Here is a 55,816-nt window from a genome sequence, read left to right as displayed (position 1 = left end):
CGGACGAGGCGCGGCCGAAAACTTGGTCCACAACGTCCGATGTGGGTGCTGACCAGCGCTCTTAGTGTTCGTCGCATGCTCGACATAACCCACCTGACGGTGCGCTTCGGCGGGATCACCGCCCTGCAGGATGTGGGGTTCACGGTCGCCGCGGGCGAGATGGTCGGTCTGATCGGGCCCAACGGCGCGGGCAAGACCACCCTGTTCAACTGCCTCACCCGGCGCAACCGGCCCACCTCCGGCACCTTGCGCTACCTCGACACCGACCTGACCACGGTGCGTCCCGATGCGCTGGCCGGCCTCGGTATCGCCCGCACCTTCCAGAACCTCGGCCTGTTCACCCGGATGTCGGTGCGCGACAACGTGCTCGTCGGCACCCATCACCGCACGCGCGGCGGCTTCGTCTCGGCGGGGCTGCGGATGCCCTGGGTCGGCCGGGAGGAGCGGCGATTGCGCGCCGAGGCCGACGAACTGCTCGAGCGGCTCGACCTCACCACCGTCGCCGACCACCCCGCCGCCGGGCTGCCGTTCGGCACGCTCAAACGGATCGAGTTGGCGCGCGCCCTGGCGGTGCGGCCCCGGTTGCTGCTGCTCGACGAGCCGGTGAACGGCCTGAGCCACGGCGAGGTCGACGAGTTCGCCGAGCGTCTTCGTGCCCTGCAGACCGAACTCGACCTCACCGTTGTCGTCGTCGAACACCACATGGGGTTCGTGATGAACACCTGTGACCGGGTGGTCTGCCTCGAGTTCGGGCAGGTGATCGCCGAGGGCGAACCCGAAGCGGTACAGAGCGATCCGGCCGTCGTCCGCGCCTACCTGGGGGCCGCCTCGTGAGCGAATTCCTGACCGTCACCGACCTGTACGCGGGGTACGGCGCGGCGAAAGTGCTGCACGGTGTGAGCTTTTCGGTCGCCGAGGGCGAAGTGTGCGCCATCCTCGGCCCCAACGGCGCGGGCAAGACCACCCTGTTGCGCGCGCTGTGCGGCATGGTGAAAGTGCGTGGCGCCCTGCGCTTGAACGGTGACGAGGTGGCCGGGCGGGCACCCGAGGCGATGGCCCGGCTCGGAGTCGCCCACGTGCCCGAGGGCCGCGGCACCTTCGCCCCGCTCACGGTGGAGGAGAACCTGCGCCTGGGCGCCTACTCCCGCCGCGACCGCGCGGGCGTCGAGTCCGATCTGCGCCGCGTCTACGACTACTTCCCGATCCTGCGCGACAAGCAGCGCGACCCGGCGGGCGGGCTGTCCGGCGGTCAGCAGCAGATGCTCGCCATCGGCCGGGCCCTGATGCTGCGCCCACGGCTGCTGCTGCTGGACGAACCCTCGCTCGGGCTTTCCCCGCTGGTTACCCAGGAGCTGTTCGGGATCGTGCACACCATCAACGCAGAGGAACGCACCACCGTGATAGTCGTCGAACAGAACGCCCACCTCGCGCTGGGCGTCGCCCATCAGGCGCATGTGCTCGAGACGGGCCGCATCGTCCTGTCCGGCAGCGCCGCCGAGATCAAAGCAGACGAGCAGGTCGTCCGCTCCTACCTCGGATACCGGGTGCGGCCGTGACCGAATTCGTGCAGCAACTCGTCGAGGGGCTCTCGGCGGGCGCGATCTACGCGGGGCTGGCGCTGGCCCTGGTCCTGATCTACCGGTTCACCGGGGTGGCCAACTTCGCCCAGGGCGAGCTGGCCATGTTCTCGGCCTTCCTGGCCTGGCAGCTGAGTCAGGTGATGCCGTTCTGGGCGGCACTCGTGCTCACGCTGGTGATCTCCTTCCTCGCGGGCATGGTGATCGAGCGGGTGGTGATCCGGCCGGTCGAAGGCAAACCGGAGATCACCCTGGTGATCGTCACGGTCGGTTTGTTCTTCACGGTGCACGCGGCAGCGGGCTGGATCTGGTCCTACCAGGTGAAGTCCTTCCCGAACCCCTTCCCGGACGGCGCGTTGCGCGTCGCCGATGTCAGTGTGGGGTACGGCAGTCTCGGCATCTTCGCCGTCGTCGGACTGGTGATGACGCTGCTGTATCTGCTGTTCCGCTACACCGCGATCGGGTTGGCGATGCGGGCGGTGGCGTGTAATCCGCAGTCCGCCAGGCTCGTCGGCATCCGGGTCGGCACCGTGCTCTCGCTGGGGTGGGGACTCGCGGCGCTGGTCGGGTCGGTGTCGGGGGTGCTGTCGGCGCCGCTGCTGTTCCTCGATCCCAACATGATGAGCGGCGTCCTGATCTACGCCTTCGCGGCGGCCACCCTCGGCGGATTCGACTCCCCCGGCGGCGCGGTGGCGGGCGGCCTGATCGTCGGCGTCGCCGAAACCCTCACCGGCGCCTACGTCGACGCGATCGGCACCGAACTCAAGATCGGTGTGCCGCTGGTGATCATCCTGGGCGTGCTGTTGCTTCGCCCCCAAGGTCTGTTCGGACACGCGGCGGTGGAACGGGTATGAGTGACGTGAAAATCTCGGCAGCGAATCCTGTAGTACCCCAGGCGGAACCGGCACGTCCGGGAATCCGCGTCCCCCGGCTTCCGCTGGTCGGCACGGTCGCGATACTCCTGCTCGCGTGTGCCGCGCCGTTCCAGCTGGTGCCCTTCCACACCTTCCAGCTGGCGATGGCCATGATCTACGCGGTCACCCTGCTCGGGCTGAACCTGCTCGTCGGCCACACCGGCCAGATCTCGCTCGGTCACGGCGCGTTCTTCGCGATCGGCGCCTACACGGCCGCGATCGCGATGCACCAGTGGGACACACCGTATTCGGCGACGATCCCGCTGGCGGCGGTGATCACCTTCGTGCTCGGGTTCGCGCTCGGCATCCCGGCGTTGCGCCTGCGCGGGCTGTATCTCGCACTGGTCACCCTGTCGATCGCGATCTTCCTGGTCCCGTTGCTGAAACGGTTCGACGGACTCACCGGTGGCTCGATGGGGCTCGGCGTCGACAAACCGGTGCCGCCTGCCTGGACCGGGCTCGCCGAGGATCAGTGGCTGTACTTCCTCGCGCTTGCCGTCACCGTGCTGAGCTTCGTGCTGGTCGCCGGGATGCTGCGTTCCAAAGTCGGTCGCGCCCTGCACGCGGTGCGCGACAACGAGACCGCCGCCGAGGTGCTCGGGGTGAACCTGGCGCACTACAAGACCCTGGCCTTCGCCTGGAGCGCGCTGCTGGCAGGCGTCGCGGGCTGCGTCTACACCTGGGTGATCGCCTTCGTCTCCCCCGACTCGTTCGCGCTCACCCTGTCGATCACCCTGCTGGCCGGGCTCGTCGTCGGCGGACTCGGCACCACCTGGGGGCCGGTGCTCGGCGGGCTGTTCGTGATGTTCGTGCCGAGCCTGGCGCAAGACGTCAACCAGGCCGCACCCGGCGTCATCTTCGGACTGCTGATCATCGCGGTCATGTACCTCGCACCCCAGGGACTGGCCGGTCTGGCCACCCGATGGGCGCACTGGCTCGGACAACGCGTCCGGAAAGGGAGAACTCATGCGCACTAGGACAATCCAGTGTCTCGGGGTGGCCGCCGCACTGGTCGCCACGCTCACCGCGTGCGGTGGTCGCAACGCCGACACCGGGACCGTCGGCGAAGGCGATTGCCGAGGTCAGCAGACCACCGGCATCACCGACAGCACCATCAAGCTCGGCGGCGTGTACCCGCTGTCGGGTCCGGCCTCGGCCTACGGCGAGGTACCCAAGGGCATCAAGGCCTACTTCGACTACGTCAACGCCGAGAAGGGCGGCATCGGCGGACGCCAGGTGGAATACCTCGTCCGCGACGACGGCTATCAGCCGCCCAAGACCGTCGAGGAGACCCGCCGACTGGTCGAACAGGACCAGGTGTTCGCGGTCTTCCAGACCCTCGGCACCGCCACCTCCTCGGCGGTGAGCGACTACCTCGGCCAGCGCAAGGTGCCGCAGGTGTTCGTCGCCACGGGCGCCACGAAGTTCGGGTCCGAGGACAACCCGTGGACCATCGGCTGGCAACCCAGCTACCGCACCGAGGGCCTGGCCTACGCCGAGTACGTGAAGAAACAACGCCCCACCGCGACCGTCGCGGTGCTGTACCAGAACGACGACTTCGGCAAGGACCTGCTCGCCGCGTTCCGTGAAGGCGCCGAGGGCAGCGGGGTGAAGGTGGTCGCCGAGCAAAGCTTCGAGGTCACCGACCCCACCGTCGACGCGCAGGTGCGCAACCTGGCCAACTCCAAAGCCGATGTGATGCTGAACTTCTCGACGCCGAAGTTCGCTTCCCAGGCCCTGGCCGCCGACGTGCGCAACACCGACTGGAACCCCCTGCACGTGCTCACCCAGGTCTCCAACACCATGGCGACCCTGCGCCCGGTCGGCCTGCCGAATATCCAGGGCACGGTGAGCGCGGCGTTCCTCAAGGACCCCGCCGATCCGCGCTGGGCCACCGACCCCGGTATGCGGACGTTCAAGACCGAACTCACCCAGTACGCGCCCGGCGCCGACACCGAGAACCAGCACGCCATGGCCGGCTGGGCGATGGCGCAGAGCTTCCACAAGACCCTCGAAGCGGCGAAGTGCCCGACCAGGGAGGGCCTGCGCGATGCGATGCGCTCGCTCGACAACGTCTCCGCCGACCTGATGTTGCCCGGGATCAGCATGAAAACCGGTGCGGGCGACGGCTTCCCGCTCGAGGCGGTCGGCATCCAGACCTTCGCCGGCGAGCACTGGTCGCTGACCGAGGGCCTGATCGATACCTCCGGCAAGTAGTCCCGTGCCGCGAGGCACAAGTTCACCCCACGATCGATGAGGATCACCATGAAGATGTCAACCACGCTCGCCACGGCCGCCATGACGGCGCTTGCCCTGTGCGTCGGCAGCGCGAACGCCCACGCCGAGCCGGCCCAGACCGAGGTCCACTACGAGATCAGCAGGCAGGGCGACGCGGCCGTGCTGTCGACCAACGACGGCAAGCTGCAGGTCGTCGACGGTCAGCTCGTGCTCACCACCGAGGCCGACGTGCCCGTCGCGGCGCTGCCGCTGTCGTACCGGATGGACGACAAGGTCTTCCCGATCGCGGCGACGATCGACGGTGACCGCGCCACCCTCACACCATCACGTGACGGCGGCACACCGGCCGAGGCGGCCACGAATGTCATCAGCCAGGATGCCGCGGTGCAACAGATCGCCGAATCCTTCACCCCCCGTGACCAATCCGCGCTCGGGGTGCTCGCCCAGCGGCTCACCATCGGCAGCGCGGTGGCCGCCATCATCGGCGCCGTGGTCGGCGGCGGGGTGGGCTGCCTGGTCGGCGGTGCGGCCGGTGCCACGATCGCCAGCCCCGTGATCGTGCTGCTCGTGCCGTGGGTGGGCGCCACCGTGGCGGGATGTGTGCTCGGCGCGGCCACGCTCGGCGCGGTGGGCGGGATGGTCGGGCTGGTCACCGTCGGTGGTCCGCTGGCCTTGTTCGCCGCCTACCAGTACTTCTCCACCATCCTCGCGCCGTGCCCGGCCGAGCTGGGCGCCTACTGCAAGGACCCCGCGGTACCCGCGCCCGCGAAGTAGATCTCGTCCGCTGCCGGGCCGCGAACACGGGGTGTTCGCGGCCCGGCCCGTGCGCACAGGCGCGCCGACAACAGGGGAATCGCTGATGCGCAGAACAGCTTTCGACGCCGAACTCGTCACCTTCCGGGCCACGATCCGGGCCTTCATCGAAGCCGAGGTCGTGCCGAGCTTCGGCCGCTGGTACCAGGACGGTCTCGTACCGCGCGAATTCTATTACCGGCTCGGGGATCTGGGGGTCTTCGGTCTCGAGGTGCCGGTGGAGTTCGGTGGTGCCGGACGTGACTCGCTGGCCTATCGTGGCGTGCTCGCCGAGGAGATCGCCAGGGCCGCTGTCTCCTTCGGTGGGGCAGGCGCGCATCTGGGCCGCTGCCTGCCGTTGATCACCGCGCTGGCCACCCCCGCGCAGCAGGCCAGGTGGTTGCCGGGGATCGTCACCGGCGACACGATGTTCACCCTCGCGGTGGCCGAGCCGGGCACGGGCACCGAACCGGAGGGTATGCGCACCACGGCACCACTGACCGCCGACGGCAGCTATGTGCTGAACGGTTCGAAGACCTATGTCATCGGTGGGGTGCACGCCGATCGGGTCATCGTGTGCGCCCGTACCGCACCGCCGCGGCCCGACGATCCGTCCTACGGTCTTTCGCTGCTCGTGGTCGACACGAGCGCGGCCGGTTTCCTGGTGGGCAGGCGCCTCGACACGTTGGGCCGCAAGGTCGGTGGCACCGCCGAACTCACCTTCACCGATGTGCGCGTCCCTGCCACCGACCTGCTCGGCGACCCACACCGAGCCGCCGCGCACCTGGTCGCCCAGCTACCGCAGCAGCGACTGAATATCGCGCTCGGCGCGTACGCCCGGGCCAAGGCGGCCATCCGCTTCGCCCGCGACCACACCCGCGACCGGCTCCCGGTCGCCCGCCCCGTCGCCGCCGTCCAGCACGGCAAGTTCGAACTGGCGGGCTGCCGGGCCGAGGTCGATGCGATCGAGGCCGTGATCGATCGCGCGCTCGCCGCCCACGACAGCGGCGCACTCGACCCGGCCCACGCCGCCTCCGCCGAACTCTTCGCCACCGAGACCGCGACCCGGGTCATCGACCGCTGCCTCCAACTACACGGCGGCGCGGGCTATCTCACCGACTCACCCATCGCCCGCCTCTACGCCGACCACCGCGTGGACCGCCTCCAAGGCGGCGACACCTCCGATACCCTGCGCACCGTCATCGCTACCGACATGGGTCTGTAGCACCGACGACCGACGGACCACAACGGGCCGTTTCGGACGCCTGAGATCAGCGGACGGTGATGCCGTCGGCGCGCATCGCGTCCTTGACCTGGGCGATGGTCAGATCACCGAAGTGGAAGACGCTGGCGGCGAGCACCGCGTCGGCGCCCGCGTGGACGGCGGGCGGGAAGTGGTCGACCGCGCCCGCACCGCCACTGGCGATGACGGGCACGTGCACGGCGGCGCGGACCGCGGCGATCATCGGCAGGTCGAAGCCGGCCTTGGTGCCGTCGGCGTCCATGGAGTTGAGCAGGATCTCGCCGACACCGAGTTCGGCGCCGCGGACGGCCCATTCGACGGCGTCGATACCGGTACCGCGCTTGCCGCCGTGGGTGGTGACCTCCCAGCCGGACGGGGTGTCGGGCTGACCGTCGGGCACGGTGCGGGCGTCGACCGAGAGCACGATGCACTGCGAACCGAAGCGCTGCGACATCTCCGAGAGCACTTCGGGACGGGCGATGGCGGCGGTGTTCACCGACACCTTGTCGGCCCCGGCGCGCAGCAGGCGGTCCACGTCCTCGACCGTGCGCACCCCGCCACCTACGGTGAGCGGGATGAAGATCTGTTCGGCGGTGCGGGTCACCACGTCGAGCATGGTCGCCCGGTCGCCGGTGGAGGCGGTGACGTCGAGGAAGGTGAGTTCGTCGGCGCCCTGGGCGTCGTAAGTGGCGGCCAGTTCCACCGGATCACCCGCGTCGCGCAGGTTCTGGAAGTTCACGCCCTTGACCACCCGGCCCGCGTCCACATCGAGACAGGGGATCACGCGGACGGCCAGCGTGCTCTGCTGTGTGCTGGTACCCATCGTGTTCAACCTCGTTCTTCGTCGCTGACCGCGCAGATCATGTCAAGGAGTTCTTCGTGCACACCGGGTGCGGCGGCGAGCACCGAGCCGGAGGTGATGGTCCACGGCTCGCCCGCCAGGTCGGTGACCACCCCGCCCGCGGCCCGCACCAGCGCGACCCCGGCGGCGTTGTCCCACGGATGGTGACCGAACACCACCGCGCCGCCGAGCACACCGGAGGCGGTGAAGGCCAGATCGATGCCAGTGGCGCCGTGCATGCGGACCCGGGAGGACAACCGGCTCAGCGCACCGAGCAGGTCGAACCGGAACTGGCCGGGGATGCGGCCTGCCGAATCCAGGTTGAACGCGCCGAAACCGATCATGGCCTCGCCGAGTTTGCCGGGCGCCAGCGGCGGCAACGCCACCCCGTCGAGATACACCGGACCGCCGCTGACGGCGGCGTACCGGCGGCCCAACCCGGGCAACCAGGTCGCCCCGATCACCGGTTCGCCCTCGTGCACCAGGGCGAGCAGGATGCCCGACATCGGATGTCCCACCGAGTAATTGAAGGTGCCGTCGATCGGATCGAGTACCCAGGCCGTGCCCGACGTCAGCTCCGGCCCGCCGAATTCCTCACCGTGCACCGCGATTCCGGTGCGCTGACGCAACTCGGCGGAAATGGTGCGTTCCAGTTCGAGGTCGAGTTCGGTGGCGAAGTCGTTGCGGCCCTTGGCGACCGCGCTCGGCGCGCCGACACCCTCGAGATAGCGCGGCACCACCCCGTCCAGCACCTGGGTGGCGACGGCCAGCAGGTCGGTCAGTTCGGCGGTGCTCGGCGCGGTGGTCATGGCGAGGTCAGCGCACCGCGGCCAGGGCTTCGGGCAACGTGAACCGGCCCGCGTACAACGCCTTGCCGATGATGGCGCCTTCGACACCCTCGTCGGTGAGGCCGGCGATGGCGACGAGATCATCGAGCACCGAGATGCCGCCGGAGGCCACCACGGGCGCCTCGGCGGCGTTGGCCACCTGGCTGAGGAGTTCGAGGTTGGGGCCGGTGAGCGTGCCGTCCTTGGAGACGTCGGTGACCACATAGCGTGCGCACCCGTCGCGTTCGAGGCGCTCGAGGACCTCCCAGAGGTCGCCGCCGTCGGTCACCCAGCCGCGGCCGCGCAGCCGCCATTCCCCGTCGATCTGCTTGACGTCGAGCCCGACCGCGATCCGGTCGCCGTACTCACCGAGGACGCGGGCACACCACTGCGGGTTCTCGATCGCCGCGGTGCCGATGTTCACGCGCGCGCAGCCGGTGGCCAGGGCGGCCTTCAGCGAGTCGTCGTCGCGGATACCGCCGGAGAGCTCGACCTTCACGTCGAGTTCGCCGATCACCTGGGCGATCAGTTCACGGTTGCTGCCCTTGCCGAAGGCCGCGTCGAGGTCGACCAGGTGCACCCATTCGGCACCGGCCTCCTGCCACGCGAGGGCGGCGTCGCGGGGCGACCCGTATCCGGTTTCGCTACCGGCCTCCCCCTGTACGAGGCGCACGGCCTCCCCATTGGCGACATCGACCGCGGGCAACAGCACAAGACTCACGCCGATCAGACTAGTAGGTCTTGCTCCGTGGGCCCGCAACGGTCCTGGCCGGTGCGCTCCGCGTCACTCCACCGGCTCCGGCCGTATGCCGAATCGCACACCCATCGATGTGTGCCACAAATTTGCCCGATTCCCGAAGTTCGTCAGCCGGCTATGCGCCAAGCCTTATGTGATCGATCGAACAGACCCGGTTGACCTGCGGAAACATTCCGTTTACCAAGTATTAATAGTGATAATCGCCACGTGGAATCAATTAGCAATTCGTTTCCCGCATCGATTAACTTTCCGTTTTGTCGGCAGGAACACCAACCCCTACCGAGTTCATCGCCGCACCGCCCCTTTGCGTTACCAGCCTGTGATTGCAGGCACCGAAAGGAAATCTCATGACTCGCAAGACCCTCGCTGTTGCCGGTGCCCTCGCCATCGCCGTGCTCGGTCCCGCCGCCGCCGCCAACGCCTTCACCGGCTCGGCCGCCGCCGCCACCGGCTCGGCTGCCCTCGGTGCCACCGGCTCGGCCGCCCTCGGCGCGACCGGTTCCGCTGGTGCGGGCGCCGCGGGTGCCGGTGCCGCCGGTACCGGTTCCGCCGCCGCCCTGCCCGCCCTGGCCACCGGTTCGGCCGGTCTCGGTGCCGCGGGCACCGGCTCGGCGGGCCTCGGTGCCGCCGGTACCGGTTCGGCCGCCGCGCTCGCGGGCCTCGAGGTGCTCGAGACCGGCAGCTCGGCATTCGACAGCCTCACCAGTGGTGGCGCCAACATCGTCGACATTCTGCTCGGCGCGCGCGAACTCAACACCCCCGCCGAGTAATTCGGCGTAGCCGGACTTGCCGACCACTCCCCTCAGGTCGGTGCCGAATGCGGTGACGTGCCAGGTGCACGTCACCGCATTCTTTTGTCTCCGAATACATTTCCGACATAAACAATTGCCGCCATGGTTGCGGCATGGTTACCGATTCTGTTGTCGGCGCCCGGCCGGCAGCAGATCAGCACCGGGCACTGCCCGATTCGGCGTTGTCGCCCAGCGCCTCCGCGTGTCGAGCGGCCGCTGACGAGGCGGTCGGAGCCTCACACCGGCGAATACCAGGCAAAATACTCACCGGTCGGTAAAGAACCTTTACCGATGAGAGGTGATGGATGAACTGGCAAGAGATCGAAACGTTCCTCGCGGTGGCCGAGGAACTGCACTTCGGGCGAGCGGCGGATCGGTTGCTGCTCTCACGGGCCCGGGTGAGTCAGTTGATCCGGACACTCGAGGCCCGCGTCGGCGCACCTCTGCTGACACGGACGAGCCGTCGGGTTTCCCTGACCCCCTTGGGCATTCAGCTCCGCGACGACCTGCTCCCGCACCATTGCGGCGTACTGGACGCGGTAGCGGAGGTGACCGAAACCGCGCGCGGCATCGACGGCGTGCTGCGGGTCGGTTTCTCCAGCCCACTGGCGGGCAAGCTGCTGATCGGGGCGGGCGATGCCCTGCGCGCACGCCACCCCGGCTGCACTCTCGACATCCGCGAGGTGCAGCTCTCCGATCGCTACAGCGCGTTGCGCTCCGGCGAGCTGGATCTGCAGCTCATCGAGTTCCCCGCCACCGAACCCGACCTGGTGTGCGGTCCGGTGCTGCTGCGCGATGCCCGGGTATTGGCGGTGTCCACCCGCAATCCGCTCTCGCGGCGACGCTCTGTCACCGTCGAGGATCTGACCGGACAGACCGTGCTGTTCATCGGCGGAGTGCCGGGCTACTTCCTCGATCACGTGGTTCCGCCGGTGACCCCCGCCGGGTCGCCGATCCGCCGTTCGACGACGACTCGGTATTGGCAGGAGTTGCTGGCCCACGTCGCCGCGGATATCGGTGTCACCGTGACGGCCGCCCAGGGCATCGAGTACTACCCGCGCCCCGACCTGGTCTACGTGCCGTTCGAGGAGCAGGCGCCGATCGAATACGGTCTGCAGTGGCGTGCGTCGGGACTGTCGGCGCGTGCGGCGGCCTTCGTGCGCACCGCCGTGAAGTGCGCCGGGAGCACACGATGAACTGGCAGGAGCAGGAAACCTTCCTGGTGCTGGCCGAGGAACTGCACTTCGGGCGGGCGGCACAGCGGCTCACGGTATCGCGGGCCCGGGTGAGTCAGATGATCCACACCGTGGAACGGCGAATCGGCGCACCACTGTTCGAGCGGACGAGTCGGCGGGTGACGTTGACCCCCTTGGGAACCCAGCTGCGCGACGCCCTCGCGCCGCATCACCACGGCATTCTGGCCGCGCTGGCCCGAGCGGCCGACAGCGCGGGTGCCACAGAGGTGTTGCGGGTCGGCTTCACGCACCCACTGGGTAGCGAGATGCTGATGTCGGCCGCCACGGCGTTCCGCGCCGAGCGGCCCGCGTGCACGGTGGAGCTGCGTGAGGTCCAGCTGTCGGACCGGTTCGGTCAGCTGCGGCGCCGCGAACTCGACCTGGTCTTTCTCGAGTACCCCGCCGTCGAGCCGGATCTGGTGAGCGGCCCGGTCCTGTCGCGTGACGCGAAGGTCCTCGTCGTCCCGACCTCCCACCCCCTGGCCACCCGCACCTCGGTCTCCGTGGCGGACCTGGCCGACGAAACCCTGCTCACCGCACGGGGATTGGCTGGCTACTTCCTCGATCACCACCTCCCCACCCACACCCCCTCGGGCCGACCGATCCATCGCTCGATGACCATGCCGTACTGGCAGGAAGTCATGGTCCAGGTGGCAGCGGGCAACGGCATAGCCCTCGCCGCCGCCCAAGCCGGCCACTTCTACCCCCGCCCCAGCCTGGTCTACCTCCCCTTCGACGACCTCCCACCCATCGAATACGGCCTGGTCTGGCGCGCCTCCGGTTTGTCGCCGACCGGCACCGCCTTCGCCCGCACGATCACCGAGCTCGCGCGCTCGGCGAAGGCGGATTCCGTTGACCGAGAAGCGATTACACAGCCAGAACCGCGGCCCGGATAGAGTTCACACGACGAGCGAAACCGCGCCGTCACGATGCGGCTGGAGGACAACGACTGGGGCCGCGGGCCGGTGAACGAGATGAAGGCGCCGCTGGGCAGCCGGCCCGCCGGTGGCCTCGCCCGTTTGTGTCGAGAGCGGTGGTCGGGGGACCATCAGGAGACCATGGGCAAGCAGAATCGTCGACGTCGCACCGGACGCAAAGCCGTACCCGTGGCGGCGCTCGACGACTTGTCCGGGGATCCGGACGGCATTGCCGAGCAGATCATTGCTGCGGCAGTGCGGGGCGCGGGCGAATTCGTCGGGCCGGTGACTGTTACCGACGAGCTCGCCGCAGGGGTCGAAATGGCAGGTCGGCGGCTCATCACCCACGCCGGTGAGCTCGGCTGGCTGCCCGCGGACATCAATCAGGCCGCGCGCCGACGCCTCGACGAGTTCGCGGTGGGGTATCTGCTGGATCTGATGGCGGCCCATCATCCCGACGCGCGGTGGGACGCAGAGCTCGACGAGCTCGATGTCTCCGTCTGGTGGACGACTCCCCACCTGCGGGCATGGGCCGACCGTGCCTTGCTCACCGGCGGCGAGGCGCTGACAACGGCGATCGAAGCGCTCGCGCTGTTGCCGCGACTGCCGAAGCTCGAATCGTCCGGGCCGGTCCGGCCTCGGCACGGTGTGGACGAGAAAGTGCTCGGCCGGGTGCGTGGTCTGCTCGCCAAGGCCGAATCCACCTCGTTCCCCGACGAGGCCGAGACGCTGTCGGCCAAGGCGCAGGAGCTGATGACCAAGTACGCCATCGATCACCTGCTGCTCGAGCCGTCGAGCGATCTCCCCGCCACCCGCCGCATCTGGCTCGACACCCCCTACACCGATGCCAAAGCCCTGCTCATCGACCGGGTGGCGCACGCCAATCGCTGCCGCGCCATTTTCGCCGCCGAATGGGGTTTCGTCACCGTGGTCGGCGACGACACCGACCTCGACCTCGTCGAGCTCCTGTCCACCTCCCTGCTGGTCCAGGCCACCCGCACGATGATCGACACCGCCGACACCGGCGAATCCCGTTCCCGCCACTACCGCAAAGCCTTTCTCACCGCCTACGCCACCCGCATCGGCGAGCGCCTCACCGAGGCCACCGACACCACGATCGCCCACGCTCCGAACCACCTCCTCCCCGTCCTCGCGGCCCGGCAAGACCAGATCGACAAGGCCTTCGACACCTACTTCCCCACCGCCCGCGCGAAAGGCATCACCATCCGCAGCGCCGAAGGCTGGGCCGCAGGCACCGAAGCCGCCACCGAAGCCCGCGTCGACCCCTCCTGATCCGACAGGTAGCCGGTCGGTAAGGGTTTCGAGTTCATCTGTGCGGCGTGCCCGTCGACCCGCCCACTGGGCGGCCGCCCATGCCGCCCTCGATGACCCCATGACGGGCGGGGCAGGCCGGATTCGCTTCGCCTTCACCGGCACGACCGTGCGCGGGGACCCGGTTGGGCAGAGCTCTGCTGCGACTGATCGACGGCGCTCACGTCACCACCCACCTACGCTGGTGAGATGCGCCCGATCGTGTCCGAAGCGGAACTGGGTGGGGGCTGGGAGGTCGCGGCTCCCGCTGCCAACCCGGTTCCGGGCGCGGTGATGGGCGGTTTCCTGGAGCGCGTGGGGGCAGGCGCGCCGATGCGGGTGTGCGCGCGGCCCGAGGTGACCGTCGTGATCCAGTTCGGCGATGCTCCGCTGCGGGTCACAGCCGGCGGTGAACAGCGCCGGCTCGGCGGTGTGGTCGCCGGACTGGCGCCGATGCCCCAGCAGGTGACGGCCGACCGCATCGAATGCCTGGAGATACGCCTGTCGCCCCTGTCCACGCGCACGCTGCTGGGCGTCGCTCCCTCCGAATTGCGCGGCGAGATGGTCGATCTAGACGCGGTGTGGGGACGCGCGGCAACCCTGCTGCGCGAGCAACTGTCCGAAACATCTACCTGGGCAGCGCGATTCACCGTCCTGACGACATTCCTCGCCCACCGCGAACCAGTCGGCGCCGCCGACCCCGAGGTAGCGGCATGCTGGGACCGTATCGTCGCCACCGGTGGCCGGGTACGGGTACAGGAGCTGGCCGAGTGGACCGGGTGGAGCCGGCAACGACTGTGGTCCCGATTCACCGCACAAGTAGGTGTCGCCCCCAAGCAGGCCGCGAAGATAGTGCGATTCCGGCGCGCACTGGATCGCCTCGCCGCCGGGCAGCCCGTGGCAGACGTAGCCGCGATCTGTGGCTACGCCGATCAGCCCCACCTCCATCGCGAGATCGTCGCTCTCGCCGGCACCACGCCGCGCACTCTCACCCACTGATCGACCGCGCACACACCGCCACCCGGCGTCGTCTCCCACGACATCCCCGGGTCCGCCACCCCATCGCACACACCAGCGCGCCAACGCATCGACGCACCCCGCCCCCAGAGCGGACATTCGTTCAAGACCTACCCGGGGGCACCGCGCGACAGTTGACCCATGACGCTCCCTCTCGACATTCGGATTCGCGCGATCGAACAGCGGGTTGCCGGCGCACACGGTCCGACCATGACCGAGCACCCACCCGACACCCACCCGATCCCCTGACGATCACCGACCGAATCCGTCCCAGAAGGGCCGAACCATGCGCAAACACGACCCCATCACCACCGCGAAAACCCTCGCCCAGTTCGACTTCCGCGAACTGGCCCCGTTCAACACCGGAGCGTTCTGCATGTATCACGGCGCCGAACTCCCCGGCTCCGACTGGGAACTGCACCCCGACACCGACGAATTCCTGATGGTCCTGCACGGCAGCGTCACCGTGGAGATTCTCACCGACGACAGCAGTCACCGAAACCGGCTCACCGCAGGACAATTCGTCGTCGTGCCGAAGGGCCACTGGCATCGCCACCTCGACATCGACAATGTCGTGGAGCTGTTCTACACCCCGGGCGAGACGATCGAATCCACCGCCGACGACCCCAGGCTCGGCTGACCTACAGCGACCCGATCCAGTTGCGCAGCAACTGAGCACCCGCGTCGCCGGACTTCTCCGGGTGGAACTGGGTGGCCGCGAGCGGGCCGTTCTCGACGGCGGCGAGGAACGGCACACCGTGCTCGGCCCAGGTGAGTTTGGGTGGCGGAATGTGGTCGGCCTCGGGCAGTTCCCACTGCTGGGCCGCGTAGGAGTGGACGAAGTAGAAGCGGGTGTCGGCGTCCATGCCGGCGAACAGGGTGCTGTCGGCGGGTGCTTTCACCGTGTTCCAGCCCATGTGCGGGAGGACGGGGGCCTCGAGCCCCGCGACCGTGCCCGGCCATTCACCACAGCCCTCGGTCTCCACGCCGAACTCGACACCTCGGTCGAACATGATCTGCATGCCGACGCAGATACCGAGCACCGGGCGTCCACCGGCCAGCCGCTGCCCGATGATGCGCTCACCGCGCACCGCGCGCAGCCCGGCCATGCACGCCGCGAACGCGCCGACACCGGGGACGACGAGCCCGTCGGCCGCCAACGCGGCGGTCGGGTCGGCGGTGACCTCCACCTGGGCACCGGCTCGCACCAGGGCGCGTTCGGCGGAGTGCAGGTTGCCGGAGCCGTAGTCCAGCAGCACGACGGATTTCACAGCACACCTTTCGTGGACGGCACACCGCTCACACGGGGGTCGATCTCGACGGCCGCGCGCAAAGCCCGTGCGACAGCCTTGAATTCGGCCTCGGTGATGTGGTGCTGGTCGCGCCCGTAGAGCACCCGGACGTGCAGGGCGATCCGTGCGTTCTGCGCGATCGATTCGAACACGTGCTTGTTGAGCACCGTCGAGTACGACGCACCGGGGCCCGCGCTCGGAATGATGGTGTGCACCAGGTGTTCCGGCTCACCGGTGAACACGCAGTACGGTCGGCCCGACACGTCGACGGCGGCGTGGGCGAGGGTCTCGTCCATGGGGATGAAGGCGTCGCCGAACCGGCGGATGCCCTTCTTGTCGCCCAGCGCCTGCCCGAGGGCCTGCCCGAACACGATGGCGGTGTCCTCGACGGTGTGGTGTGCCTCGATCTCGATATCGCCTTCGGCGCGCACCACCAGGTCGAACCCGGCGTGGGCGCCGAGGGCGGTGAGCATGTGGTCGTAGAACGGCACACCGGTGGAGATCTCGGTCTTGCCGCTGCCGTCGAGGTTCAGCTCCACCAGGATCGAGGATTCCTTGGTGACCCGTTCCACCCGCGCTGTTCTGCTCATGGTCTGTTTCTCCACGCTTTTAGTGAGTGAGGTCGGTGGCGGCGATGTCGCGGCTCACGCGCAGGAACTCGTCGTTCTCGGCGGCGAGCCCGATAGTGGCGCGCAGGTAGCCGGGAATGCCGACATCGCGGATGAGTACCCCGGCGTCGAGGTAGTGCTGCCAGGCGCGGGCCGCGTCGGTGAACCGGCCGAACAGTACGAAATTGGCGTCGCTGGGGATCACCTGGAACCCGAACGAGGCGAGCGCCGCGGCGACCCGATCGCGCTGGGAGGCCAATTCGGCCACGCTGGCGAGGGTTTCGTCGGCGTGGCGCAGGGCGGCGCGGGCGGCGGCCTGGGTGACCACCGACAGGTGATACGGCAGCCGGACGAGCAGGATCGCGTCGATCACGGCGGGTGAGGCCGCCAGGTAACCGAGGCGCCCGCCCGCGAAGGCGAACGCCTTGCTCATCGTGCGGGTGACGACGAGCTTGGTCGGGTACCGGTCGATCAGGGCTATCGCGCTCGGCGCGGCCGAGAACTCCCCGTACGCCTCGTCCACCACGACGATCCCCGGTGCGGCGTCGAGCACACGCTCGAGGTCGTCGATCGGGACGCTGTGCCCGGTCGGGTTGTTCGGGCTGGTCACGAACACCACGTCGGGGCGGCGTTCGGCGATCTGCGCGACGGCGTAGTCGATGTCGAGGGAGAAGTCGCTGCCGCGCGCGGCCTCGAGCCATTCGGTGTCGATGCCCTCGGAGATGATCGGGTGCATCGAGTACGACGGCACGAAACCCAGCGCGCTGCGGCCCGGTCCGCCGAAGGCCTGCAACAGCTGCTGCAGGATCTCGTTGGACCCGTTGGCCGCCCACACATTGCTGGTATCGACGGCGACGCCGGTCTGGCGGGTCAGGTACTCGGCCAGGTCGTGGCGCAACGCGACCGCGTCCCGATCCGGGTAGCGGTGCAGGTCGGCGGCGGCGGCCCGCACCGACTCGGCGACATCGTCGACGAGCGCACGACTCGGCGGGTGCGGGTTCTCGTTGGTGTTGAGCTGCACCGGCACCGTCAATTGCGGTGCGCCGTACGGGGATTTGCCACGCAGGTTGTCGCGCAGCGGCAGCTGGTCGAGGGTCGCCGAGGCGCCGGGCACAGTCGGGGTGCTCATACCGTCACCCCGCAGGTGCTCGACGCACGAACCACACGCAAGTCGGTCACCACAGCGCCTCGAATCGCGCCTGCACAGCCTGACCGTGCGCGGGCAGGTCTTCGGCATTCGCCAGCGCCACCACGTGTCCGGCGACTTCCTCGAGCGCCGCCTCGGTGTACTCCACGATGTGGATGCCACGCAGGAAGGTCTGCACGCTCAACCCCGAGGAGTGCCGGGCGCAGCCCGCGGTCGGCAGCACGTGATTGGATCCGGCGCAGTAGTCGCCGAGACTCACCGGCGCCCACGGTCCGACGAAGATCGCGCCAGCGCTGCGCACCCGCGCGGCCACGGCCGACGCGTCGGCGGTCTGGATCTCGAGGTGTTCGGCGGCGTAGGCGTCGACCACCCGAAGGCCCTGGGCGATGTCGTCGACGAGCACGATCCCGGACTGCTTGCCGCTCAACGCTTCCCGTACCCGGTCGTGGTGCTTCACCACGGCCAGCTGGGCATTCACGGCGGCGTCGACCGCGTCGGCGAGGGCGACGGAATCGGTGACGAGCACGCTGGCGGCGAGCACATCGTGCTCGGCCTGGCTGATGAGGTCGGCGGCCACGTGCACCGGGTCGGCGGTGGCGTCGGCCAGCACGGCGATCTCGGTGGGGCCCGCCTCGGCGTCGATACCGACCAGGCCTCGGCACAGCCGCTTGGCGGCGGTGACATAGATATTGCCCGGGCCGGTGATGAGGTCGACCGGCTCCAGCGCGGCGCCGTCGGTATCGGTGCCACCGTAGGACAGCAGCGCCACGGCCTGCGCGCCACCGACGGCCCACACCTCGTCGACACCGAGCAGCGCGGCGGCCGCCAGGATCGTCGGGTGCGGCAGCCCACCGAACTGCGCCTGCGGCGGCGAGGACACCACCAGCGATTCCACGCCCGCGGCCTGCGCCGGGACGACGTTCATCACGACCGAGGACGGGTACACCGCGTTACCACCGGGCACGTACAGGCCGACCCGTTCGACCGGCACCCACTTCTCGGTGACGGTGCCGCCGGGCACCACCTCGGTGACCGAGTCGGTGCGGCGCTGATCGGCGTGCACCTTCCTGGTCCGCTCGATGGCGACCTCGAGCGCGGCGCGCACGGCCGGGTCGAGGGCGTCGAGGGCTTTGCCCAGCTCGGCGACCGGCACCCGGACCGCGCTGGGGCGGACACCGTCGAACTTCTCGCTGTAGTCCAGCGCGGCTTCGGCGCCCCGGTCGCGGATGTCTTCGACGACCGGCCGCACATGATGCAGCACCGAGTCGACGTCGACCCCTCCACGCGGCAGCGCGGTGCGCAGCTCGGCGGCGGAGGGAGTACGACCGCGCAGATCGACGCGGGCGAGCTCGATGCGGGGAGTCATATCGGAGTGCGGTCCTGTTCTGTGCGTGGCATCAGGTCAGGTACCAGCCTAATGGGCGGCAACCACCGGTTTTCCGGCACATCCTCCTCGCGCGCCGATCCGCCCGTGCGCATCGGGCGGACCAGCGGTTTTCGGCGGGTGATCTAGCGGGTGTCGCCGTCGATGCGCAGGTTGCCGTTGTAGTTCACCACGCGCATGACCATGGACTTGGTCTGGCCGTCGATGGTGATGCTGGCCAGGCGCATATCGGTCGAGCCGTCGGCGTTGTTGCCGCTGACGGCGGTGATGCTGGTGAAGCTGGTGATGACGCGCGAGTTCCAGTACTGCCGGAATTCGGCCTCGCTGCCGTACACCTGCTGCGCGGCGGGCGTGAGCATCGACCACGACCCGGCGGGATCGCTGAAGAAGTTCTCCACCAGCAGCCCGGCCGACCCGATGTTCACGGTGCCGGTATTGGGTGCCTGACCCAGTGCGGGGATGGCCGAGGTCGTCGTCGGCGCGACAGCGGCCTGTGCCGTCGTCGTCGAATTCGCCTGCACCTGAGGCGAATCGGAGTCCGATCCACTCATGGCACTGATCGCGACGGCGATCGCGGCGATCACCGCACCGACACCCGAGCCGATCAGCACCGCACGGCCCTTGCCCGACTGCTTGCGGGGCGCGGGGGCGGGCTGGGCCTGGGTGGGCGGATGCGCGGCGGTGTCGTAGCGCGGCTGCGGGCGCGGCTGCGAACGGATCTGGCGGGTCGCCGCGCTGGACGCACCCGCGTGCGAGGCACGCCTGCCACCGGACTGCCGGATCACCTGCGTGGTGGCGGCCGAATTGCGGCGGCCGTACGCCTCGCTGGCGGGGACGAATCCGGCGGGTACCGCGTCGGCGTCGTCGGCGAAGGCGGCCAGCGCGTCGCGGGCCTCGGTCATCGTCGGACGATCGAGCGGTTCGGGGTTGAGCAGGTCGAGCAGGAAATCGGTGGCCGGACCGGCATTGTGCGGTTCGCGCACCTGGCCGTTGGCGGCCGCGTAGAGCACGGCGAGCGGGTTGGCGTTGGCGCCGTAGGGCGGTTCGCCTTCCAGCGCGTGGAACAGGGTGGCGCCGAGGGCGAACACGTCGGCGGCCGGTGTGGGGTCGGCGCCGCGCGCCACCTCGGGTGCCAGGTACGCGGCGGTGCCGCAGATGAGGCCGGTCTCGGTGAGTGTCACATCGCCCGCGGCCCGCGAGATGCCGAAGTCGGTGATTTTCACCTCACCGTGCTCGCCGAGCAGGATGTTGCCCGGCTTCACGTCGCGGTGCACGAGCCCGGCCTGGTGGGCGGCGATCAGCGAGGACGCCACCTGCTCACCGATGCGGGCCACCTCGAGCAGCGGCAGCGGACCCTTCTGGCCCAGTTCCGCGGCGAGGCTCACCGACTTCAGGTACTCCATCACCAGGCACGGATCACCGTTGTGCTCGGTGATGTCGAAAACGACGATGGCATTGGGATGCTGGAAGCGTGCCGCGTTGCGAGCTTCGCGAATCGCACGCTGGCGCAGCACATCTCGCTCGGCCTCGGGCAGGCTCGGCTTGATGTGGATCTGCTTCACCGCAACCGAGCGTTGGAGGCGTTCGTCGACAGCGCGCCATACAACGCCTGTGCCGCCGCTACCAATACGCTCGACCAGGCGGTAATGCTCCGCGATCTTCTGACCGGTATCGATGGCGCCTACTCCGAACCTTCTCGAAATTGTGACATCCCGCGTATTGACCATGGGTATGGCCCGCCGACGAGTGTAGCTCGACTGGTGGTGACCGCGTGCGGCAGCGGGGGGATTGCACGCCTGCGGAGAGTGAGATGGCTCATCGTGTCACACGAAGCATCCTGCCCGCCGACTCGACCGCCGGTCCGGAGCTGCCCGCGTCGGCGACGAACACCGCGAAGGCGAGGTCGCCGCGGATTCCGACGAACCACCCGTGTGCGTGTTCGTCGTCGAGGTACTCGGCGGTGCCGGTCTTGCCGAGCAGGCCGGGGATGTCGCGCAGGGCGGTGGCGGTTCCGGCGCTCACGGTCTCGGCCATCATGGCTTCCACCTGCGATGTCACCGCGGCGGGTACCGGTTCGGTCCGGCGATCGGCGGTGCCCGGACGGCCCACGATCACCGAGGGAGTCGGTGCGGTTCCATGGGCGAGCGAGGCGGCGACGAGCGCCATCCCGAACGGTGACGCGGTGACCGTGCCCTGTCCGATGCTCGCCTCCACCTGCTGCGCCGGATTCTGCGCGGCGGGAACTTTCCCGGTGACTGTCGTCAAGCCGGGTGTCACATAGTCCACGCCGAGACCGAGTTGGGCGGCCGCCTGGGTGAGACCGTCGGCGGGCAGGCGCACCCCGAGCTGCGCCATCGTCGTATTGCAGGACCGGGCGAAGGCGGTGTGCAGCGGCACGTCACCGAGGTCGAAACCGTCGTCGTTGGGGATGGTTCGGCCCTCGATGGTGGCGCGGCCGGGGCACGGCAGCACGGTGTCGGCGGTGGCGCCGCCCGCCTGCAACGCGGCCGACACGGTGACGGTCTTGAACGTCGAACCGGGCGGGTAGAGCCCGGTGAGCGCGATGGGGCCCTGCGCGTCGGCGGGTGCGTTCTGCGCGACGGCGAGCACCTCGCCCGTCGAGGGCCGCAGCGCCACGATGGCGGCGGGCGTCGGTACGGGCGCCAGCGCGCCTTCGGCGGCGTTCTGCAGGTCGATGTCGAGGGTGGTGGCGATGTCGGTGGTCGCGGTGGCGTCGGGACCGGCGATGCGCTGGGTCCCCGAGGGGGTGTGGGCGCGTACCGCCCAGCCCGCCGCGTCGTCGGCCTGGTGCTGCCACAGTTCGGTCAGTCCGGCCAGAGTCGGTGCCGCGAGGGTCTTGTCGACGGTCAGCAGCCTCGGCTGGGGTGCGAGGGTCACACCGCGCAGCCCGGTCAGCGTGTCACGGACCGGTGCGATATCGGCCTCGCGCAGGGCGACCGCGGTGATCGGTTTGCCTTGGGCCGCAGCGAGATCAGCGCTCAAGGTGGCCTCGGTGACGCCGTGCGGCGCGAGCGCGGCGGCCACGGCGGGCAGGTCGGCGTCCGGTGCGACGGTCACCAGGGTCACCACCTGCTCGGTCATCAGCTCACCACCGCTCGCGTCGAGTACGCGGGCGGGTTTCGGCGGTACGGGGCTGTAGCTGAGCGGGCCGAGGTCGAGGCCGGGCGCCACGGTGGCAGGGTTCCAATCGATCGTCCAGTCGTTCTCGTCGGCCGTTCCGGTGCTGGTGTAGGTCCATTCGTCCTGGCCGCCCGTGCCGAGCTTCCAGGTGGATTCGAGGGTGAAGCTCGCCTCGTCGGTGGCGCTCACCCGCACGGTGTCGTTCTTGCCGAGGTTCTCGAACAGGGTGGTGAGGGCCGGGCGGGCCTGGTCGGGCGCGTCGGTGAGGGCCGCGGCGGCGGCCGCGTCACCGCTGCTCAGGGCCTTCGCGAAGGCCTCGGCGACGGTCTGCGGCTGGTCCGGTCCGGACGAGCACGCGACCGGCACGACAGCGAGCGCGACGAGCAGGACCGATGCCTTGCGGGGTATGCGCACCGGTCCGAGGGTAGCCGGATCCGCGGCACGCGTGGTGATCTCGCTCTCACCACCAGCCGGTGACGCCGGCGATCTGGCGGCCGAGTTCGGGGGCGAGTGATCGGGCGTAGCTGGCGGTGAGGTGGTGTTCGTCGCGATAGATCAGCACATTGCCCTCGACGACCCGGCAGCGTTGCGGGCGGCACACGGCGTCGGAGAGATCGAGCAGGTAGATGTTCGGGTAGCCGGCGGCCGGTGCGGCGGCCGGGTCGACGGCGTCGAGTGCCTCGCCGCGGTCCATCCCGCAACTGTCGGGATCGCCGCGATGGGCCAGACAGTCCGGGGCCCGGTAGAACACACCGTCGCGTCGCAGCCGCGGCGTGTCGCGCAGGGCGAGCACATTGAGCCCACGATCCTGCAGCGCCGACCACACCTCGAGGTATTCGCCGGGCACCTCGTCGCCCGGTGCGTCCTGGCGGTAGCGGGTCGACAGGGTGACCACCCAGTCCGGTTGCTCCGCGGCCAGCCGGTCGAGCACTTCCACCGACCACTCGTGACATTCGGGGAACGGCCATTCGGCGTAGGACGGCTCGTCGACCAGCACCAGCGGGCACCCCTCCTTGAGGTAGGACACCACCCGGAAACCGTGTTCGGCGCCGAGCACCTCGAGTGCGGGCAACCAGTGTTCGGAATGCGAGCCGCCGACGAGCGCGATCGAGCGGGCGGCGTCGGGATCGCCGTAGACGCAGGTGCGGACCTCGCGGTTGGGCGTGATGCACCCGTCGGTGGTCGGCGACGGGGTGTCGACGTGACCTTCGAACACGGTGGGCCGCATCGGCGCCTTGGGGAATTCGGCGCCGGAGAGCAGCGCGGTTGCTCCCGGGTAGCGCAGGCTGTCGAGGTTTTCCGGTGGCACGGCCGGGTTGGCGAGCAGCACCATCTGCCAGCCGAGGGCCGAGGCGAGCACGGCGACGGTGAGCGCCCCGACGAGCGTCGCGGTGGCCCGGTGCGGCGGTGTCTGCTGACCGCGCGGCCCCATCCGCAGGGGTGCCTCGATCCAGCGCGCGGTGGCGTAGGCGGGGATCAGCGAGACACCGATCACCACCAGCCCGTCGACGACACCGGCGTCGGTCCGCCCGGTCTCGCCCAGGTAGAAGATGAGAATCGGCCAGTGCCACAGGTACAGCGGGTAGGCCATCGCGCCCAGTTCGGTGCACACACGTCCCGACAGCAGCCGGGTCGCGGTCCCCGGTGTCGTGCCCGATCCGAATCCGGCGGCGATCACCAGGCAGGCGGCGGTCACCGGCCACAGGGCGGCGACGCCGGGAAACTGGGTGGCGCCGTCGAAGAGCGGACCGCACGCCAACACCATGAGGAGCCCGACCGCAGCCGCCACGCCGCGCAGCCGCGACGGCAGCCGCAGCCAGGGCGCGGCGACGGCGAGTACAGCGCCCGCGAGCAGTTCCCATCCGCGCGCGAGGGTGTCGTAATAGGTCCAGGCCTGATGGTGGCCGGTGCCCGCCGTGGCGTACCAGAACGAGAGCAGCCCGATTCCGGTCAGCGCGGCGATGAGCGTCGCGCGGTCGGCCCTGCCCCGACGGCGCAACCACGCCCAACCGGCCAGGAGCGCGAAGATCACCAGATAGAACTGTCCCTGCACCGACATCGACCACAGGTGTTGTAGCGGGCTCACGGTCGGGTCGGGCGCGGTGTAGTCGAGTTCGGCGACGGCCAGATACCAGTTCTGGACGTAGAACATCGAGGCGAGAGTCTGCGCGGCGGTTTCGCCGAGCAGGGTGTAGGGCCGCAGGGTGATCGTCGCGACCGCGATCGCCGCGAGCACGACGACCAGCGCGGGGGTGAGTCTGCGCGAGGTCCGGCGCGCGGTCTCGGTGGCGGCCACCCGGCCGCTGCGTTCCACCCCGCGCACGATCGCGCCGGTGAAGAAGAAACCCGAGAGAACGAGGAACACGTCGACGCCACCGGAGACCCGGCCCGCCCACACGTGGAACGCCACGACCAGCGCGATCGCCACGCCGCGCAGCCCGTCCAGGTCCGACCGCCAGCCGGGCCGGGCAGCGGCCCGGCTCGAACGGACCCCCTGCTCCGGCTGACCCGGCAACGCGACATGAACCTTCGGCACGAACGACCCCACTGATTCGGACCCCACCGCAGCGATCGGGGTTTGTTTCCCGGCAAGTAACCATCAATTTGCCGTAGCGACACGGTGGAAGCAAACTGCCGAGCCGTGTCGGTGGGGACCGAAATCAGCTCAGGTGGTGCGCCATGGTGTGGTGACGAGCATGTCCGCGTCGGCGGGTTCCAATTCGATGTCGAAGACGTCGGTCAGCACCTTCGGCAGGTCGGCGGGATCGATCTCGCGGCTTTCGCCGGTGCCGTCGGGGTATTCGGTCAGCAGGGTGAGGTCGTCGAGCACGTGGTGCACGTCGGGCCGGAAGCGCTGCAGGAAGGGGCGGGTGGTGAACGGTGAGTGTGGCGAGGTCGACACGAAGTGGTTGCCTACCGCGAAGTCGATGCGGTACTGCGGGTTCTCGGTGAAGCTGTAGCGGTCGATCCAGCCGTCACGGCCGAACTGGTAGAGCACCCACAGGTTGTCGCGGTGCTCGAGCCGGAAGCGCCAGTCCCCCATCGTGAATTCGCCCGCGCTGTCGGCCAATTCGAACGGTGCGAGCGGACCGGCACCGAACCCGACATCGCAGATCCAGACCCGGTCGTCGTCGGGGGCGGTGACGCGGAGCAGGGCGTGGGTGGCGGGCCGGATCGCCCCGGTGGCCAGCGAGCCGAAGGTCACCCGGCCGCTCAGGCCACGCACCTCGAAGCCGAGGCGTTCCAGCGCGGCGGCGAAGAGACCGGCGTTCTCGTAGCAGTATCCGCCGCGAGCGCGCCGGACCAGTTTGTCCTGCAGGGATTTCAGATCGAGCGGGATGCCGCGGCCGAGGATGATCTCGAGGTTTTCGAAGGGGATGGTGGTGGTGTGGGCGCGTACGAGGGTGCGCAGGGTGTCGAGCGAGGCGATGCGCGGTCCGTCATAGCCGATCCGGGCCAGATAGGCGTCCAGATCGAGCTCCTCGCCCAACCAGCGTTCGTCACGTCCCACGGCCTCGGTCATCGCATCCTCGTTTCGATCGGCGTCTGCTTCGCACAACCGAGCCTCGCCACGGGTTGTTCCCACACAGCACACGGTCCCCGTCGCCCAGGTAACCGAGGGCGTCGGGGACCGTGGCACCCGCGTGTCGGGCGCGGGTGGCGGCGGGCGACGTCAGCGCAGGGCTACCTCCGAGCCGCGGTGCAGCTGTACCGGCGCGGTTTTGCTCGCGGTGTCGGCATTGATCCCCTTGGCGGCCGGATTCGCCTGCTCGAGTTGAGGTTTGCGGTCGAGCAGGGTCTTGGTGAGGACACAGGCGAGGTTCGCGTCGAGGTCGTCGCGGACCACGAGCAGGTTGGGCACGACCACGGTCGGCACGTCGGCACTGAGGCCGTAGGTGGCGGCCGGGATCGAGCCCGCCTCGTAGACGGGGTTGATCTCCTTCAGCTTCGGCAGCGCCCCGGTGATGTCGAGGAACCGGACCTTGTCCTTCGCGGTGGTGAACAGGTCGGTGATGCCGGGCGTCGGCAGGCCGCCCGACCAGAACATGGCGTCGATCGAGCCGTCCTCGAGACCGTCGACGGTCTTGGTGAGGTCGAGGCGCTGGGCGGAGATGTCGGTGTCGGGGTTGAGACCCGAAGCCTGCAGCACGCGCTGGGCGATCACCTCGGTGCCCGATTTGGGCGAGCCGGTGGAGACCCGCTTGCCCCGCAGGTCGGCCAGGGAATTGATGCCGGCATCCGCGCGCACGATCACCTGGGTGTAGTTGTCGTAGAGCCGGGCCAGCGCGCGCACCGGCTGGACGCTGGTGAAGCTGCCCTTGCCCTGCACGGCGTCGGCGGCGGAGTCGGCCAGCGAGAAGCCGACCTGGTAGGTGCCGCCGACCACCTGCTGGATGTTCTGCACCGAGGCACCGGTCTCGGCCGCGGTGGCCTTGACCTTGCCGTCGGTGGCCGCCGAGATCTGTTCGGCGTAGGCGTTGCCGAGTGCGAAGTACACGCCCGTCGCGTTGCCGGTGGCGATGCCGATCCTGGTGTCCTGCTTCACTTCACAGCTCACCTCACCGCCGCTGTCGGCCGTCGGCGAGTCCTGCCTGCCACCGCAGCCCGTGAGCAGGGCGGCGGCGGTGCTCGCCGCGACAACGATGCCAAGTGTTCTGATCATGACGACCTCTCTCCTCGACGGCGGCGCCGCCTGCTGACCGATCACGGTGTGCCCGTGGCTTTTCGATGACGCACGTGTTCGGCGACCCCCGCCGCCGCGACGACGGCGAGCACACCGAGCCCGATCGCCGTCGCCGTCGGATGCGGGTACAGCAGCGTGAGACCGGCGGCGCCAGCGAGCACGCGCGGTACCGCCCCCACCGCTCCGATGCCGAGGATCCAGCCACCGGTCGCGGCCGCCAGCGCCGCGACGCCAACGCACGCGGCCGCGGTCACCCACAGCACGTCGAGCAGCGCACCACGGCCGAGCAGGTGCTGCCCGGAGTCGGTGAGCACGAACATCAGCGGTACGAGGAAGGCGGGCAGCGCGTAGCGCAGCGCCGACCACATGGTCGGCATGGCCTTCGCGCCGGTGACGGCGGCGGCGCCGACGGCGGCGAGCGCGGTCGGCGGGGTCACCTCCGAGAGCACCGAGAAGTAGAAGACGAACATGGCGGCGGCAGGCGCGGCGACGTGCAGGTCGAGCAGGGCGGGACCGATGATGACCCAGCCGATCACGAACGACGCCGTCACCGGTACCGCGAGACCGAGCAGCGACAACGCGATCGCGGCGAGCAGCGCGGTGGTGGCGAGCACGACGGCGGGGTCGTCGGAGAGCACCGAACCTGCCCGCACCAGCAGCGAGGCCAGCTGGGCGCCGAGGCCGGTCTTGGTGGTCATCGCGGTGATCACACCCGCCGCGGCGCACACGGCGACGACCGGCAGTGCCGAGCGCATCCCGAGCGAGAGCGCGCGCAGGGCTTCGAAGACGAACCGCTGCGGTACTTTTCGCGTCCATCGGCCAGTTCGAGAAGCCTGCTTTGTCGTCGTCGCGCCGGGCGAGGCGTCGTCAGTCGACGGGTCGCCTGTCGACGTGCCGAGTGCCGACTCGCCGACGGCCGATGTGCCGTCGGTCGACGATTCGCCGGTCGACGACGCGGGTCCGGTCGCGTCGCGAGCTCGCAGCATCCGATCCGGCACGGCCAGGATCAAGGCGAGCGCCGTGGCGTAGACGACGGCACGAGTCGCGCTCGCTCCCGCGAGCAGCAGGACAACGATGACGATCAGCGACGAGAAGTGATATCCGAAGCGCCCCAGCAGTTTCCACCACGGCGTCGGCAGCGGGGTGTCGGCGAGGTCGGCCGGGGCGCGTCCCTCCGCGTGGATGCGGCGGGCGTCGATCTCCACCGACAGCAGGATGCCGAGGTAGTACAGCAGGGTCGGGATGAGCGCCCAGCCGAGGACGGTCACATACGACACGTCGAGGTACTCGGCGACGATGAACGCCGCCACGCCGAGCGTCGGCGGAGACAGGATCGCGCCCACACCGGCCGCCGCGAGCATGCCGCCCGCCTGTTCCGGTCGATAGCCTGCCCGCTTCAGAATCGGCCAGGTGACAGCGCCGGTACTCACCGCCGTCGCCGTACCCGAGCCCGACACGGTGCCGAGCAGAAAACCCGATGCCACGGCCGTGCGTCCGGCCGCACTGTGCGAGCGGCGGAACAGCGACACCGACAGGTCGACGAAGAACCGTGCGGCACCGGAGAATTCGAGTACCGCGCCGTACAGGGTGAACAGCACGATGTAGCTGGCCGCCACATCCAGCGGGGTCCCGTAGAACCCGCTGCCGGAGTTGTACAGCGCGTCGACGATCTGATCCAGGTCGAGCCCGGCGTGGGCGATGGCCCAGTTCTGCGGTAGCAGGCCGCCGTAGTAGCCGTAGGCGAGGAACACCAGGCACACGATCGGCAGGATGACACCGGTCGTGCGCCTGCACGCCTCGAGCACGAGGACCAGCAGCAGTCCACCCGTCGCCACATCGAGCGGGGCTAGCATGCCCTGCCGGTCGAGGAAGGCGTTGTAGCCGCCGCCCGCGTCGCCGAGGGCCAGCGGCAGGATCGGATACAGGCACACCACCACCGCGACCGCGGCGAGCACCCAGTCGAGCGGTGACGGCGCGTCCGCGCGGTCGAGCCTGCCCCACCAGGACCGGTAGCTCAGATACACCAGCGGCAACGCGATCCCGAGGAATACCACCAGGTAGTACTGACTGCCCTGGGCCAGCGGCCGGAACACCTGCCAGATCGACAGCAGCGCCACCGCGAGCGCGACGATCCCCACCAGCCTCGCCGGAGCGCCCGACAGCGTCCGCGCGGGCCGTTCCTCGTCGTCGACGCCCAGCTCAGCCGCGGTGACAACGGGTGGCGCAACGCTCATGAGCGGACGATAGCAACGGGATTCGCGCGTCGGAGCGAAACGGTGACCGGGGCGGTCTGCACAAAATGGACACTAAGCGGACCGCCGTTTCTGTCGGTGCGCCCGCCTAGGATCCGGCGCATGGTCTCGATCGATAGCGCGCAGCGGCGGGCCCGCATGGCGATCCGGCATCGCCTCGCTCCCTCGGCCCGGTCCACCGATCCGGTCGACATCGCCCGGTCGTTGGTCGTCCTGCACGCCACCGATCCGGCGACGGTGTTCCTGTCGGTCGGCGCGCGCGGTATCGACCTCGCGCCGCCGGATGTGGAGAAGGCGCTCTACGACGACCGCACCCTGCTGCGCTTGCTCGCCATGCGCCGCACCATGTTCGTCGCCCCGACCGACCTGCTCCCGATCCTGCAGGCCTCTACTTGCGACGCGCTCGCCCACAAGCAGCGCCGCACCTACGGCCGCTACCTCGAGCAGGCCGGAGTCGTCGACGGTGACGTGCAGTCCTGGCTGGGTGAGGTCGAGGCCGAGACCCATGCCGCGCTGCTCACCCGTGGCGCGGCGACCGGCGCCCAGTTGAGCAAGGACGTGCCGCGGCTGCGCACCCAGGTCGATACCGCCCCCGGCAAGTCGTATTCGAAACCGACGAGTATCACCACCTGGGTGCTGGTGATCCTCGGCGCCGAGGGCCGCATCGTGCGCGGCCGCCCCAACGGCGGCTGGACGAGCAGCCAGTACACCTGGTCCCCCATCGAAACCTGGCTCCCCCACGGCTTCGCACCGATCTCGGCCGAACAGGCCAGAACCGAACTGGTCCGCCGCTGGCTCTACACGTTCGGCCCCGCCCCGATCACCGACCTGAAATGGTGGACCGGCTGGACCCTCGGTGAGGTCCGAAAAGCCTTGGCCGCGCTGGATATCGCCGAAGTGGACCTCGGCGGCACCCCCGGCTTGCTCTTGGCCGACGACCTCGACCCGGTCCCCGACCCCGAGCCCTGGGCCGCTCTCCTGCCCGCCCTCGACCCCACCCCCATGGGCTGGCAGTCCCGCGACTGGTTCCTCGGCCCCCACGCCGCCGCCCTCTTCGACACCAACGGCAACATCGGCCCCTCCATCTGGGCCGACGGCCGCATCGTCGGCGGCTGGGCCCAACGCCCCGACGGCGAAATAGTCACCCGCCTCCTGGAAGCGGTCTCCCCCGAAACCCGAAAACTCATCGACACCGAAATCGACCGCACCACAACCTGGTTCGGCGACACCCGCGCCATCCCCCGCTTCCGCACCCCACTCCAACGCGAACTCACGGCACAGGAACACCGTTGAGCCCGAGTGGGTTCCGCTGGAGAAATTGTGGCTGAAATCTCTATCTCGCCCGAAAGTCGGGGGCGTCACTAAATTTGCCGGGCTGAAAGCCACTCGGGTTGAATCATCGAGTCCCATTGACAATTCGTTACAGATAAAAAAAGGGGGGGACATGACGCGCAGTTATGTCACCAGGAACTTCAGCCGGGCGCTCATGATGGGCGCGCTTCCCGTGGTGATCGCGGTGACGTGTGCCGACGTGGCTTCGGCCGCCCCGGTCGCGCCCGCGCCCGCCGTCTCGAGCATCGAGCGCACCACCTCCTATGCGGGCCACACCATCACGTTCGTCGATGCCAGGACGATGACGATCGACGGGCACACACTCACCGTCGACGAGCAGAACGTGGTCCGGGTCGACGGCCGCGAGGTGTCGTTTCGCAGCGTCGCGACGCCTGCCGAGGCGCTGATCTCCATCGACGCCCCGATCGACGCGCCGTTCGTCGATCCCGGCAAGGTGGGCACCGGTGCGCTGGTCGGCGCGGGTGTCGGTGCGGCCGCCGCGGGTATCCCGGCGGCCGTGGTCGGCGCGATTCCCGGCGCTGTCGTCGGCGGTGTCATCGGCGCGGCTGCCGGTTTCATGATCGGTATCGGCACCGTGGCGGCGGGCGTGCTGATCGGCGCGATCGTCGGTTGTGTCACCACCGGCTGCCTCATCGATGTGCCGATCTTCATCGCCGGTCTGGCCGCGCAGGCCGTGATCGCCGGACCGTCCATCGCCATCGGCGCGGTGGCCGGAGTCGCGATCGGTGCCGCCATCGGCGCCGGTCTGGCCGGGCTGCCCGCGGCCGGTATCGGTGGTCTGGTCGGCGCGGGTATCGGAGCGGCCGCGGTGACGCTGAACCCGCAACTCGTGCCCTGATCCATGACATCGAGAAGCCCGTCCGAAATATATTCGGACGGGCTTTTCCGGTGAATTGCCGGACACGCCATTCAGGGCGTGGACCGGTATCAGCGATTCACATATCCAACCCCAGGTCGAGCACCCGGACCGAATGGGTGAGGGCGCCGATGGCGAGGTAATCGACGCCGGTGCCCGCGTAGTCGGCAGCCTGGTCGAGGGAAAGCCCGCCCGAGGACTCGAGCTTGGTACCGGGGGCCGTGGCGTCGCGGCGCTGGACGGCGGCCTGGGTCTGCCAGAGCGGGAAGTTGTCGAGCAGGACGAGTTCCACGTTCTCGGCCAGGACCGCGTCGAGCTGTTCGAGGCTGTCGACCTCGACCTCGCACGCGATGTCGGGTGCCAGATCCCGCACCGCGCGCAGGGCGTCGACGACCGAACCCGCCGCGACGACATGGTTGTCCTTGATGAGCGCGGCATCGCCGAGGCCCATGCGGTGGTTCACTCCCCCGCCGACACGGACCGCGTACTTCTGCAGTGCGCGCAGGCCGGGCAGCGTTTTGCGGCTGTCGCGGATCTGGCACCGCGTGCCTTCTACCGCGTCCACCCAGGCCGCGGTGGCGGTGGCGATGCCGGACAGGTGGCAGACCAGGTTGAGCATCGTCCGCTCGGCGGTGAGCAGACCGCGCGTCGGCGCGACGACGTTCAGCACGCTGGTGCCAGGTTCCACCCGGGTTCCGTCGGCCACCCGGCCGGTGATCTCGTAGCTGCCTGTGCCGAGCACTTCGTCGAGCACGAGCAGACCGACATCGATGCCCGCCACGGTGCCGTGCTGTCGCGAGACCACCGACGCCTTGCTCACGGCGTCGTCGGGCACGGTCGCCATCGTGGTGACATCGGGTCCGTATCGCAGGTCCTCGTCGAGGGCGGTGCGGATCAGGGTCAGCAGTTCGTCCTGGTCCAACGCGGCATCGAGAGTCATTGCTGCACTCCTGTTCTCGGGGCGCATCTCGCGCCGGGTCGAGCGGGAGGTCGTCGCCTCACCACAATTCATCGGGTACTACAGGTTTCGCCGCGCCGCCCATGTGAGCGGCCACCGGCGAGGGGCCGTCGACGGATCGGCCTGCGCGAGACCGTCGACGACCTGCCCGCACACCGGTTGCCGTCGGAACTGCCGACGACGCTCATCGCACGCAGACCATCGCAGTGTCTGTCGGCAGAGCCGACACATCGAAACCACCCCGCGGTTCGAGGCGGACCATCGTGCTGTGCCGCTGGGCGTCCACCGCGCCCGGGTGATCCGAGCGCGTGTGACACCCCCTGCTCTCGGTGCGCGCCGCCGCTACGCGCAACAGCGCCTGAGCGGTGATGGTCAGAGCCGCGTCCTCGACATACCGAAGATGCCGCGCCCACGCGAACGCGCCGGATTCGTCTGCCTGCCGACCGGGGCCGCACCGACCGGCGTCCCCGAAATCCGCCCCGGGCTCGGACTGTGACACGGGGCCGAGCTCGGACCGTCCTCCCGCGCCGGAAATCGGCAGCCGCCCCCCGCCGGCAGCGGGCTCCGGCACCGCCACGGTCCCGATCGCCGCCTCGATGCGCTCGAGGGCGTGCGCGAGACCGTCCCCGTCGCGGACCACCGAGGCATGTTCGGTCATCGCCTGCTGCACAACCGATCGATCGGCGAATTCGGCTGTCCACGAACCGATCTCCGTGATCCGGGCGCGTACCCCGAGGCGTTCGGCGGCGGCCGCGCCCGCACGTTCACCGACGACGAGCCCCTCGAGCAGACTGTTGGACGCCAACCGGTTGGCCCCGTGCAGCCCGGTCCTGGCGACCTCGCCCGCCGCGTACAACCCGGGCACTGCGGTGCGCCCATACGTATCGGTCGACACCCCACCGCACTGGTAGTGCGCGGCGGGCGCGACCGGAATCAGCTGTTGGGCCGGGTCGATACCCGCGGCCAGACACGATGCCGTGATCGTCGGGAACCGCTGGGCGAAACCGGGGAGATGACGCGCGTCGAGGAACACGTGATCGGTACCGAGCGCCCGCATCCGCGCCGCGATCGCCCGCGAAACCACGTCACGCGGTGCGAGATCACCGCGAGGGTGCACCCCTGCGGTCACCGAATCACCGTGGGAATCGACGAGTTTCGCGCCCTCGCCGCGCACGGCCTCACTGATCAACGGCCGCCGCCCGACCCCACCCGGTGTGAAGAGCACCGTCGGATGGAACTGCACGAATTCGAGATCGGCCACCGCCGCTCCCGCCCACAGCGCCAGCGCCACCCCGTCACCGGTGGCGCCGGGCGGATTGGTGCTCGCGGCGTAGAGCTGGCCGAGCCCGCCGGTGGCCAGCAGCACCGCGGGTGTGTGCACCACGCCGAAACCGTTGTCCGACACGGCGACAACACCACACACACCCTCCGGACCGGTCACCACACGCAGCGCGGCGGCACCGAAGAGCACCGGCAGTCCGGCGGCATTGAGCGCCCGCTGCACCTCCGCGCCGGTGGCGTCACCGCCGGCGTGAATGATGCGCCGCGTGCTGTGCCCACCCTCGCGGGTCCGCGAGATCTGACCGTCACGGCCGAGGTCGAAGACCGCGCCCAGATCGGTCAGCGCCGCGATCGCCGCCTGCCCGCCCTCGACGATCGAGCGCACCGCGTCGATATCGCACAGCCCGGCACCGGCCTCGACCGTGTCGTGCACATGCGAGTCGACCGAATCACCTCGCGGCGCCACAACGGCGATGCCGCCCTGCGCATATTGGGTCGAGGTGTCGGTGGGGCCACCTTTGCTGAGGGTGAGCACCCGCAGGCCACGCAGCGAGGCGGTGCGGGCCGCGGTGAGCCCGGCGACGCCACCGCCGATCACCACCAGGTCGGCCTCGGCCTCCCACGAGACGTTCATGATCGTCTATCCGCTCGATCGCGCGGGGGAGATCACTCCCCACCGCCGGGATTGCCGATCGCGATCATCCGCTGCACCGACGCGCGACCGGCCTCGGCCATGGCCGGGTCGACGTGCACCTCGTCGGCGTTGTCCACCAGGCAGCGCAGCAGCGCGGCGGGGGTGATCATCTTCATGTACTTGCAGGAGGCGCGGTCGTTCACGGCCTGGAAGTCGATGCCGGGCGCGGCCTTGCGCAGCTGGTGCAGCATGCCGACCTCGGTCGCCACCAGCACCTGGTTCGACGTGGAGGCCTTCGCCGCGTCGATCATGCCGCCGGTCGAGAGGATGTGCACCCGGTCGGCCGGGAACGCGCCCTCACCCGCGAGGTAGAGCGCCGAGGTGGCGCAGCCGCACTCGGGGTGCACGAACAGTTCGGCGTCGGGGTGGGTGCGGGCCTGCTCGGTGAGTTCGTCGCCGTTGATGCCCGCGTGCACGTGGCATTCACCGGCCCAGATGTGCATGTTCTCGCGGCCGGTGACCCGCTTGACGTGCGCGCCCAGGAACTGGTCGGGCAGGAACAGCACCTCGGTGTCCGCGTCGATCGAGGCGACCACGTCGACGGCGTTGGACGAGGTGCAGCAGATGTCGGTGAGCGCCTTCACCTCGGCGGTGGTGTTCACGTACGACACCACCATCGCGCCCGGGTGCTCGGCCTTCCAGTCCCGCAGTTCCTCGGCGGAGATGGAGTCGGCCAGCGAGCAGCCCGCCCGCTGATCCGGGATGAGCACGGTCTTGGCCGGACTGAGAATCTTGGCGGTCTCGGCCATGAAGTGCACACCGCAGAAAACGATGGTGTCCTCCGGCGCCTCCGCCGCGATCCGCGAGAGGGCGAGCGAGTCGCCGACGTGGTCGGCCACGTCCTGGATCTCGGGCAGCTGGTAGTTGTGCGCCAGGATGGTGGCGTTGCGCTCACGCGCCAGCCGCCGCACCTCCTTGGCCCACTCCGGCGTCGCTTCGACACCCGCGTACCCGCCGGGTCCGTCGAAGACCGAACCCATCAGCGTCGGCTGCGTAGTCGTCGTCGCCATGGTGGCTCCCTTCCTCGTGCGAGCGGCATCCGCGCCACGATTCGCACCAAACCAGGTTTTCGACTTAGAATCGAAAACGTGCCCCATAGTAACACCATCCACGAATCGCTCACCGCGGTGTTCCAGGTTCGCCGCTTCGGCTCCGACGTTTCCGCAGGTAGGAACGGTAAGCACCCCGAGTTGGCGGTCTTGCTGTGGGAACGCGCACTCGATCCGCAGAAGGGCACGTGGTCGCTACCCGGCGGCAGGCTGCGCGACGACGAGGATCTCGACACCTCGGCCAGGCGCCAGCTCGCCGAGAAGGTCGACGTGCGCGAACTGGCCCACCTCGAGCAGCTGTCGGTGTTCAGCGCCCCCGACCGCGTGCCCGCCCCGCGGCGCATCGCCTCGGCGTATCTGGGCCTGGTCCCGCTGACCACGGAACCCGAACTGCCCGCCGACACCACCTGGCACCCGGTGTCGAACCTGCCGGACATGTCCTTCGACCACCGCACCGTCGTCGACCACGCCCGCACCCGCCTGGCCGCCAAACTCTCCTACACCAATATCGCCTTCGCCCTCGCCCCCGACACCTTCACCATGTCGACGCTGCGCGAAATCTACTGTGCCGCACTCGGATACGACGTGGACACCACCAACCTCCAGCGCGTCCTCACCCGCCGCAAGGTCATCACCCCCACCGGTGCGACGGCACCCTCCGGCCGCGCGGGTGGGCGCCCCGCGGCCCTCTACCGCTTCACCGACTCGGGCCTGCGCGTCACCGACGAATTCGCCGCCCTGCGCCCACCGACCTGACCTCGGCGGACACCGTCGACGGCCCGAACTTGTCGGTGGTCGCTGTCACACTGCTCGCATGGACGACAACGCGGCGGATACGAAAAAAGTCACCTCCTACGACGATCCGGATGCCCCATGGAACAAGGAGTTCTCGGCCGAGGAGATGACCGGCTGGAACGACGACGTCATCACCGAGTTCCGGGAGAACGGCGGCCAGGTGGGCGGTGACTATGCGGGCGCCACCTTGCTGTTGCTCACGACCACGGGCGCGAAAAGCGGTAAGCCCCATGTGGTTCCGCTCGGCGCGCTGTATCGGGGCGATGTGCTGTACGTGTCGTCGTTCATCGAGGACCGGTACCCGGCCTGGTACCACAACGCCAAGGCGAACCCGAGTGTGACGATCGAGCTCGGCGGGGAGAAGTTCCCGGCCAGGGCCGACGTGCTCACCGGCGAGCGGTACGACGAGTTCGCCGCCTGGGCCCTTGCCGACAACCCGCTGCTCGCCGACTACCAGTCCAAGGTGGACAAGCCGTTGCCGCTGGTGGTGCTGACCCGTGAAGCCGCGTAGCCGTCAGGATTCGTAGCGCCGATCACGGTGCTTGGTGGAGCGTCGATAGGTGCGGCCACTCGGCACCGCGGTCGCCGCGGACGAGCTGCGCAGTGCGTGGCGCTTGCGCCAGGCTGCCAGATCGGGTCGCTCGGTCGGCGCGCGCTTGTCTTCGGTCTTCATGTCCAGGTCCTCCCCCGAATTCGTCGTCCCCAGGGTAGGCAGCGGGTCCGACGGATGCCACCGATTTTCCCGGCCCGCCCGAATGAGGGTCAGGCCGTTTTCATCTGGGGCGCGGGCGGTGGAACCTCGCTGCGGGTGGCGACTCGGCCGACCGCCCAGAAGACCAGCTCCACGAACCAGAACACCACGAGTGCCGTGGTCACCACCGCGACCGGGACGGCGAGGAACAGCACCGAGGGCACGGCGATCAGGAACCAGCCGACCACATCGCCCGCCGTCGCCCCACGCAGGCGTGAACCGAATCGCACCGCGGCCCACATCATCCAGCGTCGCGGCACCGATACACCGGCTTCCCGAAGGCTGCGCCGGAACAGTCCGTCGGCATCCGCCGGTCCGACTTCACCTGTGCGGCACAGATAGTCGTGCAGGATCGCCGCGCGGGTGTAGGCGCCATAGCGGGGAATGAGCCAGACGAGCGCACGCGGCACCGAGGCGAAGTCGGTGCGAAATCCCGCGGGCACGGTGAAAGTTTCGACCGCACCTCGATAGGTGAGCGGCTGGGTGAGCCGCCAGAATTTCGCATCGATCCCCTCGACGACGGGACCACAACCGATGAATGCCACGACTGCTCCTCTCGAGCCGCGCGCAGTCTCTCTACCTGCCGATATGCCGATGGTAGCGCGGTGGGGAGGCTCAGCCGCGAGGTTGCGAACTCGGGTCGAAATCGCCGCTGGGCCGATACTGTTCGGCTCCGTAGGGCAGGCGATAGTCCTCGTCGTCGTCGAAATCGGCGGGACGCAGATCGCCGAGCAGCCCCGCCGCTCCTGACCCGAGGTCGGCGGCGGGATGCAGGGCGGCGAGGAACAGCAGCACGAGCGCGGCGAGGAACGGTTGCACGAGCAGCGCCATGTCCGTACCGATTTCGGCGGGCAGGGCGATGATCTGGCCGACGGGCGGGTCGTCGGGCCGCGGATACCGCAGGCCCGCAACCCATTCCCCCATCCACATCATGATCGCCGCACCGAGCGCCGAGGCGAACAGCAGCCCGAGCACGAGCGCGGGCCCACGCACGATGCGCACCCGCCAGGCCGCGATCGTGGTGAGCACCGCCACCGCCGCACCGATACACAGGAACATGCCGACGGCGTCGAACAGATGCATGCTCTCCCCGGTGAGCACCGCGGCCCGGCCGGGCTGGGTCACCCGCAACCGTTCGGTCGGCGCGAGCAGACCCCACACCACACCGGCGGCGGCACTCACCGCGAGAACGGCGACGATCACGGCTCCGACGCCGATCACCTCGCGGCGCAGCACCTGCGGCCGTGGCTCGCTCACCGGGTCCACTACCGGCGTTCCAGCTGGGCCGATTCGGTGACGCCGTGCCGCGAGCACTTGGCCCACCAGCCGTCGGGGCTGATCTGCACGACCATCCGGCGCCCGCACTGCTCACAGAACCGTGGTGGTTCCAGCCCGAGCGCGGCGGCCGCGGGCATCGCGTCGTCGAGCCCTGGCACGATCCGCTTGCCCGTGAACGGGTTGTAGCGTTCGTCCATGGCGGTCACCTCCTCGGTCGCCGTGTCGGCCCTGGTCGATTCCCGATCGTACACAGCGATTTACAGGGTTTCGTTGAGCGCCTTGATCGGCATCTTCAGTTCGCCGAGCAGGTCGAGGTCGGATTCGGCCGGCCGACCGAGGGTGGTCAGGTAGTTGCCGACGATCACCGCGTTGATGCCGCCGAGCATGCCCTGCTTGGCGCCGAGGTCGCCGAGGGTGATCTCGCGGCCGCCCGCGAATCGCAGGATGGTGCGCGGCAGCGCGAGCCGGAACGCGGCGATCGCGCGCAGCGCGTCGGCGGCCGGCAGCACCTCGAGGTCGCCGAAGGGGGTGCCGGGGCGGGGGTTGAGGAAGTTCAGCGGCACCTCGTCGGGCTCGAGCGAGGCGAGCTGGGCGGCGAATTCGGCGCGCTGCTCGATGGTCTCGCCCATGCCGAGGATGCCGCCGCAGCACACCTCCATGCCGGCTTCGCGGACCATGCGCAGGGTGTCCCAGCGCTCCTCGTAGGTGTGGGTGGTGACGACCTTCGGGAAGTGCGACTTGGCGGTCTCGAGGTTGTGGTTGTAGCGATGCACGCCCATGGCGGCGAGCTGGTCGACCTGCTCCTGGTTGAGCATGCCCAGCGAGCACGCCACCTGGATGTCGACCTCGTTGCGGATGGCCTCCACACCGGCGGCGACCTGTGCCATCAGCCGCTCGTCGGGCCCGCGCACGGCGGCGACGATGCAGAACTCGGTGGCGCCGGTCTTGGCGGTCTGCTTGGCGGCCTCGACGAGGCTGGGGATGTCGAGCCAGGCGGCGCGCACGGGCGACTGGAACAGGCCCGACTGCGAGCAGAAGTGGCAGTCCTCGGGGCAGCCGCCGGTCTTGAGGCTGATGATGCCCTCGACCTCGACCTCGGGCCCACACCACTTCATGCGGACCTCGTGGGCCAGCTCGAGCAGCGCTTCGAGCTGGTCGTCGCCCAGGCGCAGCACCTCGACGGTCTGTTCCTCGGTGAGGCCGACGCCGCGCTCGAGCACCTGCTCACGGGCGATGGCGAGAATGTCGGTACGGACGGGTGCCTGCGTCACGACGTGATGTCCCTTCGTCGGGGGCGTGCACGCGCCGCTGATGATCGCGGTGGCCGTGCAACTTGAACGGTGTTCAGGATAGGGTAGCGGGAAGTAGTGAGTCACGACACTCGGGTCGCGAATCGGCGGAAGGACACCTGTGCAGCTGCGGAAGACGGACGTGGTCGATGCCGCGGTGACGATTCTGGATCAGTACGGGCTGGCCGATCTGACGATGCGCAGGTTGGCCGGGTCGCTGCAGGTGCAGCCGGGGGCGCTGTACTGGCACGTCAAGGACAAGCAGTCGCTGCTCGGCGCGGTGGCCGACCGGATCCTCGCACCCATGGACGAGCCGATCGCCGCCACCGAGTGGCCCGAGCAGCTCACCGAGCTCGCGCATCGGCTGCGCGACTGCCTGCTCGCCTACCGTGACGGCGCCGAACTGGTCTCGGCGACCTACGCGTCGCGGCTGACCACGAGCAAGGCGCGAGAACGGCTGGCGGGCATCGTGATCCGGGCAGGCATGACGAGGGAGGAAGCCGAACTCACGGCCTACACCCTGCTCTACTACGTACTCGGCCAGACCGTCGACGAACAGTCACGCATGCAGATGGACTCGGTCGGCGCCCTGCCCGCCGACAACACTCCCCTGTTCGAGACACCGGACGCCACCGCACGATTCGATTTCGGCCTGCAGTTGTTCATCGCCGGGGTGCGCACCATCCTCGGTTCCCGGGTGCGCTGATTCCTCACCGGCGGTCGCGGACCGCCTGCTGATAGCGGAACAGGAACGGCAGCACCTGCGACTCGATCGCGGCGTTGTATTCGCGCGGTCGCTGTATCGGGTTCGCGTGACCGGTTCCGGCCGCCCGCACCACCAGCAGGTTGCCGTCGACCCCGCCCGCGTGCTCGGCCAGCACCCGGTGCGAGTACTCGACATCGACGACGTCGTCGCGCGCGGCGTCGCCGGGGCGGATGAACACGATGGCCGGGCTTTCACGATCGGGGTTCGGCCGGGCGAGTGTCCGCAGATCGGCGGCGCCACCGCCCGCGACGATGGCCAGGAACTGCGATTCGATCAGGCCGTTGCTCGCCGCGTTCTCGGAGAAGATCTTGTCGCGCAACACTTCTTCGGCCACCTCGCGCAGTTCACCGAAGTCGATTCCGGGCAGCGGGGCACCGGGGACGGTGAAACGATCACGCCGGGCGGCCATTTCGACAGTGAAGCGCAGCAGCCTGCTCTCCCGCGCGCCCGGCAGCCAGCCGGTCCAGCGCAGCAGTTCGGCTCCGCGACTGCGGCTTTCGGGGCGAACAGCGTGGAGGTCGATCGGCGTGCAGTCGAGAACCACGCCCACCAATCGTCGGTCACTGCCCAGGTGGATGTGGCGGGCCACCTCGAGCGCGACCACTCCGCCCATGCTGTGCCCCACGAGCACGATATTGCGCACGGCGCCGTAGCGGGCGGCACGCACGATCATGTCGGCGATGACCTTGGTGTCGATACCGGCGTCGTCGTAACGCACCGCCCACACCACACCGAGCCGGTTCAGCACGGGCAGCGCCGACGCGGTCGGGACGGCGTTCACCCCGCCGAGACCGACCAGATCGACCACCGCGGTATCCCAATCCCGGGAGTCGGCGGGCAACGACACCGGCAGCAGATCGGGTGCGGTCTGTTCGAGCCGAGCCCGCTCGGGCATCACGTCGTACTTCCAGTACTGGGCGAACACGATGAGCCCGACGAGTACCACCCCGACCGCTCGCATCGCCATCATCCGGGCGCGCCCCCAGCGCCGGAGTCCTATCCGGGTTTCCCGCAGCCGTGCCCGCCGTCGCGCGTCGTCGTAGTCCGCGACGGTGGACGGATGCCGCTCGAACGTCGACATATTTCCACTGTAGGGGCGTCCGCCACGGCCCGGCCCGATGATCGTCAGCCGCCGAAGCCGTCGTACCGCTGTGCGTAACCCGTCGGCGGCTCCCCGAAAACGGTGCGGAAATCCCGGCTGAGGTGGGCTTGGTCGGCGTAGCCGAGGTCGGCGGCCGGCCTCGCCCAGTCGACTTCGTCCCCGGTCGCGAGGCGCTCGGTGATCTCCCGCAGCCGATATCGCCGAATCACCCATTTCGGACCGATTCCGACGTACTCCGCGAACAGCCGCTGCGGCCCGCGCACCGTGGTGCCGAACCGATCCGCCACCTCGTCGACCCTGGTCACGGTGGGGCCCGCGGCGATCCCGGCCACGATTCGCGCCGCGAGATCGGCGCGGGAATCGGGCGCGGGCAGCCGGGCTCCGAGAACCGGCAGGCCGCTCCGGCATCCGTGAGACTTGTCACTCGGTCCGAAAACTGTTGTGGCGTCGATCGTCCGGTCGCGTCTATGTCGCGTTTGTTCAAGACACGGGTGGGCGGCCGGTGGTTGGCTCGCCGTATGTCCGAGAACGAACGTGTGGCCCGCGCTGCGGTGCCGTTGTCGAAGATCATCCGTACTGTCACACCGGATCAGCTGACCGCGCCGACACCGTGTACCGAGTTCGATGTGCGTGCTCTGCTCAATCACCTGTTGTTCTGGGGGCCGTCGCTGATCGGGGCGGGCCGTAAGGAAAGTGTTCCGCCGCCTGCCGCTACCGAATCCGACGTCGACCTGGTCACCGGAAGGTGGGCCCCCGCCCTCGAAACCCAGCTCGACGAACTCGCCACCATCTGGCGTGACCCCGCGGCGTGGGCGGGTGTCACCCATATGGGTGGCCCGACGGAACTGCCCGCGGCGATGATCGGCGCGATGGTCGTCGGCGAGCTGATCGTGCACGGCTGGGACCTGTCCCGAGCGCTCGACACGCCGGTGTCGTGGGACGACGACCTTCTCGCGGACGTCTACGCCGAAACCGCCGCCACCGCCGAGCAAGGACGCGGCATGGGGATCTACGGGCCCGAAGTGCCGGTCTCCCCCGATGCCCCGCTCATCGACCGCATCCTCGGTGTCACCGGTCGCGATCCCGGGTGGCAGCCACCGGTTCGATAGCCGACCGCCGTGGGCCGCGGGGTTTCCTGGTCACCGGTCGGTGCGCGAAATCGGCCCGGGAAACCACCGATACATCGCGACCGACCCGAGCCCGAGGGTGACCGCGAGTAGCCCACCGGCGGCGGCCAGCCCGGCGAAGGCGCCGACCAGCCCGACCGCGACCGGCCCGGCGAACATCCCGGCGTCGTGGGTCACGCGCCACGCGCCGAGGAATTCGGCGCGCCGGTCCGGTGGGGCGGCGAACGCCCCGACGGTCATGATGAGACCGTTGCTCAGTCCGTTCGCCAAGCCGAGCAGCATGGTGGCCGCGCCCATGGTGAGCACGGAATCGGTGAAAGGCAGTGCCGCGTAACCGGCGGCGAAACAGATGCCGCAGGCGACGCCGGTGACGCGGCTGCCCGCCCGGTCCAGCCACACCCCGGCCGGGTAGGACATGAGCACGTCGATCGCACCCGCCAGCCCGAACAGCAGACTCGTCGTCGCGGCGTCGATACCGAGGTGCACGGCCCACAGCGGCAGCAGCGCCGACCGCGACGCGCGTGCCGCGCCGACCGCGACCGCCGCGAGGCCGAGAGTGCCCAACGCCCTGTGGTTTTCGGAAACCACGGTGTGCAGCGGCCGTGACGACGGCTCGTCCGGTGCGCCCGAGCGGATCGTCAGCATCGCCGCGGCCGCCACCACGGTGGTCACCAACTGCAACCACAGTGCCCCGATCGGACCGAATCCGTGCACCAGCGCCGCACCGAGGAACGGCCCACAGAAGAACCCCAACCGGTGCGCACCGGCCAGCGTCGACATGGCCCGTCCACGCTGTTCCGGTGCGACCACCGACACCAGATAGGTCTGCCTGGCCAGCCCCCACACCGCGCCCGCCGCACCGATGAGCAGCAAACCCACCGCCAGCACACCCAGATTCGGCGCGAGGATCGCCGCGACCACGCCGACCAGACCGAGCCCGCTGCCGACACCGATCGCGGCCCGCTCCCCGATCCGCGCGACGATTCGCCCGGCGGGCAGATCCGTGAGAACCATCCCGAGCCCGCTCAACGCGACGATCAACCCGGCCGCACCCGCCGATGCACCGAGGTCGAGCGCCCGCAGCGCGTACATCGGTGCGGCGGCACCGGTCCCGATGCCGTACAACACCATCGGCGCGAAGACCGGCAGCGCAAGCGTCCGCAGCCGAACAGGAGAATCGTCGAGCATCACCGCCCGGCAACCGATCCATCGCTGTCAGCCGGACAACAACTTCCGTCGTTCATCCGACACTCGCCGGTTCGGGCGCGAATCGGCTCGCGGGCCGGGCGAGCCCGAAGTGGTCGCGCAATGTCGTTCCCGAGTACTCGGTGCGGAACAGGCCGCGTTCCCGCAAGATCGGCACCACCGTCGAGGTGAACACCTCGAGTCCGCCGGGGTACCAGGGCGGCATCACATTGAATCCGTCTGCCGCGCCGTGGGTGAACCATTCCTCTATGGTGTCAGCGATCTGCTCGGGTGTTCCGGCGATGACCCGGTGCCCGCGCGCACCGGCCAGCCGGTGCAGCAATCCGCGCAGGGTCGGTCGTTCGCGCTCGACGATTCCGGCCACCACCTGCAGCCTGCTGCGCGCGTTGTCGGTGACATCGCCCGCCCCGGCGAAGACCTCCACCGGCACCACCTCGTCGAGCGCGTACCCGCGCAGCGACGTCCCGGTGATCGATTCCAGTTGCCTCAACCCGTATTCCGGCACGGTGAGCTCGTTGAACTCGCGCTCCAGACGCCGCGCGGCGGACTCGGTGTCGGCGATGAACGGGCTGATGCCCGGCAGGATCCGCACCGCCTCGGCGTCGCGCCCGTACTCGGCGGCCTTGGCCTTGATGTCGGCGTAGAAGGCCTGCGCATCCGAAAGGCGCTGGTGTGCCGTGAAAATCGCCTCGGCGTACCGGCCGGCGAACGCACGGCCCTCGTTGGACGCACCGGCCTGCACCAGCACGGGTCGCCCCTGTGGTGTCCGGGCCGAGTTGAAAGGCCCACGCACCCGCAGGTATTCACCGACGAAATCGATCGGATGGATCTTGTCCGCGTCCGCGTAGATGCCCGCCGCCCGGTCGAGCACGATCGCGTCGTCCTCCCAGCTGTCCCACAGCGCGACCACCGCGTCGACGAATTCACGCGCCCTGGCGTACCGCTCACGATGATCGGGATGCCGTTCGAGGCCGAAATTGGCGGCCGCCACATCGGTTCCGGTGGTGACGATGTTCCAGCCCGCCCGGCCGCCCGAGATGTGGTCGAGCGAGGAGAACAACCGTGCGAGGTTGTACGGCTCGTAGTACGTGGTCGACGCCGTGGCGATGAGCCCCAGATGTGTTGTGGCGGAGGCGATGGCCGTGAGCAGTGTGATCGGTTCGAGCCCTGGTGCGGCGTTGTGGCGCACATCGGTACGCAAGGCGGGCCCGTCGGCGAAGAACACCGCGTCCAGCTTCGCCGCCTCCGCGGTGCGCCCGATCTCCTGGTAGTAGGTCACGTCGTAGATGCGGTCCGGCCGGCTGTCGGGATGCCGCCACGCGGCCTCGTGATGACCGGACGGGTAGATGAAGGCGTTCAGACTCAATTGCCGTGGTGCGTTCACGATGCCTGCTTCACTGTCTCGAGGTCGGTGGTGTCCACGCCGAGTCCGGTCAGCAGCACCTCGCGCAGCCGGATGAACTCGGGGTGGGCGTGCCTGCGCGGTCGGGCGATATCGATGCGCTGATCGATGGCGATGCGGCCCTCGTCGAGGACCAGTACCCGGTCGGCCAGCAGCAGGGCCTCGTCCACGTCATGGGTCACCAGCAACACGGCGGGCTGATGCCGTGCGCACAGCGCCTGCAACAGCGAGTGCATGCGGATCCTGGTGAGGGCGTCGAGCGCGCCGAACGGTTCGTCGGCCAGCAACAGTTCCGGCTCACGCACCAGCGATCGGGCCAGCGCCACCCGCTGCTGTTCGCCACCGGAAAGCTCACGGGGCCAAGCCTTCTCGCGTCCACCGAGGCCTACCTCGGCCAGCGCTGCCCGGCCGCGCTCGGCGGCGTCGCGGCCGGTGAGTCCGAGCACCACATTGTCGAGTACCCGTGCCCAGGGCAGCAGCCGCGAATCCTGGAACACCACAGCGCGTCGGCCGGGAACGGTGAGCTCCCCGGAACCGGGCACCTGTGCGTCGAGTTCGGCCAGGGCGCGCAACAGCGTGCTCTTACCGGACCCGCTGCGCCCCAGCAGCGCGACGAACTCGCCACGACGGATCGCAATATCTATACCCCGCAATATGACACGCTGCCCGAAGCCACGGGTGAGACCCCTGGTCCGCACCACCGCGCGGTCGTCGCGCTCGATCAGTCGCCCAGCGTCTGTCGCCATGCCAGCACCTTTCGTTCCGTTGTCCGCACGGCGAGGTCGCCGAAGAGTCCGAGAAGTCCGTAGATCACCAGGCCGACCACGATCACGTCGATCTGTCCGTAGGTGCGCGCCTGCGTCATCAGGTATCCGATGCCGCTGGTCGCGTTCACCTGTTCGACGACCACCAGCGCCAGCCACGAAATCGTCACCGCGAGCCGCAGCCCGAGAAAGAAGCCGGGCAGCGACCCGGGCAGTGCGACGCGGCGCAGGAATCCCCACCGCGACAGCCCCACCGTCTCGGCCAGCTCCACGTACCGCGCGTCCACACCGCGCAGATACGCATGGGTGTTGAGGTAGATCGGGATCAGCACGCTGGTCGTGATGACGATCAGCTTCATCTCCTCACCGATCCCGAACCACACGATGAACAGCGGGATCAGCGCCAACGTCGGAATGGCGCGTTTGATCTGCACCGGGCCGTCGACCAGCGCCTCCCCGATTCGGCTCAACCCGGCGATCAGCGCCAGCACCACCCCGATCACCACACCGAGCACCAGCCCGATCACCGCCCGTTGCAGCGAGGTGAGCAGATTGGACTGCAGTCGCCCGTCCGCGATCAACTCCCCCGCCGTCCGCGCGACCGTCCACGGTGCGGGCAATGTCTCGGGATCGAGTGCACCCGTGGCCGATCCGACGACCCACGCGCCGACGAGTAACGCCGGACCGAGCGCGAAACCGAACGGAATGGGCTTGCCGGGGCCGAGCCTTCGCTTACCGCGTCCACGCGGAGCCAATTCGGGTTCGCCGGTCCGGTGTGCCCGTACGCGCCGCAACACACCGGCTTCGAGGGTCGCCATCAGCTCACCGCCCCGGCGAAGGCCGCGCCGCTCGCGGTGACGGCCTCGGTGACCGCCGCGTCGAAACGCAGGTCGAAACCGTCGGCGGCGGTGATCTTCCTCGGCAACTCACCGGCGGCATCGATCGCGTCGATCGTGCTCTGCTGACGCGCGACCAGCCGCTGGTCCAGGTGCGGGAACGTATAGGTGCCGAGCGACTCCACGATTCGCCGCGCGTCGTCGGGGCTCACCTTCTGGTTGCGCACGTAGTACGCCTCGGCCCATTCGGCACTGTGGGTGTTGGTCCAGTGCCATGCCCGCACGAACGCGCCGACCAGGGCCCGGGTCGCGGCCGCCTTCGCCGGATCCTGCACCACGGCACGTCGCGCGTACACATAGGCGAGCCCGCTGTAGATGCCGCTCGTCTCCGAATCCGGGATCAGCGACGTGCCGGGAGTGCGCAGCAACCTGGTCACATTCGGTTCGATCAGCGGCGCCACCTCGACCTGTCCGGTGCGCACCGCGTCGAGGAACTCCGCGAGCTGCAACCGGATCAATTGCACGTCACCGGTTTTCAGACCCGCCTTGCTCAGCGCCTTCAACACCGCCGCCTGCTGGGCGGTGCCCTCGGCGTAGGCGATCTTGCGCCCCTTCAACTCCGTGAGCTTCGTGATCGACAAGCCCGGGGCGACAGCGAGTTTCAGCGCCTGCGGATTGGTCTGGTACGAGCCGACGATCGGCACGTCCTGTCCCGCCGCGAGTGCGTGGATCGGCGGTACGTCACCGACCTGGCCCACATCGGCCGCGCCGGCCCGGAAGGCCTCCAGGATCGCGGGCCCGCCGACGAAATTCGCGAACTCGATCTTGAACGGCAGCTTGTCCAGCTCACCCGAGAGCCGGAGCGCGTGCTGTAACCGCTCCTGCTGGTCGGCGACCACGAGGGTGGTGCCCGGCGGAACATCGGTCGGCAGCGGTGCGTCGGGGGTGCCGAGTGGTTTGTCGTCGCCGCCCGCGCACCCGGTCAGGCCGAGAGTCGCAGCGGTGGCCACCGCGAGGAAGGCGGCGGTGACGCGGCCACGCAGGCCGTGCGCAGAGGTGTTCGGTCGGTACATACCCGGATTCAAGCAACCGGACAAACCGGCGAACACCCTTTGCCTTACCGTGAGCCGAACCCGGCGCTGTGCCGGCACCCGGTGCCACGCTACAGTCGGTGGGTCATCCCCGGTGGGTGCGGGAATCCGGTGCAATTCCGGGACGGTCGCGCCACTGTGATCGCCTCACGGCGAAAGTCAGACCTCCCTCGCCGGGCACCCTCTGAAAGGGCCGCGCCTTGCCTCTGGAGAAGCCGCGATGATCCGTGCACGGATCTCGCTCGCACTACCCGTGCTCGCGGTGTTGCTGCTGGTCGCCATGATCGCCGCCACCGGTTTCGGCGCGGAGACCGTTCCGGTGCGCGCGGTGCTCGACACTCTCGGCGCCCGGCTCACCGGAACTACCCCCACCGACCCCGGCATCGACACCATCGTCTGGCAGCTGCGCGTCCCGCGCACCATCCTCGCCGCCGTGGTCGGTGCCGGTCTCGCGGTGGCGGGCGCCGCGATGCAGACCCTGGTCCGCAACCCGCTCGCCGACCCCTACCTGCTCGGTGTCTCCTCCGGCGCGGCCGTCGGCGCGGCGGCCGTCATCACCTCCGGCCTGTTCGCGGGGGCGGGCATATGGGCGTTGTCCGGTGGTGCGTTGGCCGGCGCTTTCGGTGCGGCGACCCTCGTATTCCTCATCGCCCTGGCGCAGGGCGGACTCACCCCGTTGCGGCTGGTGCTCACCGGTACCGTGCTCGGCTCGGCCTTCGCCGCGTGCAGCAGCTACCTGGTGTTCCGCAGCACCGATCCCGCCGCCGCCGAATCGGTGCTGTTCTGGCTGCTCGGCAGCCTCGCGGGCGCGGACTGGTCGACCCTTGCCCTCCCGCTGATCGTCGTCGCGCTCTGTGCCACGATCCTGGTCGCGATCGCGGGTTGGCTCGACGCCCTCACCCTGGGCGCCGACACCGCCTCCTCCCTCGGCGTACCGGTGACCGGCCTGCGGATCGGGTTGTTCGTGCTGCTCGCGGTGCTCGTCGGTGTGCTGGTGGCGGTGTCGGGTGGGATCGGTTTCGTCGGCCTGGTCGTCCCGCATGCCGCGCGCATGATCGTCGGCCCACGACATCGTGATCTGCTGCCCGCCTGCGCGCTGTGCGGGGCACTGTTCCTGGTGGTCGCCGATGCCGCCACCCGGGTGCTGGTGCGCCCCACCGAGATTCCGGTCGGTGTCCTCACCGGCCTCATCGGCGCCCCCACCTTCCTGCTGCTGATGGGCAGGCGCCGCTACCGATTCGGCACCTCATGAACGACGAACATCCGCTGAGCCCGCAGACCCACCGACCCGACACGCATTCGCCCGACGAGCCGCAGGCATTCGGACCGAACCCGCGCTCCGGCGCCGAACCGCACACATCCAGACCGGAAACGCCTGCCACCGAGCCACTTCCCCTCGCAGCTGGCCGCATCCGTGTGCACGACCTCTCTTGCGCGATCGGTCGACGCATCGTTGTCGAAGGTGTCGACTTCTCGATCGAGCCGGGCGAAACCATCGGGATCGTCGGGCCCAACGGCAGCGGCAAGACCACCCTGCTGCGCACCTTGTCCGGCGTGCACAGGCCGCGTTCGGGCCGGGTACTCGTCGACGACGAGGTCCTGCACGAGCTGCGCCCCCGCCGCCGCGCCGCGACCGTCGCCCTGGTGGCGCAGGACGAGATCCCACCCGACGACATGCTGGTCGGCGAGGTCGTCGCGCTCGGCCTCACGCCGTATCTCCCGCCGTGGGGTCTCGGCGCACCGCGCGAACAGCAGCGCGTGACACAGGCTTTGGCCTCGGTCGACCTGCACGGCTTCGCCGAGCGACCCGTGCGACAACTCTCCGGCGGCGAACGTCAACGCGTCCTGCTCGCCCGGGCACTCGTCCAGAACACCCCGGTCCTGCTCCTCGACGAGCCGACCAACCACCTCGATGTCACCCACCAGCTCGAACTGCTCACCCTGGTCCGCGGTCTGCGCCGCACGGTGGTCGCCGCCCTGCACGACCTGTCGCTGGCGGACCGCTATTGCGATCGGATCATCGTGCTGCACAAGGGTTCTGCCCGCCCACCCGTGCCACCGGCCGACGCGCTCTCCCCCGCCGTCGTCGCCGAGGTCTTCGGTGTCGACGCCAACCGCGTCCGGCATCCGGTCACCGGCGAGGACCACCTGTTGATCACCCCGCGAGAGGCACGACGATGAACAAGCACCCCGGCCGGATCCTGGCCACCACCGCACTCGCCGCCGTACTCGCGGCCTGCACCGGCACCGCCGCCGAATCCACCACCACGGTGACGGTTCGCAATTGCGGTGTGGAGACCGGTTTCCCGGCACCAGCACAGCGCATGTTCGTCAACGACGGCAATCTCATCTCGATGGTGCTGGCACTGGGTGCCCAGGATCAGGTCGCGGCGGTCTCCAGTGTCAAACGCGACGCGGCCACCCTGCGCGCCCACTACGGCGCCGAGATCGTCGACGGCCTCAATGACGTCGCCCCCGAATATCCTTCGCGCGAAACGGTTCTCGCCCAACGACCCGACGTGATGGTCGCCGGCTGGAGCTACGGCTACGACGAGGCGAGCAACCTCACCCCCGCCTCCTTGCGCAAAGACGGCATCGCCGCCTACGTACTCACCGAGAGCTGCCGCCAGGCCGACGGGGGTGCCGCGCGCGGCACCGTGGAACCGTGGACGGCGCTGCGCACCGATCTCACCGATCTGGGTGTCATCACCGGCCGCACCGCCCGCGCAGGCGAGGTCACCGCCGATCTCGACACCAGGCTGGCGGCCCTTGCGGCCGCTCCGAAACCGGCGAAGGCCCCCACCGTCTTCCTCTTCGACAGCGGCACCGACACCATCTATTCGAGCGGGAAATTCGGTGCGCCCCAGGCGATTCTGGAGGCGGCGGGCGCCCGCAACATCCTCGACGACGTCGCCGACACCTGGACCAAGGTCTCCTGGGAGCGCCTGGCAGCCGCCGACCCCGACGCCGTCATGTTCGTCGACTACCCCGGCCAGACCTACGCACAGAAGGTCGACATACTGCGCGGCAAACCCGGCATCAACAACCTGCGGGCGGTGCGGGAGAGCCGCTTTTTCAATCTGCCTTACGCCCTGTGGACGAGCGGACCGCTCAATATCGACGCCGCCGAGCAGATCCGCAAGCAATTGGAGGCCTGGAACCTGGTGCCCGCCTCGACCGTGGTCCCGCGCGCCGACGACGCGGTGCGCTGACCGGTCAGCGCCGGGTGAGCAGCACCAGCGGGATCTCGCGGGTGGTCTTGGTCTGGTAGTCGCCGTATCCCTTGTACGTCGCGACGACCTGCGGCCACAGGTCCGCCCGTTCGGCTTCCGTCGCGACGCGGGCGATCATCGGCTCGCGCGGACCGTTCTGCACGGCGACCTCGACCTCGGGGTTGTCGCGCAGGTTCAGGAACCAGGCGGGATGGGTGGGATCGCCGCCGCGCGAGGCGACGACGACGATCCGGTCCTCCTCCAGGATCGGAGCCGTGAGCATCACCGAACGCGGCTGACCCGACTTGCGTCCGATCGTGGTGAGTTCGAGCGACGGCATCCCCATCACGGTCTTGCCGATCCGCCCACCGGTGACAGCGAGCAGGGCACGGTGAACGCCGTTCATGATCTTCAGCTGCAGGTCACTTGGCATATCGGCAAATCTACTCGGTGCTCGCACCCAGGTCAGGCGTTTTGCGCGCGGGCCAGGGTCTGCAACGGATCGGTGAGCAGCTCGGCGAAGGCCAGTTCGGCGGCGCCGACGAGCGGGGCGTCGTCGGCGAGGGCGGAGGTGCGCAACCGGACCCGCTCGCGGACCGCCAGCAACCCGTCGACCGCCAGCCTGCTGCGCACCTGCGCCGCGGCAGCCAGGTAGATCTCGCGCAGGACCCCACCGAACACCACCATGGTCGGGTTGAACACGTTGACCAGGTTGGCTACGCCGTACCCGAGCCAGTCCCCCACCTGGTGCAGCGCGTCGCGGGCGTCGGCGTCGCCGCGCGCGGCCGCGTCGACGATCGCCGCCACCGCCGCCCGGCCGGTCAGGTCGCTGCGACCGGCCGCCGCGATCAGGGCGAGCTCACCGGCCTCGGCTTCCAGACAGCCTCGCGAGCCGCAGCGGCAGGCCCGGCCGCCGGGATTCACGATCATGTGCCCGACCTCGCCGCCGTACCCGCCTTCGCCACCGAGCAGTTCCCCACCCATGATGACGCCGCCACCGATCCCGACCTCACCGTGCAGGTAGATCAGGTCGCGGACCCCCGCCCCGACACCGCGCTCCCGCTCGGCGATCGCCCCGAGGTTCGCGTTGTTGCCCACCGCGACAGGCACACCGAGCCTTTCGGACAGCAACGCCCCGACCGGCACATCGACCCACCCGATATTGGGCCCGTACCGCACCACCCCGTCGCGCTCGCGCACCATCCCGCAGAACGCGAGCCCCACACCGGCGCACACCGCACCCTCATGCGCGGCGTCCATCATCGACTCCGTCATCCGCGCCAGTTCGGCGATCACCTCGTCCGGATCGAAAGTGCCCGTGTCACGCGGCATTTCGCACCGGTCCATGATCGCGCCACCCAAACCGACGCGCGCCACCGCGAGCCGGTCGGCACCCACGTCCAGCGCGAGGACATAGACCCGGTCGGATTCGGGGCGCACCACCAGCGACGGCCGCCCCGCTTTGCCCGTCTGTCCCGGCAATTCCTCCCGCACCAACCCCGCGGCGGCGAGGTCGGTGGTCAAGGCGAGGATCGTGCTGCGGTTCAAGCCCATTCGCTCGGCGAGCTCCGCCCGCGACAACGGTCCGCTCACGTGGACGTGGCGCAGCAGCACCGCGAGATTCCGGCGGCGGATCTCGTCCGGGGAGGGTGCTGCTTTCATCCGGCCCTCCCTTCCCCGTCGTCGGTCAACTTCCTGGCAGCGAACGCTTGCGCGACAGCGCGTCCACCCCCGCCGCGAGCAGCAGAACAAATCCTGTCACAACGAATTTCGTGCCCGCGCTGTAGCCCATCAGGCCCATCCCGTTGTTGATGACCGCGACCACGGCGGCACCGAGTACCGCGTCGAGCATCCGGCCGCGACCACCGAACAGGCTGGTGCCGCCGATCACCGCCGCACCGACCGCCGTCAGCAGCACATCGGACCCACCGGTGTTCGGATCGACCGAGTTGGCTCGCGACGCGGCGATCAAACCGCCGACCGCGGCCATCGTCGAACAGAGCACGAAGGCGCTGATCTTGATCCGGTCCACTGGGATGCCCGCGCGCCGAGCCGCTTCCACATTGCCGCCCACCGCGTAGATGTGGCGCCCGAACGAGGTGCGGTTGAGCACGAACGTCCACAGCAGCAGCAACGCCACGATGATCGGTACCACGATCGGCATGCCCTGCAACGAGTTGACTTCTGGGTTGCGGCTGCGTTCGTCGTTGAGGATCGCCACCGCGACACCGGCGACCACAGCCACCGCCGCGATCCGCAGCGTCACCACCGCGGCACTCTCGCCGGTGAGCCCGAGCTGAGTACGCGCGCGCAACTTCCGGTACTGCACGAACCCGAATCCGGCTAGCAGCACCGCGTACATCGCCCAGCCGAGCAGCGGCGGCACGTTCTTGTTCGCGATGGCGAGGATGGTCTCGTCGTGGATGGAGATATTGCGCCCGTTGTCCATGATCTTGAGCGCCACGCCCTGCAGCGCCAAGAACGCCGCGAGGGTCACCACGAACGAGGGCACTCCGATCTTCACCACGATCGCCCCGATGGCCGAACCGATCACCACACCAGTGAGCAGCGCGACGAGCACCGCCGAATACCACGGCCAGCCTTTGTCGGTGAGCAGCACCGCGAGCACCGCCGCGCACACACCACTGGTGAACCCGGCCGACAGGTCGATCTCACCGAGCAACAGTACGAAGATCAACCCCATGGCGATCACCGCGATGGCGGCGCCCTGGGTGAACAGATTCGCGATATTGCCCTGCGTCATGAACACCGGCCGGGCGATCCAGAACACCACCGACAGCACCACAAGCGCGATCACCGAGGGCAACGCCCCCATGTTCCCACTGCGCACCCGTCCGACATACGAGGTCACCAGTTCGCTGACCGGAGCCGTCGCGGCCGCACTCTTCTCTGTCACCGTCGTACTCATGCCTTCACCCCGAGACTGCCGCTGCGCCCGGAGGTGATCAGCTCGACCACCTGCGAGTGGGTCACGTCGGTCGTGCGGACCTGCGCGGCCATCCGGCCCAGATACAGCGCCGCGATCCGGTCGGAGACCGCGAACACGTCGTTCATGTTGTGCGAGATCAGCACCACCGCAAGGCCTTTGTCGGCCAGCCGGCGCACCAGTTCCAGCACCTGCTGGGTCTGGGCGACGCCGAGTGCGGCGGTCGGTTCGTCCAGAATCACCACCTTGCTGTTCCACAGCACCGCTTTGGCGATGGCCACGGTCTGACGCTGACCACCCGACAGGCTCGCCACCTTCTGCCGCACCGACTTGACGGTCCGCACCGACAGCCCGGCCAGGGTTCGCCCGGCGAGTTCCTCCATGCCGTATTCGTCGAGCACGATCCCGTGCTTGCGTTCACGGCCGAGAAACATGTTCTGCACGATGTCGAGGTTGTCGCAGAGCGCAAGGTCCTGATACACGATCTCGATGCCGAGCTCGGCGGCGTCGCGTGGGTTGCCGATCTGCACCGGTTCGCCCTCGAACAGGATCTCGCCCGCATCGATCGGATGGGTGCCGCCGATGCATTTGACCAGGGTCGATTTGCCGGCGCCGTTGTCGCCGACCAGCGCGGTCACTTCGCCGGGATAAACCGCGAAATCAACCGTGTGCAAGACGTGGACGGGGCCGAAGCTCTTGTCGATACCCCGTAATTCGATGACCGGGGTGTCCATCAGCGCACGCCGTTGTCGGCACAGAGCTTGGCGAATTCACCCGCGCACAGCTCGGTCTTGTCGACGAATCCGTCGGCGACCACATCGTTGACGTTGTTCTTGAAGATCGCCTTCGGCTCCAGCAGCACCGCAGGCACCTTCGTCTTCGCCTCGGGGTCGTCGACGGTGCTGTTCGCCTCGCCCTTCTCCCCCTTGGCCAGCGCGATCGCGAGTTTCGCGCCCGCGGCGGCCTCGAGCTTGATCGCCTTGTAGACGGTCATGCACTGATCGCCGGCGAGCACGTTCTGCAGTCCCTGCACGGTCGCGTCCTGGCCCGTCACCGGCACCTGACCGTTGAGCTTCTGCTTCTTCAGCACCGCGATGGCGGCATTGGCCAGCCCGTCGTTCGCCGCCACGACGCCGCCGAGGTTCGGGGTGCCGGTGAGCATCTGCTCGAAAATGGTGCCTGCCTTGGTGTTGTCCCACTCCGGCACGGCCTGGTCCGGGCCCTTCACCAGTTCGCCCGCGGCGAACTTCGGCGCCAAGGCACCGTCGTAGCCGTTCTTGAACAGGGTCGCGTTGTTGTCGGTCGGACCACCGTTGAGATACGCGACGACCGGCTTCACAGCCTGCTTGTCGGTCAGACACTTGGCCAGACCATTACCCATCAGCTCGCCGACCTTCACGTTGTCGAACGAGACGTAGTAGGGCGCACCGCCGCCCAGCGTGAGCCGGTCGTAGTCGATGACCGTGACACCTTGGGCCTTCGCTTTCTGGATCACGGCCTTGCCGGTGCCGCTGTCGAGGTTGGTGATCATCAGGACCGAGGCGCCGTTGGTGATCATCTGGTCGGCGATGGTCTGGAAGGCGTTCTTATCGCCCTGCGCGTTCTGGATATCGGCCTTGATCCCGGCCTCGTCGAACGCCTGCTGCAGGTACTTGCGGTCCGCCGTCTCCCACCGCGCCGAGGTCTTGCTGTCGGGCAGGATCACGCCGATCTTGGCGCCACTGCCGGAGCCGGAGCTGCTGTCGTCACCACCGCAGGCGGTGACGGAGGTGAGAAGTGCGATCGAGACGGCCGCGATGCCGAAGATCCCCTGACGCATGAGGGTGGGCCTTTCGTGGAACCACCGCCCGCTGGGCGGACGAGCTGGATCGAATGTTGTGCTCGACAACTTATTCGAGCCCGTCCGATTGCACAGCGGATTGAGCAAAGGATTTGTTGTCGGCGATAACAATCAAGCAACGAGCGGTAGGTACGCCCAGCTCAGAGGTGGGTTCCTGGTCCAGATACGACGAAAGCCCCCTGACCGTAGTCAGAGGGCTTTCGTGAATGATTGTCCGGCGGTGTCCTACTCTCCCACACCCTGTCGAGTGC

General features: G+C 69.1%; 55 protein-coding genes and 1 riboswitch. Of the genes, 22 read left to right on the top strand and 33 right to left on the bottom strand.

From position 1 onward, the window contains the following. Positions 1 to 75 precede the first annotated feature (75 nt). The 7 genes from AB0I35_RS26410 to AB0I35_RS26380 all read left to right on the top strand — a co-directional run bounded on the left by AB0I35_RS26410 (position 76) and on the right by AB0I35_RS26380 (position 6,746). Entirely contained in the window at positions 76 to 834 is a 759-nt protein-coding gene (locus tag AB0I35_RS26410; RefSeq protein WP_357399026.1) for an ABC transporter ATP-binding protein, read from the top strand. Next, complete coding sequence (locus AB0I35_RS26405; RefSeq protein WP_357399024.1) at positions 831 to 1,556, top strand: ABC transporter ATP-binding protein; 726 nt, start codon at positions 831 to 833, stop codon at positions 1,554 to 1,556. The genes AB0I35_RS26410 and AB0I35_RS26405 overlap by 4 nt, the downstream gene beginning before the upstream one ends. Continuing rightward, a complete protein-coding gene (locus AB0I35_RS26400) occupies positions 1,553 to 2,431 on the top strand; it encodes a branched-chain amino acid ABC transporter permease (protein ID WP_357399022.1) in 879 nt (292 codons plus the stop codon). The genes AB0I35_RS26405 and AB0I35_RS26400 overlap by 4 nt, the downstream gene beginning before the upstream one ends. After that, the gene (locus AB0I35_RS26395; RefSeq protein WP_357399021.1) at positions 2,428 to 3,468 is read left to right on the top strand and encodes a branched-chain amino acid ABC transporter permease; all 1,041 of its coding nucleotides are present in this window, start codon (positions 2,428 to 2,430) and stop codon (positions 3,466 to 3,468) included. Before AB0I35_RS26400 ends, AB0I35_RS26395 begins: the two co-directional genes overlap by 4 nt. Then, positions 3,458 to 4,708: an ABC transporter substrate-binding protein gene (locus AB0I35_RS26390; RefSeq protein ID WP_357399019.1), complete on the top strand. Its 1,251-nt coding sequence runs from the start codon at positions 3,458 to 3,460 to the stop codon at positions 4,706 to 4,708. Before AB0I35_RS26395 ends, AB0I35_RS26390 begins: the two co-directional genes overlap by 11 nt. A 48-nt stretch (positions 4,709 to 4,756) precedes the next feature. Continuing rightward, positions 4,757 to 5,503 carry a hypothetical protein gene (locus AB0I35_RS26385; protein WP_357399018.1) on the top strand — a complete coding sequence of 249 codons (747 nt, stop codon included), beginning with the start codon at positions 4,757 to 4,759 and terminating at the stop codon, positions 5,501 to 5,503. Positions 5,504 to 5,588: 85 nt separating this feature from the next. Beyond that, positions 5,589 to 6,746, top strand: coding sequence for an acyl-CoA dehydrogenase family protein (locus tag AB0I35_RS26380; protein WP_357399017.1), 1,158 nt, complete (start codon positions 5,589 to 5,591; stop codon positions 6,744 to 6,746). Positions 6,747 to 6,792: 46 nt separating this feature from the next. Here the strand turns inward: AB0I35_RS26380 and hisF are convergent, their stop codons facing one another. Genes hisF through priA form a run of 3 tightly spaced genes read right to left on the bottom strand, consistent with a single transcriptional unit; the run spans position 6,793 to position 9,153 of the window. Next, on the bottom strand, positions 6,793 to 7,587 hold the full coding sequence (gene hisF, locus AB0I35_RS26375; protein ID WP_357399015.1) for an imidazole glycerol phosphate synthase subunit HisF: 795 nt from the start codon (positions 7,585 to 7,587) through the stop codon (positions 6,793 to 6,795). 5 nt (positions 7,588 to 7,592) lie between these two features. Then, on the bottom strand, positions 7,593 to 8,414 hold the full coding sequence (locus AB0I35_RS26370; protein WP_067644745.1) for an inositol monophosphatase family protein: 822 nt from the start codon (positions 8,412 to 8,414) through the stop codon (positions 7,593 to 7,595). A gap of 7 nt (positions 8,415 to 8,421) precedes the next feature. Then, positions 8,422 to 9,153, bottom strand: coding sequence for a bifunctional 1-(5-phosphoribosyl)-5-((5-phosphoribosylamino)methylideneamino)imidazole-4-carboxamide isomerase/phosphoribosylanthranilate isomerase PriA (priA, locus tag AB0I35_RS26365; protein WP_067644748.1), 732 nt, complete (start codon positions 9,151 to 9,153; stop codon positions 8,422 to 8,424). A gap of 383 nt (positions 9,154 to 9,536) precedes the next feature. On the opposite strand from priA, the gene AB0I35_RS26360 reads away from it, so the two are divergent. The 6 genes from AB0I35_RS26360 to AB0I35_RS26335 all read left to right on the top strand — a co-directional run bounded on the left by AB0I35_RS26360 (position 9,537) and on the right by AB0I35_RS26335 (position 15,100). After that, positions 9,537 to 9,959, top strand: coding sequence for a hypothetical protein (locus AB0I35_RS26360; RefSeq protein WP_067644751.1), 423 nt, complete (start codon positions 9,537 to 9,539; stop codon positions 9,957 to 9,959). Between the two features lie 326 nt (positions 9,960 to 10,285). Further along, entirely contained in the window at positions 10,286 to 11,176 is an 891-nt protein-coding gene (locus AB0I35_RS26355) for a LysR family transcriptional regulator (protein ID WP_357399014.1), read from the top strand. After that, positions 11,173 to 12,111, top strand: coding sequence for a LysR family transcriptional regulator (locus tag AB0I35_RS26350; RefSeq protein ID WP_357399013.1), 939 nt, complete (start codon positions 11,173 to 11,175; stop codon positions 12,109 to 12,111). The genes AB0I35_RS26355 and AB0I35_RS26350 overlap by 4 nt, the downstream gene beginning before the upstream one ends. A 162-nt stretch (positions 12,112 to 12,273) precedes the next feature. Then, positions 12,274 to 13,425: a DUF2786 domain-containing protein gene (locus AB0I35_RS26345; RefSeq protein ID WP_357399012.1), complete on the top strand. Its 1,152-nt coding sequence runs from the start codon at positions 12,274 to 12,276 to the stop codon at positions 13,423 to 13,425. A gap of 228 nt (positions 13,426 to 13,653) precedes the next feature. Then, positions 13,654 to 14,442, top strand: coding sequence for an AraC family transcriptional regulator (locus tag AB0I35_RS26340; RefSeq protein WP_357399011.1), 789 nt, complete (start codon positions 13,654 to 13,656; stop codon positions 14,440 to 14,442). 304 nt (positions 14,443 to 14,746) lie between these two features. After that, a complete protein-coding gene (locus AB0I35_RS26335) occupies positions 14,747 to 15,100 on the top strand; it encodes a cupin domain-containing protein (RefSeq protein WP_357399009.1) in 354 nt (117 codons plus the stop codon). Between the two features lies 1 nt (position 15,101). Here AB0I35_RS26335 and hisH read toward each other — a convergent pair whose 3' ends face one another. The 10 genes from hisH to AB0I35_RS26285 form a co-directional block, all read right to left on the bottom strand. Continuing rightward, complete coding sequence (hisH, locus tag AB0I35_RS26330) at positions 15,102 to 15,731, bottom strand: imidazole glycerol phosphate synthase subunit HisH (protein ID WP_357399008.1); 630 nt, start codon at positions 15,729 to 15,731, stop codon at positions 15,102 to 15,104. Next, positions 15,728 to 16,342, bottom strand: a complete 615-nt coding sequence (gene hisB / locus AB0I35_RS26325; RefSeq protein WP_157105161.1) for an imidazoleglycerol-phosphate dehydratase HisB — start codon at positions 16,340 to 16,342, stop codon at positions 15,728 to 15,730. Before hisB ends, hisH begins: the two co-directional genes overlap by 4 nt. A gap of 19 nt (positions 16,343 to 16,361) precedes the next feature. Beyond that, positions 16,362 to 17,489 carry a histidinol-phosphate transaminase gene (locus tag AB0I35_RS26320; RefSeq protein ID WP_357399006.1) on the bottom strand — a complete coding sequence of 376 codons (1,128 nt, stop codon included), beginning with the start codon at positions 17,487 to 17,489 and terminating at the stop codon, positions 16,362 to 16,364. A 46-nt stretch (positions 17,490 to 17,535) separates the two neighbouring features. Continuing rightward, complete coding sequence (gene hisD / locus AB0I35_RS26315) at positions 17,536 to 18,873, bottom strand: histidinol dehydrogenase (RefSeq protein WP_357399005.1); 1,338 nt, start codon at positions 18,871 to 18,873, stop codon at positions 17,536 to 17,538. 143 nt (positions 18,874 to 19,016) lie between these two features. Beyond that, positions 19,017 to 20,618 carry a serine/threonine-protein kinase gene (locus tag AB0I35_RS26310; RefSeq protein ID WP_357399003.1) on the bottom strand — a complete coding sequence of 534 codons (1,602 nt, stop codon included), beginning with the start codon at positions 20,616 to 20,618 and terminating at the stop codon, positions 19,017 to 19,019. Between the two features lie 88 nt (positions 20,619 to 20,706). Continuing rightward, the gene (locus tag AB0I35_RS26305; RefSeq protein WP_357399002.1) at positions 20,707 to 22,446 is read right to left on the bottom strand and encodes a penicillin-binding transpeptidase domain-containing protein; all 1,740 of its coding nucleotides are present in this window, start codon (positions 22,444 to 22,446) and stop codon (positions 20,707 to 20,709) included. Between the two features lie 46 nt (positions 22,447 to 22,492). Further along, positions 22,493 to 24,568 carry an acyltransferase family protein gene (locus tag AB0I35_RS26300; RefSeq protein WP_357399001.1) on the bottom strand — a complete coding sequence of 692 codons (2,076 nt, stop codon included), beginning with the start codon at positions 24,566 to 24,568 and terminating at the stop codon, positions 22,493 to 22,495. Positions 24,569 to 24,697: 129 nt separating this feature from the next. After that, the gene (locus tag AB0I35_RS26295; protein WP_357398999.1) at positions 24,698 to 25,555 is read right to left on the bottom strand and encodes an arylamine N-acetyltransferase; all 858 of its coding nucleotides are present in this window, start codon (positions 25,553 to 25,555) and stop codon (positions 24,698 to 24,700) included. 150 nt (positions 25,556 to 25,705) lie between these two features. Then, positions 25,706 to 26,695 carry a TAXI family TRAP transporter solute-binding subunit gene (locus AB0I35_RS26290; protein ID WP_357398998.1) on the bottom strand — a complete coding sequence of 330 codons (990 nt, stop codon included), beginning with the start codon at positions 26,693 to 26,695 and terminating at the stop codon, positions 25,706 to 25,708. A gap of 41 nt (positions 26,696 to 26,736) precedes the next feature. Then, positions 26,737 to 28,950: a TRAP transporter fused permease subunit gene (locus tag AB0I35_RS26285; protein WP_357398997.1), complete on the bottom strand. Its 2,214-nt coding sequence runs from the start codon at positions 28,948 to 28,950 to the stop codon at positions 26,737 to 26,739. A gap of 120 nt (positions 28,951 to 29,070) precedes the next feature. Here AB0I35_RS26285 and AB0I35_RS26280 point away from each other — a divergent pair, with 120 nt between their 5' ends. Together AB0I35_RS26280 and AB0I35_RS26275 are read left to right on the top strand one after the other, a co-directional pair. Then, positions 29,071 to 30,261 (top strand): winged helix DNA-binding domain-containing protein, encoded by a 1,191-nt coding sequence (locus AB0I35_RS26280; protein ID WP_357398996.1) that lies wholly within the window; start codon positions 29,071 to 29,073, stop codon positions 30,259 to 30,261. Positions 30,262 to 30,412: 151 nt separating this feature from the next. Beyond that, a complete protein-coding gene (locus AB0I35_RS26275; protein ID WP_357398995.1) occupies positions 30,413 to 31,159 on the top strand; it encodes a hypothetical protein in 747 nt (248 codons plus the stop codon). A gap of 97 nt (positions 31,160 to 31,256) precedes the next feature. Here the strand turns inward: AB0I35_RS26275 and nadC are convergent, their stop codons facing one another. From nadC to nadA, 3 genes are all read right to left on the bottom strand, one after another. After that, on the bottom strand, positions 31,257 to 32,117 hold the full coding sequence (gene nadC / locus AB0I35_RS26270) for a carboxylating nicotinate-nucleotide diphosphorylase (RefSeq protein WP_357398994.1): 861 nt from the start codon (positions 32,115 to 32,117) through the stop codon (positions 31,257 to 31,259). Positions 32,118 to 32,319: 202 nt separating this feature from the next. After that, complete coding sequence (locus AB0I35_RS26265; protein ID WP_357398993.1) at positions 32,320 to 34,050, bottom strand: L-aspartate oxidase; 1,731 nt, start codon at positions 34,048 to 34,050, stop codon at positions 32,320 to 32,322. A 32-nt stretch (positions 34,051 to 34,082) separates the two neighbouring features. Next, entirely contained in the window at positions 34,083 to 35,120 is a 1,038-nt protein-coding gene (gene nadA, locus AB0I35_RS26260; protein ID WP_357398992.1) for a quinolinate synthase NadA, read from the bottom strand. Positions 35,121 to 35,198: 78 nt separating this feature from the next. Between nadA and AB0I35_RS26255 the strand changes: the two genes are divergently transcribed. Together AB0I35_RS26255 and AB0I35_RS26250 are read left to right on the top strand one after the other, a co-directional pair. Continuing rightward, positions 35,199 to 35,915 (top strand): NUDIX domain-containing protein, encoded by a 717-nt coding sequence (locus AB0I35_RS26255; protein WP_067498728.1) that lies wholly within the window; start codon positions 35,199 to 35,201, stop codon positions 35,913 to 35,915. 58 nt (positions 35,916 to 35,973) lie between these two features. After that, complete coding sequence (locus tag AB0I35_RS26250; protein ID WP_357398991.1) at positions 35,974 to 36,465, top strand: nitroreductase/quinone reductase family protein; 492 nt, start codon at positions 35,974 to 35,976, stop codon at positions 36,463 to 36,465. Positions 36,466 to 36,468: 3 nt separating this feature from the next. Here AB0I35_RS26250 and AB0I35_RS26245 read toward each other — a convergent pair whose 3' ends face one another. The 5 genes from AB0I35_RS26245 to bioB all read right to left on the bottom strand — a co-directional run bounded on the left by AB0I35_RS26245 (position 36,469) and on the right by bioB (position 39,254). Then, entirely contained in the window at positions 36,469 to 36,627 is a 159-nt protein-coding gene (locus AB0I35_RS26245) for a hypothetical protein (protein ID WP_357398990.1), read from the bottom strand. An 89-nt stretch (positions 36,628 to 36,716) separates the two neighbouring features. Next, complete coding sequence (locus AB0I35_RS26240; protein WP_357398989.1) at positions 36,717 to 37,250, bottom strand: DUF1353 domain-containing protein; 534 nt, start codon at positions 37,248 to 37,250, stop codon at positions 36,717 to 36,719. Positions 37,251 to 37,320: 70 nt separating this feature from the next. Next, positions 37,321 to 37,962 (bottom strand): DUF2567 domain-containing protein, encoded by a 642-nt coding sequence (locus tag AB0I35_RS26235; protein ID WP_225282470.1) that lies wholly within the window; start codon positions 37,960 to 37,962, stop codon positions 37,321 to 37,323. 8 nt (positions 37,963 to 37,970) lie between these two features. Then, the gene (locus tag AB0I35_RS26230; RefSeq protein WP_067498764.1) at positions 37,971 to 38,180 is read right to left on the bottom strand and encodes a hypothetical protein; all 210 of its coding nucleotides are present in this window, start codon (positions 38,178 to 38,180) and stop codon (positions 37,971 to 37,973) included. Positions 38,181 to 38,240: 60 nt separating this feature from the next. Then, complete coding sequence (bioB, locus tag AB0I35_RS26225) at positions 38,241 to 39,254, bottom strand: biotin synthase BioB (RefSeq protein WP_067498720.1); 1,014 nt, start codon at positions 39,252 to 39,254, stop codon at positions 38,241 to 38,243. A gap of 139 nt (positions 39,255 to 39,393) precedes the next feature. Here bioB and AB0I35_RS26220 point away from each other — a divergent pair, with 139 nt between their 5' ends. Next, positions 39,394 to 39,978, top strand: a complete 585-nt coding sequence (locus AB0I35_RS26220; RefSeq protein ID WP_067498719.1) for a TetR/AcrR family transcriptional regulator C-terminal domain-containing protein — start codon at positions 39,394 to 39,396, stop codon at positions 39,976 to 39,978. A gap of 4 nt (positions 39,979 to 39,982) precedes the next feature. On the opposite strand, the gene AB0I35_RS26215 is transcribed toward AB0I35_RS26220, so the two are convergent. Both AB0I35_RS26215 and AB0I35_RS26210 read right to left on the bottom strand, forming a co-directional pair. Beyond that, on the bottom strand, positions 39,983 to 41,119 hold the full coding sequence (locus AB0I35_RS26215) for an alpha/beta hydrolase (protein WP_357398987.1): 1,137 nt from the start codon (positions 41,117 to 41,119) through the stop codon (positions 39,983 to 39,985). Between the two features lie 44 nt (positions 41,120 to 41,163). Next, the gene (locus AB0I35_RS26210; protein ID WP_357398986.1) at positions 41,164 to 41,472 is read right to left on the bottom strand and encodes a helix-turn-helix domain-containing protein; all 309 of its coding nucleotides are present in this window, start codon (positions 41,470 to 41,472) and stop codon (positions 41,164 to 41,166) included. A gap of 186 nt (positions 41,473 to 41,658) precedes the next feature. On the opposite strand from AB0I35_RS26210, the gene AB0I35_RS26205 reads away from it, so the two are divergent. After that, a complete protein-coding gene (locus AB0I35_RS26205; protein ID WP_357398985.1) occupies positions 41,659 to 42,249 on the top strand; it encodes a TIGR03086 family metal-binding protein in 591 nt (196 codons plus the stop codon). A 30-nt stretch (positions 42,250 to 42,279) separates the two neighbouring features. Here AB0I35_RS26205 and AB0I35_RS26200 read toward each other — a convergent pair whose 3' ends face one another. The 5 genes from AB0I35_RS26200 to AB0I35_RS26180 are packed head-to-tail and all read right to left on the bottom strand — an operon-like array spanning position 42,280 to position 47,548. After that, a complete protein-coding gene (locus tag AB0I35_RS26200; protein WP_357398984.1) occupies positions 42,280 to 43,455 on the bottom strand; it encodes an MFS transporter in 1,176 nt (391 codons plus the stop codon). 52 nt (positions 43,456 to 43,507) lie between these two features. Beyond that, on the bottom strand, positions 43,508 to 44,860 hold the full coding sequence (locus tag AB0I35_RS26195; protein ID WP_357399096.1) for an LLM class flavin-dependent oxidoreductase: 1,353 nt from the start codon (positions 44,858 to 44,860) through the stop codon (positions 43,508 to 43,510). Beyond that, a complete protein-coding gene (locus AB0I35_RS26190; RefSeq protein ID WP_357398983.1) occupies positions 44,854 to 45,621 on the bottom strand; it encodes an ABC transporter ATP-binding protein in 768 nt (255 codons plus the stop codon). The genes AB0I35_RS26195 and AB0I35_RS26190 overlap by 7 nt, the downstream gene beginning before the upstream one ends. Beyond that, the gene (locus AB0I35_RS26185; RefSeq protein WP_357398982.1) at positions 45,597 to 46,457 is read right to left on the bottom strand and encodes an ABC transporter permease; all 861 of its coding nucleotides are present in this window, start codon (positions 46,455 to 46,457) and stop codon (positions 45,597 to 45,599) included. The genes AB0I35_RS26190 and AB0I35_RS26185 overlap by 25 nt, the downstream gene beginning before the upstream one ends. After that, positions 46,457 to 47,548, bottom strand: coding sequence for an ABC transporter substrate-binding protein (locus tag AB0I35_RS26180; protein WP_357398981.1), 1,092 nt, complete (start codon positions 47,546 to 47,548; stop codon positions 46,457 to 46,459). Before AB0I35_RS26180 ends, AB0I35_RS26185 begins: the two co-directional genes overlap by 1 nt. An 82-nt stretch (positions 47,549 to 47,630) precedes the next feature. Further along, positions 47,631 to 47,754: riboswitch (cobalamin riboswitch) on the top strand. 32 nt (positions 47,755 to 47,786) lie between these two features. Here AB0I35_RS26180 and AB0I35_RS26175 point away from each other — a divergent pair. Genes AB0I35_RS26175 through AB0I35_RS26165 form a run of 3 tightly spaced genes read left to right on the top strand, consistent with a single transcriptional unit; the run spans position 47,787 to position 50,778 of the window. Continuing rightward, positions 47,787 to 48,818 carry an iron ABC transporter permease gene (locus AB0I35_RS26175; RefSeq protein WP_357398979.1) on the top strand — a complete coding sequence of 344 codons (1,032 nt, stop codon included), beginning with the start codon at positions 47,787 to 47,789 and terminating at the stop codon, positions 48,816 to 48,818. Then, the gene (locus AB0I35_RS26170) at positions 48,815 to 49,747 is read left to right on the top strand and encodes an ABC transporter ATP-binding protein (RefSeq protein ID WP_357398978.1); all 933 of its coding nucleotides are present in this window, start codon (positions 48,815 to 48,817) and stop codon (positions 49,745 to 49,747) included. The genes AB0I35_RS26175 and AB0I35_RS26170 overlap by 4 nt, the downstream gene beginning before the upstream one ends. Next, positions 49,744 to 50,778 carry an ABC transporter substrate-binding protein gene (locus AB0I35_RS26165; RefSeq protein ID WP_357398975.1) on the top strand — a complete coding sequence of 345 codons (1,035 nt, stop codon included), beginning with the start codon at positions 49,744 to 49,746 and terminating at the stop codon, positions 50,776 to 50,778. Before AB0I35_RS26170 ends, AB0I35_RS26165 begins: the two co-directional genes overlap by 4 nt. Before the next feature lie 4 nt (positions 50,779 to 50,782). On the opposite strand, the gene AB0I35_RS26160 is transcribed toward AB0I35_RS26165, so the two are convergent. The 5 genes from AB0I35_RS26160 to AB0I35_RS26140 are packed head-to-tail and all read right to left on the bottom strand — an operon-like array spanning position 50,783 to position 55,544. Then, positions 50,783 to 51,211 (bottom strand): nitroreductase family deazaflavin-dependent oxidoreductase, encoded by a 429-nt coding sequence (locus tag AB0I35_RS26160; RefSeq protein WP_357151549.1) that lies wholly within the window; start codon positions 51,209 to 51,211, stop codon positions 50,783 to 50,785. A 32-nt stretch (positions 51,212 to 51,243) separates the two neighbouring features. Beyond that, on the bottom strand, positions 51,244 to 52,440 hold the full coding sequence (locus AB0I35_RS26155) for an ROK family protein (RefSeq protein WP_357398974.1): 1,197 nt from the start codon (positions 52,438 to 52,440) through the stop codon (positions 51,244 to 51,246). 25 nt (positions 52,441 to 52,465) lie between these two features. Then, the gene (locus tag AB0I35_RS26150; protein ID WP_357398973.1) at positions 52,466 to 53,695 is read right to left on the bottom strand and encodes an ABC transporter permease; all 1,230 of its coding nucleotides are present in this window, start codon (positions 53,693 to 53,695) and stop codon (positions 52,466 to 52,468) included. Positions 53,696 to 53,703: 8 nt separating this feature from the next. After that, complete coding sequence (locus tag AB0I35_RS26145; protein ID WP_357398972.1) at positions 53,704 to 54,459, bottom strand: ATP-binding cassette domain-containing protein; 756 nt, start codon at positions 54,457 to 54,459, stop codon at positions 53,704 to 53,706. Further along, positions 54,459 to 55,544, bottom strand: coding sequence for a substrate-binding domain-containing protein (locus AB0I35_RS26140; protein WP_357398971.1), 1,086 nt, complete (start codon positions 55,542 to 55,544; stop codon positions 54,459 to 54,461). Before AB0I35_RS26140 ends, AB0I35_RS26145 begins: the two co-directional genes overlap by 1 nt. Positions 55,545 to 55,816: the final 272 nt, after the last annotated feature.

The sequence above is a fragment of the Nocardia sp. NPDC050378 genome (assembly GCF_040655675.1).
GTDB lineage: Bacteria > Actinomycetota > Actinomycetes > Mycobacteriales > Mycobacteriaceae > Nocardia > Nocardia coubleae.
This window is presented reverse-complemented; position numbering and strand designations above follow the sequence as displayed.

Bases quoted from the DNA above. Each gene is read 5' to 3' on its own strand.
- AB0I35_RS26345 (WP_357399012.1), top strand. From the start codon at position 12,274: ATGGGCAAGCAGAATCGTCGACGTCGCACCGGACGCAAAGCCGTACCC.
- AB0I35_RS26395 (WP_357399021.1), top strand. From the start codon at position 2,428: ATGAGTGACGTGAAAATCTCGGCAGCGAATCCTGTAGTACCCCAGGCG.
- AB0I35_RS26265 (WP_357398993.1), bottom strand. From the start codon at position 34,050: ATGAACGTCTCGTGGGAGGCCGAGGCCGACCTGGTGGTGATCGGCGGT.
- AB0I35_RS26230 (WP_067498764.1), bottom strand. From the start codon at position 38,180: ATGGACGAACGCTACAACCCGTTCACGGGCAAGCGGATCGTGCCAGGG.
- AB0I35_RS26185 (WP_357398982.1), bottom strand. From the start codon at position 46,457: ATGGCGACCCTCGAAGCCGGTGTGTTGCGGCGCGTACGGGCACACCGG.
- AB0I35_RS26295 (WP_357398999.1), bottom strand. From the start codon at position 25,555: ATGACCGAGGCCGTGGGACGTGACGAACGCTGGTTGGGCGAGGAGCTC.
- AB0I35_RS26355 (WP_357399014.1), top strand. From the start codon at position 10,286: ATGAACTGGCAAGAGATCGAAACGTTCCTCGCGGTGGCCGAGGAACTG.
- AB0I35_RS26190 (WP_357398983.1), bottom strand. From the start codon at position 45,621: ATGGCGACAGACGCTGGGCGACTGATCGAGCGCGACGACCGCGCGGTG.
- nadC (WP_357398994.1), bottom strand. From the start codon at position 32,117: ATGACTCTCGATGCCGCGTTGGACCAGGACGAACTGCTGACCCTGATC.
- AB0I35_RS26170 (WP_357398978.1), top strand. From the start codon at position 48,815: ATGAACGACGAACATCCGCTGAGCCCGCAGACCCACCGACCCGACACG.
- AB0I35_RS26205 (WP_357398985.1), top strand. From the start codon at position 41,659: ATGTCCGAGAACGAACGTGTGGCCCGCGCTGCGGTGCCGTTGTCGAAG.
- AB0I35_RS26290 (WP_357398998.1), bottom strand. From the start codon at position 26,695: ATGATCAGAACACTTGGCATCGTTGTCGCGGCGAGCACCGCCGCCGCC.
- AB0I35_RS26320 (WP_357399006.1), bottom strand. From the start codon at position 17,489: ATGAGCACCCCGACTGTGCCCGGCGCCTCGGCGACCCTCGACCAGCTG.
- AB0I35_RS26175 (WP_357398979.1), top strand. From the start codon at position 47,787: ATGATCCGTGCACGGATCTCGCTCGCACTACCCGTGCTCGCGGTGTTG.
- AB0I35_RS26250 (WP_357398991.1), top strand. From the start codon at position 35,974: ATGGACGACAACGCGGCGGATACGAAAAAAGTCACCTCCTACGACGAT.
- AB0I35_RS26390 (WP_357399019.1), top strand. From the start codon at position 3,458: ATGCGCACTAGGACAATCCAGTGTCTCGGGGTGGCCGCCGCACTGGTC.
- AB0I35_RS26215 (WP_357398987.1), bottom strand. From the start codon at position 41,119: ATGTCGACGTTCGAGCGGCATCCGTCCACCGTCGCGGACTACGACGAC.
- AB0I35_RS26140 (WP_357398971.1), bottom strand. From the start codon at position 55,544: ATGCGTCAGGGGATCTTCGGCATCGCGGCCGTCTCGATCGCACTTCTC.
- AB0I35_RS26340 (WP_357399011.1), top strand. From the start codon at position 13,654: ATGCGCCCGATCGTGTCCGAAGCGGAACTGGGTGGGGGCTGGGAGGTC.
- AB0I35_RS26360 (WP_067644751.1), top strand. From the start codon at position 9,537: ATGACTCGCAAGACCCTCGCTGTTGCCGGTGCCCTCGCCATCGCCGTG.
- AB0I35_RS26155 (WP_357398974.1), bottom strand. From the start codon at position 52,440: ATGAAAGCAGCACCCTCCCCGGACGAGATCCGCCGCCGGAATCTCGCG.
- nadA (WP_357398992.1), bottom strand. From the start codon at position 35,120: ATGGCGACGACGACTACGCAGCCGACGCTGATGGGTTCGGTCTTCGAC.
- AB0I35_RS26310 (WP_357399003.1), bottom strand. From the start codon at position 20,618: ATGGTCAATACGCGGGATGTCACAATTTCGAGAAGGTTCGGAGTAGGC.
- AB0I35_RS26380 (WP_357399017.1), top strand. From the start codon at position 5,589: ATGCGCAGAACAGCTTTCGACGCCGAACTCGTCACCTTCCGGGCCACG.
- hisD (WP_357399005.1), bottom strand. From the start codon at position 18,873: ATGACTCCCCGCATCGAGCTCGCCCGCGTCGATCTGCGCGGTCGTACT.
- AB0I35_RS26180 (WP_357398981.1), bottom strand. From the start codon at position 47,548: ATGTACCGACCGAACACCTCTGCGCACGGCCTGCGTGGCCGCGTCACC.
- AB0I35_RS26285 (WP_357398997.1), bottom strand. From the start codon at position 28,950: ATGAGCGTTGCGCCACCCGTTGTCACCGCGGCTGAGCTGGGCGTCGAC.
- AB0I35_RS26160 (WP_357151549.1), bottom strand. From the start codon at position 51,211: ATGCCAAGTGACCTGCAGCTGAAGATCATGAACGGCGTTCACCGTGCC.
- AB0I35_RS26335 (WP_357399009.1), top strand. From the start codon at position 14,747: ATGCGCAAACACGACCCCATCACCACCGCGAAAACCCTCGCCCAGTTC.
- AB0I35_RS26275 (WP_357398995.1), top strand. From the start codon at position 30,413: ATGACGCGCAGTTATGTCACCAGGAACTTCAGCCGGGCGCTCATGATG.
- AB0I35_RS26385 (WP_357399018.1), top strand. From the start codon at position 4,757: ATGAAGATGTCAACCACGCTCGCCACGGCCGCCATGACGGCGCTTGCC.
- AB0I35_RS26410 (WP_357399026.1), top strand. From the start codon at position 76: ATGCTCGACATAACCCACCTGACGGTGCGCTTCGGCGGGATCACCGCC.
- AB0I35_RS26350 (WP_357399013.1), top strand. From the start codon at position 11,173: ATGAACTGGCAGGAGCAGGAAACCTTCCTGGTGCTGGCCGAGGAACTG.
- AB0I35_RS26280 (WP_357398996.1), top strand. From the start codon at position 29,071: ATGGTCTCGATCGATAGCGCGCAGCGGCGGGCCCGCATGGCGATCCGG.
- AB0I35_RS26200 (WP_357398984.1), bottom strand. From the start codon at position 43,455: ATGCTCGACGATTCTCCTGTTCGGCTGCGGACGCTTGCGCTGCCGGTC.
- AB0I35_RS26370 (WP_067644745.1), bottom strand. From the start codon at position 8,414: ATGACCACCGCGCCGAGCACCGCCGAACTGACCGACCTGCTGGCCGTC.
- AB0I35_RS26165 (WP_357398975.1), top strand. From the start codon at position 49,744: ATGAACAAGCACCCCGGCCGGATCCTGGCCACCACCGCACTCGCCGCC.
- hisF (WP_357399015.1), bottom strand. From the start codon at position 7,587: ATGGGTACCAGCACACAGCAGAGCACGCTGGCCGTCCGCGTGATCCCC.
- hisB (WP_157105161.1), bottom strand. From the start codon at position 16,342: ATGAGCAGAACAGCGCGGGTGGAACGGGTCACCAAGGAATCCTCGATC.
- AB0I35_RS26145 (WP_357398972.1), bottom strand. From the start codon at position 54,459: ATGGACACCCCGGTCATCGAATTACGGGGTATCGACAAGAGCTTCGGC.
- AB0I35_RS26245 (WP_357398990.1), bottom strand. From the start codon at position 36,627: ATGAAGACCGAAGACAAGCGCGCGCCGACCGAGCGACCCGATCTGGCA.